The following is a 56,425-nucleotide window of genomic DNA, read 5'->3' as shown; positions in this document are numbered from 1 at the left end:
ACCAGGATGATCGCCAGCAGCAGGGCGGGGAAGGAGAAGACGAGCTCCATGGCACGCGACAGCACGGCGTCGACCACCCCGCCGTGCCAGGCGGCCGTCACCCCGATCAGCATGCCGAGCACCGTCGAGACGATCACGACCACCAGCGGGCCGAGCAGTCCCGTCCGGGCGCCGAAGATCAGCCGGGACAGGACGTCGCGGCCGGACTGGTCCGCGCCCAGCAGGTGCTCGGGGGTGGAGCCGCTCAACGTCGCGGACAGGTCCACGGCGTCGGGGTCGTGCGGTGCGATCCACGGGGCGAGGACCGCCGCCACGATCAGCAGGGCCAGCAGGGCGAGGGCGGCCGTGACGAGCTTGTCGCCTCCCGCGACGCGGGCCAGCGGCGCGAAGAACCTGCGCCGGTGGACGGGCACGGCGGTCATGCCCTGCCTCCCTTCGCATGGGACAGACGGGGGTCGATGAGCGGCTGGACCAGGTCGACGACGAGGTTGGCGGTGACGAAGGCCAGCACCACCAGCAGGCTGACGGCCTGCACGACCGGGAAGTCCTTGACGGTGACGGAGCTGACGAGCAACTGGCCGACCCCGGACAGGCCGAAGGCGGTCTCCACGATCGAGGTGGCGACCAGCAGGCCGGCCACGACCGTCCCGGTCACGGTGGTGATCGGGCCGAGGGCGTTGCGCAGCACGTGCCGCCGTACCACCTCCGAGCCGGGCACCCCGCGTGAGCGGGCCACCTCGACGTGCTCGCGTCCCAGCTCCTCCAGCATCGACGTCCGGGTGACCCGGGCCACCAGGCCGACGAAGGTCAGGGCGAGCGCCGCCGCCGGGAGCGTCAGATGGTAGACCCGGTCACCGAAACCGCCCCCGTCGCCGAAGGCGGGAAACCAGGCCAGTTGGACGGCGAACAGCGAGATCAGCCCGATCGCGGCGACGAACGAGGGGGTGGCCGTGGCGATGCCCGTGCCGATGAGGACCGCCCGGTCGACGACGCCCCGCCGAAGCGCGGCCAGCGCTCCGGACGCCAGCCCGCCGACCAGGATGAGCAGGCCCGCGTAGCCGATCAGCAGCAGCGTCGTCGGCAGCCGGGCGGCGATCAGGCCGCCCACGTCCTGCCGGAACGTCGCGGACTTGCCGAAGTCGCCGGTGACGACGCCGCCGACCCACTTCGTGTACTGGACCAGGAACGGGTCGTTCAGGTGGTACTGCTCCTTGATGGCCGCGACGGCGGCCGGTGACGCCGATCGCCCTCCCAGGAGGAAGGACGCCGGATCACCGGGGGCGAGATGGACCGAACCGAAGACCAGGAACGACGCGACGAGCAACGTCACGGCGATCCCCCCGATCCGGCGGAGGAGGAAGCCTGCCATGGTCGGACTCAACCGGCCGAACCCAGACGGGCGGCCCATGGGTAGACGAGCTGGGAGATGCCGGTCGGGGCGCCGGTGAGCCGCTTGTTCAGGAACATGTTGTGCGGCGGCTCGTACAGCGGGATCCAGACCATGTCACGGACGGCGATCTCCTGCAGCTTGGCGACCGTAGCGGCGCGTGCGGCCGGATCGGCCTGGGCGTTGGCCTCGTCGACCAGGGCGTCGTACTCGGGGTTGGAGTAGCCGCCGTAGTTGGCGAAGTCGCCGGTGCGCAGGATCCCGTAGAACTCCAGCGGGTCGGGGGTGGAGTCGTACCAGATCGTCATGACCAGGTCGACGCCCTCGCGGGCCTTCGGATCGGAGAACAGCGCCGTGTAGGCCTCGGGGGCGACCGCCTTCAGTTCGACGTTCAGGCCGATGGCCTGCCCGGCCGACTGCACCGCGTTGGCGATGACGCCGATGTCGGGGGAGAGCGTGCTGGTCGCCATCACGACCTTCTTGCCGGAGGCTCCGGCCTCCTGGATCAGCTTCTTCGCCCCCTCGACGTCTCGGGTGAGGGCCGGAAGCTTGTCGTGGTGCCCCTTGCCCGCCTCAGGGGCGATTCCCCAGGCGCCGAGAGCGCCCGGCGCCTTCGCCGGCGCGCCGGCTCCGCCCGCGGCGGCCTTGATGATGCCGTCGCGGTCGAGCGCCATGGACAGCGCCCTGCGGACCTTGACGTCACCGAGCGTGCCCTTGAGGTCGGTGGGGATCAGGTTCACGGCCGTCGTGTTGGGGCCGAAGTAGAGCGTGCCGCTGCCGGCGGTGCGGAGCTTGGCGAACCCGGGGGGCGGCAGGAGGTAGCCGCCGTCGACCTCCCCGGCGAGCATCGCGTTGACGCGGGCCGCGGGGTCCGGGATGAACACCATCTTGAGCGTGTTCACCTTGGGTTCGAGCGCCTTGTCCCAGTAGTCGGCGAACTTCTTGAAAGTGATCGACTGGCCCTTCTGCCACGACTCGAACGAGAAGGGGCCGGTGCAGTCGACTCCGACGTCCGGGGTGCCGTAGCCCTCCTCGGCCAGCGAATCGGCACTCTCGATGGTTCCGGCGGAGGTGCCCATCTCCTCGTTGAAGAGCTGGTCGGGCCGCTTCAGGTGAACCGTGACCTCCATCGGCCCGGTCTTCTCGATCTTGTCGACGTTCTGGTAGACGGAGACCCAGTACGAGCCGACCTTGGGGTCCATGTGGCGGCGCATGCTGGCGACGACGTCGTCGGCGGTGAGCGTGGAGCCGTCGTGGAACTTCACGCCGTCGCGGATCGTGTAGACCCAGCGCCTGGGGTCGGGGTTGGCCGCGGCGGCGGCCAGGCCGGGCTCCACCTTCAGCTCGGGGGTGATCCGCATGAGCTGTTCGCACACGTTGGCGAGCACGGTGTTGGGGTGGTAGTCGAAGGCGTACGCGTAGTCCAGGGACTGCGGCTCGGCGTAGAGCGACCAGGTCACCGTGTCCACGGCGCCCTTGGCCGGCGCTGTGTCCTTCGTGATCTCGAACGCGGAGGAGTCGCCGCCCTTGACGGCGGATGAGGCGCCGCCGCAGGCGGCGACCGCGAGCGCGAGCAGCGCCATCGCGGCGGCGAAACGGGTGGTGCGCATCAGACCACCTCTTTCTGAACGGGCCGCAACGATCAGATGTGCGGCAGAGGTGGCTGCGAGTATTCGTGAAGGAACGTTCCTGCACAAGAGTTCAGCGGAACGATTCTGCAATGCGTACGGGCGAGTGGCGGAGGGTCCGCCCGGATGACAGGATCGCGCTCATGAGCCAGTCAGACCGCACACCGCGGGTCCGTCTCGTGGACGTGGCCCGCGCCGCCGGGGTGTCCAAGACGACGGTGTCCGACGCGCTGAACGGAGCAGGCCGGCTCCCCGCCGCCACCCGTGAGCACGTGCAGAAGGTGGCGCGTTCTCTCGGCTACCGCCCGAACGCCGCGGCACGGCTGCTGCGCGCCGGGCACACCCGGCTGCTCGGCGTCGCGGCACGCGAGTACGTCGAGACGCCATGGGTCTACGCCGACCTGGCCTACTTCTCCCAGATCGTGACCGCGACGACCCAGGCGGCCCTCGCCCACGGATACGGCGTCGTCCTGCTGCCCACCTACGGGCCGGACGACTGCTGGCTGGACATCCCGCTGGACGGCGTGTTCGTCATCGACCCGGTCGAGGGCGACCCGATGGTCCGGGACTTCCTCGCCGCGGGCGTCCCCGTGGTCTCCGACCGCCGGGCCCTGGCCGAGGTCGCGGGCGAGGCGCGGGCGGCGGGCGGCTGGGTCGACTTCGACTACGACGCCGCCGTACGCCAGGTCCTCGATCACCTGGAGGAGGCGGGCGCCGAACGGATCGCCGTCGTCGCCGGCGCGACCACGGCCTGCTACCACCAGCAGTCCGTCCGCGCCTACCACGACTGGTGCGCCGAGCGAGGACACGACCCCCGGATCGTCTGCCTGCCCGCCCCCGGCGTCGAGCAGACGCTCCAGGCCGTCACCGAGCTGCTCGCCGCCCCGGTCCCGCCGGACGCGTTGTTCACCCTGGTCGAGCTCAGCACGCCGCTGTTGCTGGACACGATCCGCAGGCTCGGCCGCTCCGTCCCCGGCGATTTGCTGCTGGTCTGCGCCACGGAGGACCCGGCGGCCCCCTACACCGACCCGCCGATCAGCACGCTCGGCTTCCTGCCCGGCGAGACCGCCCAGGCGGCGGTGGACCTGCTCGTCGACCGCCTCGAAGGCCGCGACGGCGACCCCGGCCGCCTGTTCTCGGCCGGCTTCCAGGTCCGGGCGTCCTCGGCCCCGAAGAGCTCGCTGAAGCGGCCGGGGCACTGAGCGGCGGGTGACGGGAGGGTACGACCGCCGCAACCGGGGTACGTGCGCCTCATATCGGGACGGGCTCGCCGCGGCGTTCCGCCGGGCGGTCGTACCGGTTGCCCGATACGCGGTAGCGAGGCGGTCATGACCGGATCGCGCTGCCTTCCGTATGTGTCCATGACCGGGTGGCGCGGCCTTCCGCGCGGTCCGCCGCCGCTCGAAGCGCGCACCGCTCGCGTACAGGAGGCCCGATGCGAGTCGTCGTCGATCTCACCCGATGCCAGGGATACGGGCAATGCGTCTTCGCGGCGCCCGACGTCTTCACGATGCACGGGCAGGAGGCCCTGCTCTACGACCCCGATCCGAGCGACGAGCAGCGTGCGCGGGTGCTGCGGGCGAAGGCGGCCTGCCCGGTCCAGGCGATCCATATCGACCGGTTCGCCGCCCGTGCCGCCGGACGCGGCCCCCAGGTATATCCGGACGCCGGAGACGGCTTCAAACGCAACGGGCGCATCGTCATCGTGGGAGCCTCGCTGGCCGGCCTGCGGGCCGCGATGGTGCTGCGCAGGGAGGGCTTCGCCGGTTCGCTGACCCTGATCGGCGACGAGACGCACGAGCCGTACGACCGGCCGCCGCTGTCCAAGCAGGTGCTGGCCGGTCAGGTGCCCGTCGAGCACACCATGCTGCCCCGGCTCGCGGAACTGGACGCCGAATGGCTGCTGGGGCAGCGGGCGACCGGCCTGGACCTGACCGGCAAGCGGGTGCGCCTCGCCGACGGCCGGGAGATCGGGTTCGACCGCCTGCTGATCGCCACCGGCGTCCGCGCCCGGCCGTGGCCGAACGAGGCGGAGGCCGCCCTCGACGGCGTGTACGTGCTCCGTACGATCGAGGACGCCATCCGGCTGCGGGCGCGGCTCGCCGCCGGGACCGGGCGGGTGCTGGTCATCGGCGGCGGCTTCGCCGGATCGGAGGTCGCCTCCGTCTGCCGGGAGCTGGACCGGCCGGTCACGGTCGCCGAGCGGGGACCGGTCCCGCTGTTCGGGGCGCTGGGCAGGGTGATCGGCGCGATCGCGGGGGAGATGCAGCGCGAGCACGGCGTGGACCTGCGCTGCGACACCACCGTCACGGCGCTCGAAGGAGACGCCGAGGGGCGGCTGCGCGCCGCGCGCCTGTCCGACGGCGCCACCCTCGAGGTGGACATGGCGGTGGTCGCGCTCGGCGCGGTCCGCAACGTCGACTGGCTGGAGGGCGCGGGGCTGGCCGCCGGCGTCTGGGGTGTGGGCTGCGACGCGGGCTGCCGCGTCTTCGACATCAACGGCGTGGTCACCGACGACATCTTCGCCGCCGGGGACATCGCCCGATTTCCGCACCCGTCGTACGAATACCAGTTCCTGGCTCTGGAGCACTGGGGCAACGCGGTCGCCCAGGCCGAGATCGCGGCGCACAACATGGTCAGCGACCAGACCCGGCGGTGGGCGCATCTGGCCCTGCCGGTGTTCTGGTCCAGCCAGTTCGGCGTCAACATCAAATCCGTCGGCGTTCCGACGTTCGCGGACGGGGTCGTGATCACTCAGGGGTCGGTCGCCGAGCGCCGCTTCGTCGCCGCCTACGGGTACCGGGGGCGCATCACCGCCGCCGTCACCTTCGACCAGGCCATGTGGCTGGAGTTCTACCAGCGGCTGATCGAGCAGGCCGCGCCGTTCCCGCCGGACTTCGCCATGGTGGGCAGGCCGGCCGTCATGGAACCGGTCCCGGCGGAGGTGCCGCCGCGCGTCGCGGTCGCCCAGGGCGCCACAGTGGTGGTGACCGGCCATGACCCGGGCGAGCGGCGGGCCATCCTGGTGCGCCGTCCCGAGTGATCCCGCGCCCGCCCCCGACCCCAGCCGGAGAAGTCCCGAAGCCGAGGAGCGTCGTCATGGCCGAGACCTGCGTCTTCGACCGGATCCTGGATCACGCGAACCGCGCCGACCCCTACCCGCTGTACGCCGAGCTGCGCGAGACGCCGGTCATGCGGCGGAAGGACGGCGGCTACGTGGTGAGCACCTACCGGGAGATCGTCGCGCTGCTGCACGATCCCCGGATCAGCTCGATCCGGCCGGAGCCGCCGGAGGGCGGCTCGCCGCCGGGCGACGAGAGCCTGCCCGGCCTGCCGCCCGCCTTCATCCGGCGTGACCCGCCCGAGCACGACCGGCTCCGGCGGCTGGCGATGCGGCACTTCGGACCGCCCCACTCGCCGGGCCGGGTCGAGGGCATGCGGCGCCAGGTCGGTGAGACCGTCACCCGTCTGATCGACGCCTTCGCCGGCCGGGACCGCGTCGACGTCGTCGACGCCTTCGCCTACCCGCTGCCGGTCATCGTGATCTGCAGGCTGCTGGGCGTGCCCACCGAGGACGAACCGCGCTTCCGCGCGTGGTCCGAGGCATTGGTCGAGACGCTCGACCCGAGAGCCGGGGAAGCGGTGGAGCGGCGGCGTGTCGCCGCCGGCACGGAGCTGCGCGCGTATCTGGACGAGCTGGCCGACGCGCGCCTGCGGCAGCCGTCCGACGACCTGCTGTCCGCGCTGGTCACCGACGACGCCGAAGGGCGCATGTCGCGGGAGGAACTGCTGAGCACCGCCGCGTTGCTGCTCGTCGCCGGGCACGAGACCACCGTCAACCTGATCGCCAACGGGATGCTGACCCTGCTGCGCCACCCTGCCGAGCTCGACAGGCTGCGCCGCGAACCCGATCGTGTCGACGCCGTCATCGAGGAGCTGCTGCGTTACGAGCCGCCGGTGCACATGCCGCCCGTGCGCACCGCTCTGGACGACATCGAGATCGCCGGCACCACCATCCCCAAGGGCGCCCGCATCACGCTGGCGCTCGCCGCCGCGGACCGCGACCCCGGCCGCTTCCCCGACCCCGACCGGTTCGATCCGGACCGGGAGGACAAGGAGCACCTCGGCTTCGGCGGCGGCGTGCACTTCTGCTTCGGCGCCCCGCTGGCCCGGCTGGAGACCCAGCTCGCGCTGTCCGAGCTCGCGCGCCGCTTGGAGAACCCCCGGCTGGTCGCCGATCCGCCACCGTACCGGCAGAACGCGGCGCTGCGCGGACCTCGCCACCTCCACATCGAGTTCGACGGCGTCGCCCCCGCGACGACGGTGGGCGTCGCCATCGCCGATGGCAGCTGACGCCGGGTCCCGTGGACGGGCTGCGCGGGCGCTCCTCCTCGCCCCTGAGCGGCCGGTCCCGAGCGGCGTCATCCGCTACCCGGCGGCGTTCGGCGTCTGACCTCCGCTCCTTGGGTGTCAGGTGCAAGCGTCGCGGTGATGCGTTGCCAGGTGCCGTCGCGAGTCCATCGTCGATACCGGCCATAGATCGTGCGCCAGTGCCCATAGCGGGCAGGTATCTGCCGCCAGGAGATCCCGGTGCGTTCGTGGAACCGGATCCCGTCGATAACGGCGCGATGGTCCACCCAGTGCGGGCCCCGGCCGCTATTGGCCGGCAGCTGCGGGGCGACGCGCTCCCACTCCATGTCCGACAGGTCGTGCTCGCCCGGCGCCTCGGCCGTCGAGGACTGTTTCATGAAACAGTCCCTTTGTGGGTTTGCGCTCAGGCGAGCCCGCGTGTGGCGGACGAGATCGTCGAACAGGTCGTCGTCGTGGTAGGCGTCCATCCGGGCGGCGATGCGGGCCCAGCGGCCCGACGCGCCCGGCACGGCGTCCGCGAGCGCCTCCGCGACGTCGTGACCCGCGTTCGCGAGCGGGGACTTGGCCTCCAGCAGCACCACCCCCACGGTCGTACGGGCGATCCAGACGAACGTGTCCGCCCGTGCGGTGTCGTCCAAGGGGCCGCGTTCCAGCGCGGCCAGGAGTCGGTCGAGCGCTGCGGCCCATGCGGGTGAGAGGCGCGCGTGCGAGGCGAACAGCTGAGCGATCCAGGGGTGGTGGACCATGCAGCGTCGCACGTCCCGCATCCAGAGCACGACGCTCTCGTCCCACGGCATCTCGGCTGACCCGGTGTTTCCCACCTCCTCCAGGACCAGGCCGGACACTCCGGCGAGCAGCGCGTCCCTGTCCTTGACGTGGCGGTAAATCGCCATCGGCGTCACTCCGAGCCGCTTGGCCGTCGCGGCCATGGTCAAGGCCTCCAGGCCGCCCTCGTCGAGGATGCTCCGGGCGGCGAACAAGACGTCCCGTACGGTCCGGCGGGCGCGTCGAACGACCGGGGAGGAACTCGTTGCCTGTGTCATGTGACCGATGTTACGGTCTACGGCATACACAATGAAGGGAGATCGGGATGGTTGTCATCGACCCGAGGAAGTCGTGGGCGGCGCTGGAGGAGCGGCTTGCGCGGGAGACCGACCCGATACTGCACAGGAACCTGGAGATCGTCATCACCCATTCCAAGGCCGAAGCCCGGGGAGATCTCGACGCCCTGATGGCAACGCTCAGCGACAGCCCCGCCTATCGCCTCGGCGCGCCGGACATGCCGGGGATGCGCCCGCGTGGCCACGCCGAGATCCGCGCCTACTACAGCGACTTCATCGCCTCGGGCGCCACCCAGCTCCAGTACGACGTCGACCGGCTCGCGGTCGACCGTGACTGCGTGGTCACCGACGGGCTGATGCGGATGGCCTACCCCGGACGCACGCTGCTCGCCATGGGCATCGAGGTCGACGATCCGGACGCGTACTACCTGTACGAGAGCCGGATGGCGATCGTGTGGCCCATCGACGAGCACGGCCGCATCATCGGCGAGGAGAGCTACAGCGACCGCAACGGTTTCGCCGGCATCGCGGACCGCAAGCTCGGCTCCGGCGACATCGCCTCCCTCGACGGCTAGGTCCTGTTTCTCGGATCACGTGCGGAGCCGGGTCACCAGAGCTGCCACGGTCGCGGTGCCGAGACAGATGTAAGCGCGCTTGTCACAGCGGGCGGTCACGGCCGGAAGTTCTTCGGCCGGTCGATCGCCCGCTCGACGACGTTGCGCCTCGTGTAGTGCTCCTTGTCGAGCCCGATCGGGCGTCCACCGGCCGAGCCACGCCCGCGGCGGTTGTCTCGCTGGGCACGAGGCTTCCAGCTCGCCGGCTCCGTCCAACAGTCAGCGGACGTCGAGCAGGGGCGGCAGCAACAGCAGCCAGAAGAGGGCCACGGCGGACCACCTGAGCCCGGCGAGGAGAGCGGGCCGGGCGGCGCGCCGCCGATGCCCCGCAGGGTGGGGCGCCGCCGGCGAACGTCCGTCGCGGCGCCCCCGGATCGACCCGCCCACGGGCGTGGTCATCCCTGCTCGCGCGCGGAGCCGAGGCGTTGCTCCAGCCTCTCGATGCGTTCGATGAGCGGCCGCACCTGCTGGTGCACCGCGGCGGCCAGCGCCTGCGCCGGATCGGCGGCGGTCTGGGCGCGCAGGTGCACGTAGCCGGCCAGGGCCGCCGTCACGGCCCGGCGCACCAGCCGGGGCTCGGCGCCGAGTGCCCGCAGCACCTGACCGGCGGTGCCGTCGGGCTCGGTGATCAGGCCCAGGAGCAGATGCTCGCAGCCGACGTAGTTGTGGCCGAGACCTGTCGCCTCGACGACCGTCAGTTCGAGCGCGCCGGCGGCCGGGGCGCTGAAGTGAACGGACGAGTTCCCCTCGGCGCCGCCGTCTTCGCTGCCCGCGTGCCGTTCCAGGTCGCGCTGGACCTGGGCGGGATCGATCTCGACCGCTCGGAGCACGTGCAACGCCAGGTTCTTTCCCTCCGCCAGCATTCCGGCGAGCAGGTGCCCGGTCCCGACGTTCGGTGCGGCGTCGGCTCGTGCCCGGTCGATCGCGAGCTTCACGACCGTGCGGGCCGGTGCGGTGAATCGCGGCAGCCGTTCGTCCAGATCGTCGGCTTCGAGTTCGCCCAGGGCGGTCTGCCGGATGGCGGCGATCCGACGCACCGCCTGTTCCAGCGCGCGCTGGCAGATCGCCGACACCGGTACGCCGGTGTCCTTGACCGCCTCCGCGAGTTCGTCGGGCAGGTAGACGTTGATCTTCGGCACGGCCCCGTCCCTTCGCACGTGGGGTTATTGCGGGGTTACTCTATATGTATACCCCCAATGGGGTTAGGTTCGCCACGACGATCGCCGCTACGTGCTCGGCCGTTGGGCAGCAGGTGGATCAGCAGCGTCGCCACGATCGCGGTGACGAGCGCGCAGACCTGAGGGCCGGCCACGGACGCGCTCGCCTCCTGAGAGGGGACGGCGCGCCACGCGAGGCCGCGCGCTCCGGCCCCGCGCGAGGGGCCGGCCATGCCACAGCGCGGGCATCGAGACGGAACGGCGTAGGCCGTGGCGCCGGCCCCCAGAGTGGTCGGCGCCACGGTCAGGCGCGCAGCGCGGCGAGCACCTCCTGGGCGGCGCGCGCGCCCTCGGTCGCCCCGCCGTTCATGTAGCCCTGGAAGTCGTAGGACGTGTGCTCCCCGGCGAGGTGCACGTTGCCTTGGGCGGTGCCCTCGTAGCCCGCGTACCTGTGCAGGTAGCCGACCGGCCAGTACGAGTAGGCGCCCAGCGAGTAGGGGTTCTTGTGCCAGGCCGACAGCTGGGCGCGTCCGGTCCACACGGCTCCGGTGCCCGGGTAGACCTGGTTGATCTGCGTGAGTGTCGAGGTCACCAGCGAGCGCACGTAGCGGTCGTCGGCGGTCGGGAACGGCGTCGACGGGTTGAGCGCGCGGGCCAGGCCGCCCCCGCCGTACTGGATGAGGATGCCGGAGGATCCTGGCTGGCCCTTGGTGGTGTCCCAGCACTGCTGGAAGGACATGTCGGTGAAGCAGTCCCCGGACGACACGCCGGGCCAGGGGCCGGTGCCGACCCACGGCCGGCTGGAGAACTGCATGTTGAGCTTCGTGCAGTAGCCCATGCGCGCGTCGCGCAGCAGGGCCGTCATCCGGCTGTCGAAGCCGGCCCGGGACAGGTCCAGGCCCTGCAGGATCGGCAGTGGCACGGTGATGATCGTGTGGTCGGCCGTGACTGTCTTGGTGGTGCCGCCGTTGTCGAACGTCAGGGTCTGGGTGCCGTCGGAGTTGGCCCGCACCGCCAGGAGCTTCCATCCCATCTGGATGGACCCGGAGGGCAACGCGGCCGCGATGGCGTTGGGCAACTGGTCGTTGCCGCCGACGATGTGGTAGCGCTCGTCCGACAGGCCCCATACGTTGAAGTGGCCCGGATTGGGCTGGTAGCCCATCAGCAGGACGAGGGCGAGCGACGACTGGTCCACGGTGTCGGCGCCGTACTCCACGTTGTAGGCGACGTCGAGGAACCGGCCCAGGACGGAGGAGTGCCCGCCCGGCACTCGGGACTCGATCCATTCGTACAGGGACATGTTGTCGAGCGCGGTGCCCGCCGCCGTGCTGCTGTTCCACTTCACCTCGCCGGCCGCGATGAGGTCGCTGTGGAGGGCCTGGTAGATCACCTTGAAATCCGCGTCGGCCTGGGTACGCGGATAGTAGCCGCCGGCGAAGTGCAGGATCTCCTCGGCGCCGTTGGGCCCGGACCCGGCGAAGTCGACCGTGGTCAGGCCGAAGCGCCGGCACAGTTCGAGCATCTTCTTGTGCTCCTGGTCGATCAGCTCGCCGCCGATCTCTGAGGTCTGGCCCCCGGTCCACAGCGATCGCTGTGAGTACATGCGGCCGCCGACCCGGGTCGGGTTGGCCTCGTAGACGATGGGCGTCGCTCCGGCGTCGCGCAGGGTCAGCGCGGCGGTCAGGCCGGCGATACCCGCCCCGATCACGGCGACCCTGGCCGGCCGGGGCGGCTTGGCGGCCGTGGTGAGGACGTCGTCGGCACGGGCCGGTCGCGGCAGCGCGGCGAGCGCGGTAACGCCGAGACCCACGGCGGCGGCCCGCCGGAGCAGCTCGCGCCGGGCGATGCCGCGCGGCTCGGCCGCGGCCGCGGCGCGCAGGCCGCGCAGCTCGTCGACGGGGATGCCGAGACGGCGGGAGTCGGCGTGTTCGGAGGCCAGCCGCTTGAGCGCACGCAGAGAAGAGGTTCGGGCCATGGGGGGTGTCCCTCCTGATCGTGTTGCCGCCCAGCCTGAAGATCGAGAGCCGCCGGGAGAAGTTGGCAACCTGTAGCTGACCACTGCCATCAATTGACATGACGCCCGCGTCTCTTCCGGGCGGCGATGTGATAGATCGCGCGTGACGGGGCCGGAGGGCATCCGACCGGATACATGTCCGGCACCCCGGCGGCGCAGTGCTGCACTTCTTACGACATGTCAACATTGCGGCGGTGATCACGCTGGTATGTCGGCTCCGTCCGCTGTAATCATCGCGCCCACCCCAGCTCGCGCTGACTCCAGAAGGGCGCACCGTATTGAGCATCATCGAGAAGCCGGCCGTCGACGAAGGGGTTCATCGCCTTCGCAGGAACGCCGTCGGCCTGGTGGGCGTCGTCTTCATGGCGGTCGCCACCGCCGCTCCCATCACCGCCATGACCGGCAACGTCCCCATCGTCATCGGCTTCGGCAACGGCCTCGGCGTGCCGGCGGGCTACCTGGTCGCCACGGCGGTCCTCACGGTCTTCTCCGTCGGCTACGTCGCCATGGCCCGGCACATCACCTCCGCCGGCGCCTTCTACGGCTACATCTCCCACGGGCTCGGGCAGATCGCCGGCATGGTCGCGGGTCTGCTGGCGACCATGGCGTACGTCGTGTTCGAGGCGTCCATCATCGGGTTCTTCGCCTACTCCGCCCACGACACGTTCCTGAGCCTGGCCGGGGTGGACGTGCACTGGCTCTGGTTCGCCGCGCTCGGCCTGGCGCTCAACGCGATCCTGACCTACTTCGACATCAACCTCACCGCCAAGGTGCTCGGCGTCTTCCTGGTCACCGAGATCCTGATGCTCGGCCTGGGCGCCACCGCCACGCTCCTGCACGGCGGCGGCCCCGACGGGCTCATGGCCGGAACGCTCAACCCCGTCCGGGCCTTCCAGGTGACCGGCCTGGAGGGAGGCGCGGTCGGTCTCGGCCTGTTCATGTGCTTCTGGTCCTGGGTCGGCTTCGAGTCCACCGCGATGTACGGCGAGGAGTCGCGCGACCCGAAGAGGATCATCCCCAAGGCCACCATCATCTCGGTGGTCGGCGTTGGCCTCTTCTACACCTTCGTGTCGTGGATGACGGTCGCCGCCAACGGTGTCACGGCCCCCGAGAAGGCGGCCAAGGAGTTCGCCGGGATCTTCTTCACCCCCACGCAGGAGATGCTGGGCGCCTGGGCCGTGGACCTGTTCAAGATCCTCATCCTGACCGGATCCTTCGCCTGCTCGATGGCCTTCCACAACTGCGCGTCCCGCTACCTGTACGCCATCGGACGCGAGAACCTCATCCCCGGGACGCGCTCCACGCTGGGCCGCACCCACCCCAGACACGGGTCCCCGTACATCGCGGGATTCCTGCAGACCGCGATCTCGGTCGTCATCGTGCTGGCCTTCTTCCTGGCCGGCATGGACCCCTACATCCACATGTACACGCTGCTCGCCGTACTCGGCACGCTTGCCATCCTGATCGTGCAGACGCTCTGCTCGTTCTCGGTGATCGGCTACTTCCACGTCAAGAGGAAGCACCCCGAGACCGCCTCCTGGTGGCGCACCCTGCTCTTTCCGCTGGCCGGGGGGCTCTCCATGGCGTACGTGGTGTTGCTCCTCTTCCAGAACCAGGAGGCCGCGGCCGGCGACGCGTCCAAGACGCTGTTCTTCTCCCTCATCCCGTGGATCACGCTCGGCTTCGCCGCGCTGGGCGCCGGGCTGGCGATCTACCTCAAGATCCGCAAACCGGCGACGTTCGCCATCATCGGCCGCATCGTCCTGGAGGACACGGTCGAGCGCAACTGACATCCACAGGAGCACCGGACCCCCACGGCCCGCGCCGCGGGCCCCTGCCCGGGGACGGCGCCGAGCAGCTTCACCAGCGCCGCGCGGGGGTCGCCGCCCTGACCCTTCATGGCGTCGAATCTCCGCATGAAGCTGAGGAAGGCGAGCTTCTGGTTCGCCGCCGGGTCGAAGTCGAGCCGGGCGTAGCCGATCGCCTCGGCGGGAAGAACCTCCTGCGGTTGAACACCGCTCCCGCTCAACGCGGTCATCGCGTACACGCCGGTCGCGGCCACCAGAGACAGGATCACGCCGGCCGCTACGGGCAGCTGCCACCCGCGGCGCCGGGACTTCAACCTCCCGGAATCGGGCACCGGCAGGCCTGACTCTTCCGCAGCCGGGGATCTTTCCGCGTCAGTCACGGGCAGTCAACCTACGACGCATCGGTCACGATCGCGTAGCGGCATCAGCACGGTCATGGCCACGCCACGGGCCTGCTGAACCGCGAACCTCTGCCCGCGAAGGGGGTGCAGACCGGCCCGAGCCCTGTCGCCCGAGGCAGATCAGGCAGCAAGCACTACCTGATCACCCACGCCACCGGCATCCCTCTCGCCGTCATCGTGACCCGCGGCAACCGCAACGACGTCACCCCGCTGGTGCAGCCGCTGGAGGCCATCCCCCGTGCGGAGCAAGCGCGGCTCATTCGACGGGTTCGTCTCGGGTCGGAGATGTGCAGGATCTCAGGCTGTCTCGCGTTGCTTGAGGCGGAGTGCCTCTTTGCGGGTCTCGGCCTGGATGGACCGCTCGCGCTCCAGCCACGGCGGGTTCTCCGCTTTCAGCGCGTCGATCTCGGCGGTGGTGAGCGGGCCGGTGATCCCGCCTCTGGTCAGGCCGGAAATGGAGACCCTGAGCTTCGCGGCGATGACCTGCTTGGGGTGCGGGCCGTTGCGGCGCAGATCAGTGAGCCAGGCGGGTGGCCTCGACTGCAATTCGTTCAGCTCGTCCCTGGAGACGACACCTGCCTGGAACTCGGCGGGAGTGGCCGAGAGGAGGACACCCAGCTTCTTGGCCGCGGTCGCGGGCTTCATCGTCTGGATGGTCTTCGGTTTGGGCGAGGTCATGCGCCAAGAGTAGTCAGTCGGAACGGGTTTCCCTGACATCGGTACCCTGAGGAAGTGACTGATGGGGAGACCGGCAGGGTGTTCCGGCTGGCGTACGTGCCCGGGGTGACACCCGCGAAATGGGTCAACGTCTGGACCGAGAGGATGCCGGGCGTGCCGATCACCCTGGTCGCGGTTTCCGCCGCCGAGGTGGTGGGACTCCTGCGGGATGGCGGCGCCGACGCCGGATTCGTACGGCTGCCGGTCGACCGGGACGGGCTCAGCGTGATTCCCCTCTACGTGGAGACCACGGTGGTCGTGGTGCCCAAGGACCACGCGGTGGCCGCCGCCGACGAGGTGACCACCACCGACCTGACCGACGACGAGGTGTTCCATCCTCTGGACGACACCATCGAGTGGGCGGTCCGACCCGGGCTGCCCGCGTTCACCCGCCCGGCCACAACGGCGGGCGCGGTCGAGCTGGTAGCGGCCGGCGCCGGACTTCTCCTGGTTCCGCAGTCGCTGGCACGCCTCCACCATCGCAGGGATCTCACTTACCGGCCGATGCTGGACGCGCCGCAGTCTCAGGTCGCGCTGGCCTGGCCCACGGACGCGACCACCGATCTGGTGGAAGATTTCATCGGCATCGTCCGTGGCCGGACAGTGAACAGCTCGCGGGGCCGTACCCCCGCCTCCCCTGCCGAGAAACCGGTACGGCGGCAGGCGCAAAAACCCGCACAGAACGGCTCCGGCCGCCGGGCCGCGCCGGCCCGCCGTAGAGGGAAGGGTTTCCGGCCTCGGTGACCTGAGGCTCCGAACCTCCGGTTCGGCGGGGACATCCTCGAACTGTGGGGCCCCGCCGAGGAGTTGGCGGAGTTCAACGCCCATATCGCCGGGCTGATCGAAGTCGTGCACGAGTTCCGGCGCAACGACGAAGGTGCATCACCGGTAACCGGTTGCCGCCTGCGTCCGGGGGATGACCGGGTCGTCCTGATGGTCAGGAATGGTCAGGACGAAATACATGGTGGTACGGGGAATGCCTCGTCGACGTCGATGGAGAGCTGTCACCCGCTGCGGGCGGGGGCACGGAAGACCTGGCGCCGATGCCATTCGATGTGCGCGGCGTCGACAGGGGCGAGCCCCGGTTGTGGGGGGCGCGCGGGGCGTTCGGCCAGGGCGAGGACCACATCCTTGGCCGCCGACGTTCGGCCGACGAATTTCGCGGAGACACTGATCGTCCGGTCGGGGGTGAGACCGAGGACGCCTTTGTCGAAGAGTTTGTGGTGGATCGCGCACAGGCACAGGCCGTTGGCGACGTCGTCGGGCCCGTCGAATGCCCACCAGCGGACGTGGGCGGCGTCGAGGCCGACGACCGTACCGTCCAGCCATCCGTCGTACTCGCAGAACGCGCAGCAGTACTCGTAAGCCATGAGCACGTTCTCGCGGAAGGCGGGGTCCCGCCGGATCGTCGAACGCGCCCGGATGTTCTGCCCGACGTGGCGTTGGAAGCGGCCGAGGGCGTAGAGCAGCAGGAGGGGCTTGTGCGGAGCGCGTTCGCCGCCCCGCGTCCAGCGCCGGATGTCGGCGACCCGCTCGACTCAGTCCATGTCCGTCACCTTACGGTGATCTTCATCCTGCGTACCAGGGCTCGCCCGCCTTACCGCCGTTGCCGGAGCATGCCCCTACCCACAGACCTGGGTGCCTGGTCGCCAGCCAGAACCTCCCGCGTGAGCGGACCGACGAGGTGACCAGTTCGTCCACGGCCTCGAACAGGCGGGCGGGATGCAGCGGGCGGACACGATGCCACACCACGGTCGTGATCTCGTCGTCCTCGGCCTCGCATGGAAGCTGGGCGGTCGCGGGATCGACGCGTTCCGCCAGCTCCGCGGTGCACAGGGCGGTGCCGGTGAGGTCGGGGAGCCCGTCGATCGGGTGGACCGGCGTTACGGGGGCGAGGTGGGAGAGCACCGCCCGGGAGAGTTCGGCGTCCTCCTCGTCGCCGCCGTGCAGGACCAGCCCTGTGGCGTACTCCAGTAGTGCTCGTTCAACAGTCGGTCGACGGTCGCCGTGCGGGCCGAGGCGTGCAGGCCCGCGACGAGGACGACGGGGGTGGACACTGATCCTCCAGTTGCGGGAATGAAAACCGTTGTCGTTATCATTACACAACCTGGCGACCAGAAAGGATCCGACTGGGCCAGAAACGAACTCCGACCGGTGATCAAGCTCCGCTCGACCGCCGGGACCGGCTACACGTACGTGACCACCAAAAACCGGCCAAACGCCCCGGACCGGCTCACGCTCCGCAAGTACGACCCGATCGTCCGACAGCACGTCACCTTCCGGGAGGAACGATGAAGAAGGCCATCCACCCCCACTACCACCCAGTCGTCTTCCGTGACCCGAGCGCGGACGTCGCTTTCCTCACCCGCTCCACGATCACCAGCGACAAGACCATCGAGTGGACCGACGGCAGGACGTATCCGGTGGTGGACGTCGACGTCTCCTCCGCGAGCCACCCCTTCTACACCGGCCGCGGCCGCGTCCTGGACACCGCCGGCCGCGTCGAGCGGTTCAACCAGCGCTACGGGAGGAGCTGATGCCCGCTCACTGCCAGCTCACCGGCCTCAGGCCGGTCTTCGGCAACAACGTCTCCCACTCCCACCGCCGCACCCGGCGGCGGTGGAACCCCAACATCCAGAACCGCCGCTACTGGCTGCCGAGCGAGGGCCGCTTCGTGCGGCTCACGCTCAGCGCCCGGGCGATCAAGACCATCGACAGGATCGGCATCGAGAAGGCCGTCGCCCAGATCCGAGCCCGAGGGGAGAGGATCTGATGGCCAAGAAGAGCAAGATCGCGGCCAACGAGCGGCGCAAGGCCGTCGTGGCCCGCTACGCCGAGCGGCGTGCCCGGTTGAAGGAGGTCATCCGCACCGGCACGCCGGAACAGCGGGCGGACGCCGTGCGGGACCTGAGCCGGCAGCCGCGTGACGCCGGCGCGACCCGCGTGCGCAACCGCGACTCCGTCGACGGGCGGCCTCGAGGCCACCTGACCAAGTTCGGGCTCTCCCGGATCCGTTTCCGGCAGATGGCCCACCGGGGCGAGCTCCCCGGCGTCACGAAGGCGAGCTGGTAGCCGTGGCCGTGCCCAAGCGCAGGACTTCGCGCAGCAACACGCGGCATCGCCGTAGTCGGTGGAAGGCGGTCGTGCCCGACCTCGTCCCGATCACTGTGAACGGGCAGGACCTGCTGGGTCCCCGGCGTCTTGTCCGCGCGTACCGGCGGCCTCCCGGGTGGTGCGGAGGTGGTCCGGTTCGAGCCTGGTTCGCCGCGGTGGTCCCGACGGAAGCACCGGCGACGGACCGCTCGGCGGCTACGGCATGAACCCCGAGCGCCGGGCGACGATCACGGTCTCCATCCGGCTGTGGGTGCCGAGCTTGCGCATGATGGTGCGCAGATAGCTCTTGACCGTCTCGGGGAGGATGCCGAGGCGGCGCCCCGTCTCGGCGTTGCCGCACCCCACCGCGACCAGGGCCAGCACGTCCAGCTCTCGCGGCGACAGCGGGTTCTCACGAAGGGGCCCGCTGTTGGAGCGCGCCAGCCGGTCGCAGGCGTCCTGGAGGCGCAGACGGAGTGCGGGATCGGCGATCTCCTGCGCGATCGACCGCAGCTGGGCGTGCACCTGGCGGACTTCCTCCCACTCCGGGGCGGTCGGCGCCTCACGCGCGGCGCGGATGATCGCGGCCGTCTCCAGGTCGACCATCCGGCGCTCGACCTCGCGCCGTACGGTCAGCTCGATGCTCATGCGGAGGGCGACCTGCGTCATCGCGTCCAGCAGGCGGGTGCTGAGCGACAGCGACTCGCGGGTCCCGCCGTACAGGACCCCGAACACCGAGCCGTCGATCGTGACCGGCACAGCCGCGATCGCCCGCAGCCCCTCGGCGATCACGGGTTGGTCGTACTCATGGCTGATCCGCACGTCGGTGGCGTAGTCGTCGACGCTGCCGGGGCGCGCGGTGACGAGCACCCGGCCGCCGAGTCCGTTGCCGGCGCCGATGACCAGGCCCCGCAGGGCGCCGGTCAGCGTCCCGGTGAACTCCGTGAGCCGTACGTCCCGCCGCCCGGCTGACACCGCACCGCCGAACGCGACGGGAAGTCCCGTCACTCGGCGCATCCTCGCCAGGGCGACGTGCAGCGCCTCGCGTTCGTGTTCCGGGTTGCTGACCGGTGCGTGTGTTACGGCCATAGCACGGGAATGTAATGAGATTTGCTGGTTGGAGCCATCCCCCGAACGGGGGTAGTAGGCCATCGCGTCCGTGCCGATGCTGCCTCCATGGGCGACTTACTTCTCTCGTACTCCTCCGGCACTTCGGACGTCCCTCTGCTCGGGGAGACGATCGGGGAGAACCTCGAACGCACTGTGGCGCGCTTCGGTGATCGCGAGGCGCTGGTGGACGTGGCGACCGGGCGCCGCTGGACGTACGCCGAGTTCGACGCCGCGGTGAACGAGGTCGCGCTCGGACTGATGGCCCGCGGCGTCGCCAAGGGCGACCGGGTCGGCATCTGGGCGCCCAACTGCGCCGAATGGGTGCTCGTGCAGTACGCCACCGCGAAGATCGGCGCGATCCTCGTCAACGTCAACCCGGCGTACCGCAGCCATGAGCTCGCCTACGTGGTACGACAGTCCGGGATGCGGCTGCTGGTCAGCGCGGTCGCGCACCGGAGCAGCGACTACCGGGCGATGATCGCCGAGATCGGGTTCTCGGACGTCGTGTTCATCGGCGAGCGCGGATGGGACGACCTGGTCGAGAGCGGCAGGCGGAGCGACCCTGCCGTCCTGCGGCAACGGGCGGCGACGCTGGCCTTCGACGACCCGATCAACATCCAGTACACCTCGGGCACCACCGGCTTCCCCAAGGGAGCCACGCTGTCGCACCACAACATCCTTAACAACGGCTACTTCGTGGGCGAGCTGGTCGGCTACACCGAGGCCGACCGGGTCTGCCTGCCGGTCCCGCTGTATCACTGCTTCGGGATGGTCATGGGCAACCTGGGCGCGACCTCGCACGGCTCGTGCATCGTGCTTCCCGCACCCGGCTTCGACCCCGAGCTCACGCTGCGCGCCGTCGAGCAGGAGCGCTGCACCTCCCTGTACGGCGTGCCCACCATGTTCATCGCCGAGCTCGGTCACCCGGATTTCGCCGCCTTCGACCTGTCCACCCTGCGTACGGGGATCATGGCCGGTTCGCCCTGCCCGGTCGAGGTGATGAAGCGCGTCGTCGCCGAGATGAACATGAGCGAGGTGGCGATCTGCTACGGCATGACGGAGACCTCGCCGGTGTCGACGATGACGCGGCGCGACGACGGGCTGGCCCGCCGTACCGAGACGGTCGGCCGTGCCATGCCGCACATCGAGGTCAAGGTCGTCGACCCCGTGTCGGGCCTGACGCTGCCGTGCGGCGAGACCGGGGAGCTGTGCACCCGGGGGTACTCGGTCATGCTCGGATACTGGGAGCAGCCGGACGCCACGGCCGAGGCGATCGACACCGCCCGCTGGATGCACACCGGCGATCTGGCCGTCATGGACGCCGAGGGGTACGTCAACATCGTGGGCCGGATCAAGGACATGGTGATCCGCGGCGGCGAGAACATCTACCCGCGCGAGATCGAGGAGTTCCTCTACACCCATCCCGACATCGCCGACGTCCAGGTGATCGGTGTTCCGGACGAGAAGTACGGTGAGGAGCTCATGGCCTGGATCGTCATGCGGCCGGGAACCGAGCCGCTCACCGGCGCACACGTCAAGGAGTTCTGCGCGGGGCGGCTCACCCACTACAAGGTCCCGCGCTACGTCCATGTCGTGGACGCGTTCCCCATGACGGTCACGGGAAAGATCCGCAAGGTGGAGATGCGCGAGCGCGCCGTCGAGATCCTCGACCTGCACGACGCGGCCCGCATCCGCAACGCCTGACCGTTCCGGCGGCCCATCCGTCACCCGGCGGATCGTGGGCCGCCGCACCTTCAGCCGGCACGCGCCGTCGGAGTGGCAGAAGGCAGGCGTCCGGCAGCACCCGCACGAGGTCCTGCTCGACCGCCCGCGCGTTGCCGGGGCTCCTGTCAGAAAGGGGCGGAATCTAGCCTCGGGGGAATTCCGAGCAGTGGAACGATTCGGTCCGGCCGCCTTCCCCCTGCCGGAAGACGACGGTGACCGCGTCGGGGTCGATGTTCTCACGCGCGGCGACCGCGCCCGCGGCGGTGCAGGTGAGCTGGCCCTTCGACAGGTCAGGGCGGGTGTCGTCGGTGGGGAAGAGCTCCGGTGCCCGCGTCGGAGTCGGCTGGGGCGGCGGGAGCGTGATCAGGACCCTCGCGCGGCCCGCGCTGAGCTTCAGCGGCCCGTGTACGCCGGTGATCAGGTCGGTGCGCAGCCCCCGTTCGCGCTCGTCGGCGCTCGGCCCGTCCAGCAGCAGGTCGAGGGTCTCCTTCAGGGTGAGCGACGGGATGGGGCGGGTCACGGCCCGAAGCCGCGCTCCCGACACGAAGTACAGCCGGACGCTCGGGCGGAACCCGACCGCGGGCTCGCCTCCGTCCCTGACGCCGGTCGGGGCGATGCCGCAGCCGGCCGCCGTCGACGCCACGGCGACCACCGCGAGGGCCGCCGCCGCGCGGCGGGTACGGGAGATCACGGCTCGCGCCTCCCGACCGGAGAGGCGTCGTCGGGATCGGTCTGGGGCGGCCGCGGATGGCGGGGCAGCGTGAGGGTGAACGCGGCCCCGCCTTCCGGCGGGTTGGCGACCTCGATCGTGCCGCCGTGCAGGCGGGCGTTCTCGCGGGCGATGGCGAGCCCGAGGCCGCTTCCGTCCGACCTGGTCCGCGCCTCGTCGGCCTTGGAGAAACGGTCGAAGACGTGCGGAAGGATCCGCGGGTCCACCCCGTCGCCCGCGTCCCGCACCTCGATGACGACGGTCTCGGCCTCGGCGCGGAGCCGTACGGTGACCGGGGGCGCGCCGTGGCGGAGGGCGTTGCCCACGAGGTTCGCCACGATGACATCGAATCGGCGCGGATCCATCCGGATCCGCACGCCGGCGGGCAGGTCGAGGCCCACCCGGCCGGTCCAGCCCCGGGTCCGCAGGCAGGCGCGGATCGCGTCCGCCGTGTCGACGTCGTCCAGGACCAGCTTCGCCGCGCCGGCGTCGAACCGGGAGATCTCCATGAGGTCCTCGACGAGCCGGACCAGCCTGCCGACTTCGAGGTTCATCAGGCGGGCCGCCTTCTCCAGGTCGCCTTCCAGGTGGCCGGCCTCCTCCTCGAACATGTCGGCCATCGCGAGGATGGACGCCAGCGGGGTGCGCAGCTCGTGCGACACGTCGGCGACGAACCGGCGGGCCTGGACCTCCATGCTGCGCAGTTCGGAGACGTTCGCCTCCAGGGCGGCGGCCGTGGCGTTGAAGGTGTTGACCAGCCGCGCCAGCTCGTCGCCGCCGGTCGCCTTCAGGCGTGTGTCCAGCTCGCCCGCGCCGAGCCTGCGCGCCGCCCGGTCGAGGTCGCGGACCGGACGCAGGACGCCGCGCGCCGCCACGAGGGCGAGCGCCACGGCGAGCAGCACGACGGGGATCGCGCCGTTCCTCGCGGCCGTGACCAGGAGCTCCTCCTCTCGCTGCTCCTTGGCGAGGGAGACGACGAGGTACACCTCGACGCCCGAGGAGGTGGCCTGCTTGCCGAGCATCACCGGCGTGCCGACCACCAGGTACGGCGTGCCGGACCTGACGACGCGCTGGTGGAAGAGGCGGTCGCGGTCGAGGACGGTACGGCGCAGCTCGGGAGTGATCGCGCCCGTGTCGTCGCCCGAGGCGACCAGCCCCCCGCCCCGGTAGGCGGCGGCCCCGGTCGCCTCCAGGAACGAGGGCGCGACGCCGTTGGCCAGCCGTTGCAGCGCCGGCCGGTCCGGCGGGTGCTGCATGTTCTCGGTGAGCGTCGCGACGCGCAGCCGGAACTCGTTGACGAGCGACCATTCCGTACGGGCCAGCATGAGGTCGCGCGCCTGGCGGTACACCAGCCCGGCGGCGGTCACGGCGCTGAGCACCGCGAGGAGCACGCAGACGATCATCAGCCGGGGGCGCAGCCCGCGCACCCAGCCGGAGAGCCGGCCGGAGAGCCGGGCGTCCCCGCGATCTCGCCTCACAGGGGACCGAACCGGTACCCGAACCCGCGCACCGTCTGGATGTACCGGGGCTTGGAGGGAACGTCCTCGATCTTCGCGCGCAGCCGCTGCACGCACGCGTCCACCAGCCGGGAGTCGCCCAGGAAGTCGAGCTCCCAGACCGACTCCAGGAGCTGCTGGCGGCTGAACACCTGGCTGTGGGCCGCCGACAGCTCCAGCAGCAGCCGCAGCTCCATCGGCGGCAGGGCGATCGTGGCTCCGGCCTTGGACACGGTGAGGGAGCCCCGGTCGATGGCCAGGTCGCCGTGGGTCTCCGGGCCGGCCGAGGCGGAGGCCGCCGCCGCGGCGGGCCCTCCGCGCCGCAGCACCGCGCGGATCCGCGCCTCCAGCACGCGCGGACGTACCGGCTTCACCACGTAGTCGTCGGCGCCCGCCTCCAGGCCGCTGACCACGTCGAGGTCGTCGCCGCGGGCGGTGAGCATGACGATCGGCGTGGAACCCCCGGCGCGGATGCGGCGGCACACCTCGAATCCGTCGAGCCCGGGAAGCATCAGATCGAGCACCACGATGTCGGCGGGGGCGGCCGACAGGCGTCGGAGTCCTTCCTCGCCGGTCCGCGCGACCTCGACGTCGTGCCCGTTCCGGCCCAATGACAGACGCAGGCTCTCCCGTACGGAATGGTCGTCCTCGATCAGCATCACTCGGGCCACCCGTCAAGTATCCGGTACGCCGCCTCTTCTTCCTGCGAATGCCGACATCCATTACATGCTCATGACATTCCGGTCATGGCCGGCGGACATTCCCCTGCCAGCATCGACGCCGTTCCTGATCAACGGTCTGCGTGCGCGTCGTGGGGATCCTTCCGCCACGCCGCCGCGCAAGGAGGAAGCATGCGACTCATCCGTACCGCGCTGGCCGCCTCGGCGCTCGGCGTCGCCGTCCTGGCCGCGCCCGTGGCCCCCGCCATGGCGGACACCCGGCCGTCGGCCGCCGAACCCTCGCTCTTCCCCTCGCCCGTGCCGTCGGCCGAGCCGGCGTCCCCGGACGCGGAGAAGCCCGCCCCGACCTCGCAGCCTCGCCTCGTGCCGAGAGGCGCCCCGGAGACCGGCGGCGGCCCCTCGGACACGTCGACCGTGCTGGTTCCGGCGGGCGCCGTCCTTCTCGCCGCGGGGGCCGGGATGGGTGTGCTGGCGCTGCGCCGCAGGTCGCGCGCCGGTGCCTGACATGCCGGACGAGAGGACCGGCGGCGGCCGTCGCGCCCTGGGCGTGGCGGCCGCCGCCGTCGTCGTGGCCGGCGCCGTGTTCGTGGGCTGCGGGGTCCTGCCGGCGGGCGGTCCTCCGGCCCCGCCGCCCGTGACCGCCCAGACCGCGGCGACCGCCGAGGGAACGGCCGCCGCGGGGGAGCGGGTCTCCTCCACCGCGGCTCCCGTGCTCGGGCCGTCCGAGCCGCGCCGCCTGGACATCCCGAAGATCGGCGTCCACGTCGCGCTCGGACGGCTCGGGCTCAACCCCGACGGCACGGTGGAGATCCCGCCCGTGGAGCACCCGGAGGAGGCCGGCTGGTACGCGCACGGGGCGACCCCCGGCGAGCGCGGGGCGGCGGTCATCCTCGGCCATGTCGACGGCGGAGGCCGCAAGGGCGTCTTCTACGACCTCGGCCGCATGCGGACCGGGGACACCGTCGAGGTCGGCCGCGCCGACGGCTCGGTGGCCACGTTCGTGGTCGAGTCGGTGGAGATGACGCCGAAGAGCCGCTTCCCCACCCGCCGCGTGTACGGCCCGCTGGACCACGCGGGCCTGCGCCTGGTGACCTGCGGCGGCGTGTTCGACCGCCGGCGCGGCCACTACACCGACAACGTCATCCTCTACGCCCGTCTCGCGACCCGGTGACGGGCAGGTCGCCGCGGTTCGGCGGCCGCTCGCGCCGATGGGACCTTCCCCTCTGGGACGGCAGGGGTGTCAGTCGCCCGAGCGCCGGCCGACCTCCGGCCTGCGTGAGGGGATCACGGTGAGCATACGGACGCCGAAGGCCCGCCCGTGTGGCCGCGGTCGCCATCGGGCGAGACCCGCCGGCTCAGCCGGAGACGTCGTCCTCCGTCCATCCCAGTTCGTCGACGACGTCCATGACGCCGTTGACCCGCTCGGTCATCCGCACCAGGACGCGCGCGTCGCTGCGTCGTTCCATCCGGCCGCGAAGGGTCACCACGCCGTTGGACACCAGCACGTGGACGGCGGACGTGTCCGCCCACAGGGCGCCTTCGACGATCTCTTCGCGCACTTCGCGGGCGATGTCGTCGTCGCCGCGTACGAAGACTTTGAGGAGGTCGTGCCGGCTGACGATCCCCTCGAGCCGTCCGTCGTCGTCGACGACGGGCAGCCGCTTCACGCCCTTCTGGCCCATCAACCGGGCGGCGCCCACGATGCTCGTGTACGGCCTGACCGTGACGGCGGGAGCGGTCATCAGCTCCGCCGCGGTGTGCCCGCGGGCCTTGTCCGCCGTGTCCTGCCCGCCGAGGCGTTCGCGGAGTCGCACGCGGAGCGGCGGCTGGTAGGCCTCCTGGTAGTACTGCTCCCTGAACTCCTCCTTACGGAGAAGATCGGCCTCCGAGATCACGCCGATGACGTGGCCTTCGCCGTCGACGACCGGGACGGCGCTCACTCCGTGCGCCATCAGCACCTCGGCGACGTCGCGGAAAGGGGTGCTGCCGTTGACGGACGCGACCTCCCGGGTCATGACGTCCCGTACCTTCTTGTGCATCATCGACTCCTCCCGGTCGAGCCGAGCCGCTGTCCCCGAGGGCTCGACCGGCGCGGCCGGAGGGGAACGCCCCGTCGTCGGCAGCAGGGGAGACGGCGAGGTCGCCGAGCGGGAGCTTCCTGCGCGGCGCCGGTCACGGCTCGGCCGAACCGCGGCGCGGCTCTAGGACGCCCAGGTCTCCAGTGCGAGCAGATCGCGCATCGACACCATGCCGACCATGCGTCCGTCCTGCTCCACAGGCAGGTGGCGGATGCCCGCGTCCAGCATCCTGCGGGCGACCTCGCGCGAGTCCTCCTCCGCGCCCGCGGTCTTCACCTCGGTCGAGGCGCACGCGGCGGCGCTCGTCGAGGCCGGGTCGGCGGATCCGGCCATCGCCGCCACCAGATCCCGCTCCGTGATTATCCCGGTGACCTGGTCGCCTTCGAGCACGGCCAGAGCGCCGACCTTCTTCTCCACCATCCGCCGTGCCACCTCGGACAGCCGTTCGTCCGCCCGACAGCCGAAGACCACTGGACGATAGACATTGCCGATACGCATATCTCCCCCGTCTGAGCGTCCACTCGATCGCCTTGTGGCCGGCGGCCTGGCCAGGTCGTGTCCGAAGAACCATGCCCTGCCGGGCGCCGGACGGCGCCTCGCCGCCCCGTTCCGCGGCCAGCCTGGTCATCGACGAGAAGGTGCGTGCTGGATTCGACTTCGAGTCTACGACGTGGAGGGGGAGCGCATCCTCGTCGACCGCCCTGATGACCTCCATGCCGCCGGGATCACACGTGGACGTGCTTCCGGCATGGCTCCGGGCCCGGCCGCGCCTGATCGGCGGGCCGGGCCCCGAGCCCCCTGCCGCGCTCGCGCCGATCAGCCGCCGGTCACGATCCGCACGCCGGTCACGGTGAGCAGCCGCCCGTCGCCGGACCGCTCGGTCGCGGCGAGCTGCCCCGCGACGGCCGCGGCCACCCGGCCGGTGTCCCGCGGGTCCACGGTGAAGGCGGCGTACGAGGCGAGATCGGGGTGGCGCTCCCGCTGCTCGGCGGCCAGCCCGCCCGCCACGGGCACCAGCCGGAGCACGTGCACGTCACCGGCCAGCTCTCCGTCCTTGATCGCCAGGTCCCGCTTCGGCGAGTAGACCATGGCGTACCCGCCGGTGCCGAGCGGCTTGACGTCCCAGGCCAGGGTGGTGCCATCGATCCAGTGGGCCTTGCTGACGGAGAGGTCGGCGTCCAGGCCGCGCCCTCCGGTCTGCGGCAGCACGTACCCCGGCGTGGCGGCCTGGATCCAGACCTCGTTGCCGTACGCGGGGAACTCCAGCACCTGGTCGTCGGGCAGGTCCTTCTCGCCGCCCTTGTGCAGGATGTAACTGACGCTCGACGCGCCGGCCGTCAGCGGCACCGTGAAGTACACGCCGAAGCCGTCGCGGCCCGCCGGGGCCAGCGGTGCGTCCCACTCGGTCGGCCGGGCCGCGCCGCTCCCAAAGACGTGCGCGCCCCACCCCTCGTAGTCGCCGTCCGGCCGGTTGTAGTGCAGGATCGCCACGTTGTCGGCGGCCGCCCTGGTCGGATGCACCGCCGCGACGCCTGAGTCGACCCAGCCGTCCGGCTGCGCGGACGGCAGCAGCGACTGATCACCACCCGGATCCTTCTGGTCGCCCTTGTGGACGATGAAGCCGACCGGCGCGTCGACGTCCCTGACCGGGACCTTCCAGTAGACGCCGTATTCGTCCCGGCCATCGGCGGGACGCGGCGCGTTCCACTCTGTCGCGGTCCCGTCGGCGAGCCCGCCGCCCCACAGGTGCAGGCCCCAGCCGTCGTACGTCTTGTCCGGCCGCCGGTAGTGGACGGTCGCGTATCCGCGCGCCTCCGCCAGGGACGTGGCCGCGTCCTCCTCGCCCTGGGTCAGCCAGATCTCGGCACTCCGGGCCGGATCGACGGTGCGCGCCGCGCCGTCCCGCTGATCGCCGTTCCGCACGGACAAGGTGACGGCGCCGGCACCGGGCTTGAGCCTGATCCAGGCGAACCGTCCGTAGGCGTCCTCTCCGGAGAACGGCACCGGCGCGTCCGAGGTGGAGGGCCGGGCGACGTCGCCGTCGGCCTGCAGGCCCCAGCCGTCATAGTCGCCGCCGGGCCGCTGGTAGTGCACCACCAGCCAGTCGCGCCGCTGCTCACCCGGCTCCTCGGCCGGGGGCCGCGCGGCCACCGTCGCCGAGGCCCCCGCCGACGCGATCCGGCCCGCCGAGTCGCGGACCACGGCCTTGTACGTCACGGACGTCCCGGCGGCGAGGCCGCCGACGTCGTGGAACACCCGGAACGGCCGGGCGTCGTCGGTGCCCAGCACCGTCCACGGGCCGGCGCCGGCCTTCGCGGCGAACGTGACCTGGTCGAAGCCCCCGCCGGGCACGTCGGCGGTGATCTCGGCGCGGCCGGTGAGCCCGTCGTCCGGCAGGGTGACGGTGATCTCGGGCGCCGCCGCAGGCCGGGAGATCGGCTTCCCGGCCTGGTAGACCACCGCGGACAGGGCCGGGACGGTCACGTCCAGCGTCCGGTCGGCTCCGGTCGTCACCGGGGCGCCGGCGTTCGGATAGATCGGCGTGAACGCGGCCCGCTCCGAGTAGGTGGGGATCTTCACCCGCCGCGCGGCGGAGCCGTTGTTGAGAGCCACCACGTACTCGATCCGCCGGTCGGCGTCGATCCTGGAGAAGGCGTAGACGCCGCCGTCGCTGAGCCGTTCGATCTGGGCGCCGTCCCGCAGCGCCGGATGCCGGTCGGTCAGCGTGGCCAGCGCCGAGATGCCCCGGTACAGCGGGTGCCGGGCGACGAAGTTGTCCTGGGCGTGCGTGGCGGTGGTGCCGATCAGGTCGTCCGACAGGTAGGCGGCCGTCCGCGACGCGAACATCGGGGCGCGGGCCGCCTTGTCCCCGCCCTGACCGGTGAAGCCCTGCTCGTCGCCGTAGTAGACGACCGGTTGGCCCCGGGTGAGGTACATCAGCTCGTGCGCGAGCAGGTCGCGGCGCAGCAGCTCCGCGTCGCCCGCCCGCGGGTTGTCCCGCTTGAGGAAGTAGCCGAACCTGCCCATGTCGTGGTTTCCGAGGAAGGTGGGCAGCGAGTACGCGTTGGAGTCGGCGTCGGTGTAGTAGTCGTCGGCCCGGTAGAGCGCGCTGAGCACCGCCGCCCCGGCGCCCTGCGAGGCGTACGCCCGGGCGGCCGCCTGGAACGGGAAGTCGAGCGTCGCGCTCATCCCCCCGGTGGTCGAATAGAGCGAGGTGGTCGTCGGATCGTCGGTGAAGACCTCGCCGAACATGAAGAAGTCCTTGTTCCCCAGCCGCCTGGCGTAGCCCTTGACGTCCGGGGCGAAGCGCCGCCAGAACTCCATGTTCACGTGCTTGGCGGTGTCGATCCTGAACCCGTCGATGCCGGTCTCCCGGACCCAGGTGGTGTAGATGTCGGTCATGCCCCTGACGACCTCGGGCCGTTCGGTCCACAGGTCGTCCAGGCCGACGAAGTCGCCGTACTGCGAGCTCTCCCCGGCGAAGGTGGAGTCGCCGCGGTTGTGGTACATCGTCGGGTCGTTCAGCCAGGCCGGTGACTTGGTGACCCCGGGCACCGGGACCGGGGTGTAGGGGAACGAGGCCGAGCCGACCTTCGGGAAGGGCTTCGTGCCGTCGGCGTGGTCCCGGTCGTCGAACGGCCTGCCGTCGGCGTCCAGATACGGGTAGGCGTTCTTTCCGCGGTAGCCGTACTGCTTCTCGGCATAGTCGATGCCGTCGGCCGTGTGGTTGGTGATGATGTCGAAGAAGACCTTCATGCCACGCCGGTGGGCCTCCTGCACCAGCTTCTTCATGTCCGCGTTGTTTCCCAGGTGGGGGTCGACGCGGGTGAAGTCGGTGATCCAGTAGCCGTGGTACCCGGCGGAGGCGTTCGCCCCGGTTCCCTGCACCGGCCGGTTCCGGAACGCCGGGGTGAGCCAGATGGCCGTGGTGCCGAGACCCTTGATGTAGTCGAGCCGCCGGAGGATCCCGGCGAGGTCGCCGCCCTGGTAGAAACCGGAGTCGGTGGGGTCGAAGCCGGTGGTGAGGCGGTCGCCGGTCAATCCGCCGCGGTCGTTGGCCGTGGAACCGTTGGCGAACCTGTCCGTCATCAGGAAGTAGAAGCGCTCCCGGCTGAGCGCGGGACGTTCGCCGCTGCGGGCGAGCTGCCGGTCGCCCGGCTCGCCGGCACGGCTCGGCCCGCTCCTCACCGGATGCGCGGGCTCTCCATGTCGCAGGCCGTACGCGGAGGCCGGGGGGACGGGCAGGAGGGGGAGCGCGGCGAGGGTCGCGGCGAGCACCGGACCGAGCAGCCGGAACGCTCCCGGTCGTCGCCGCCGTTGTGGGGGGTGCAGGGGCACGGAGCCTCCCAGGACATATTCAGATTTCGTACGGATTTCCCGGAAACTACAGCGATTCTGCAAGAGCTGCAAGGATTTGCAAAGCATGAAATGCGCGGCTGGCTCCTTCCTGCCGGACGGGATGGGGCTCCGGGCCGGCGGGTCTCAGATCCCGCGTCCGACCGGGGGCATCGCCTATTCGTGCGGCCGAGGCATCGCTCCCTGTGCGGCTGGGGCATCGCTCCCCGGGCGGGCCGAGGCATCGCTCCGTGTGCGGCTGGGGCAGCGCGCCGAAACCGGATGCGTCCAGGTCTGCAAGCAGTGAAAGAATCGACAGCACATCGGTGTCCCGGCGGGCATTGACGCGGCCCGCGCTGCACGCACCGCAATAACGTCCACAAGGCGAGCTGCGACCTGGTGCAAGAAAGGTAAGTTACCGACCATGACAATGAGACTCGCCGACGTCGCCGCCCACGCGGGTGTGAGTGAAGCGACCGTCAGCCGGGTGCTCAACGGCAAGCCGGGCGTGGCCGCCGCGACACGGCAGGCGGTCCTCACCGCCCTCGACGTCCTCGGCTACGAACGCCCCGCCAAACTCCGCCAGCAACAGGCCGGCCTCATCGGCCTGATCGTCCCGGAGCTCACGAACCCGATCTTCCCCGCCTTCGCCCAGGTCATAGAGAGCGCGCTCGTCCAGTCCGGCTACACCGCCGTGTTGTGCACCCAGACTCCCGGCGGCATCACCGAGGACGACTACACCGACCTCCTGCTCGAACGCGGCGTCTCCGGCATCGTCTTCGTCAACGGCCTGCACGCCGACTCCCGCTCCGACCGCGCCCGCTACCGCCGCCTGATCGGGCTCGGCCTGCCCATGGTCCTCATCAACGGCTATCGGCCCGACATCGACGCGCCCTTCGTCTCCAACGACGACGCCGCCGCCCTGGACATGGCCGTCAGCCACCTGGTCTCGCTCGGCCACCGGAGAATCGGCCTGGCCGTCGGCCAGGAACGCTTCGTGCCCTCCATCCGGAAGATCGCCGGATTCCGCCGGGCCATGGCCGAACACGCCGGCGTCAGCGACACCGACGACCTCGTCGTGCCCTCGCTGTTCACCATCGAGGGAGGTCAGTCCGCCGCGCAGCAACTGCTCGACCGCGGCTGCACCGCCATCTGCTGCGGCAGCGACATAATGGCGATCGGCGCCATCCGCGGCGTCCGCCAGCGCGACCTGCGCGTCCCCGAGGACGTCTCGGTCGTCGGGTTCGACGACTCCCCGATGACCGCCTACCTCGACCCGCCGCTCACCACCCTGCGCCAGCCGGTCCGCGACATGGGCCTCGCCGCGGTGGAGAACCTGCTGGAGGAGATCGGAGGCGTCAGGGCGCCGCGGACCGAGCTGCTGTACCGGCCCGAGCTGGTGGTCCGCCGCTCCACCGGCCCGGTCCCCGCCAAGACGGGGGACCAGGACGGCTGAGGCGGCGTGGGGCGTCAGGGAGCCCGTGGCTGTATGGAACGTGGGCGCGGATCCGGTTCGGCGTGGGCAACGCCCACGTGACGATGGGCGACCATGGTGCGGCTGGCCAGATCGCTGCTCACGACCGGTTGAGCGGTTCGTCGGCTCCGATCAGCGGATGCGTCCGGATATTAGTGACCTACAAGTGGACGGGGCCACACTGCCCCCATGCACACTAGGACGATCGCCCGATCCGGGGCTCTGCTCGCCCTGACCACGTTTCTCGCTGTTTCCGCCGGCGACCTGATCGGCGGAGACGCCGCCCATGCTGCCACCGCGACGCTGACGGGCAACCCCACTCCGAGCGCCACGCCGTCGTCGGGTAATCCGAGTCCGACGCCGACGCGGGGTAACCCGAGCCCGACGCCGTCGGTGAACCCCACGCCGAGCGCCACGCCGACGTCAGGTAACCCGAGTCCGACTCCGAGTGCGACGCCGACGGTGAACCCGAGCCCGAGTCCGACGCCGAGTGCGACGCCGACGGTGAACCCGAGCCCGAGTCCGACGCCGAGTGCGACGCCGACGTCGGGTAACCCGAGTCCGACGCCGACGGTGAATCCGACGCCGAACGCCGCACCGTCGGCCGGTCCGGAGCCGGTCGTGACCTTCGATCCCAAGCCGACAGAAGAGCCCTAAATCAGGCCCCTACATCATCGACGTCGACGGCGAGCTGCCACACCGTGGCGTGGCTCGCCCTCATCGACGGCCGGATCTACTACGAGTGCGCACCGGGCCGCGACACGAGATCCACCAGCACAGCGACGGCTGCGGCGTCCCCGATATCGCCGCATGTCAGAGGTGTCAGACCTTCGGCGAATCCCGCGTAGCCCTCTGGGCTGTACCGCCCGGTCGGCGTGCCCCGGTTGCGGCAGGTGTTGCCCGTCGGCTCCTCGGTGGACCACAGGTCGCCGTTGTACGGGTGCCCCTTGGCCATCGTGTTCTGCGCGGGAGTCTCCCCGCGGACCACATGATCGACCGCTGGCTCTCCAGCTCGAAACAGCGCTGCGCTGGTGAGACCGCCGCCGAGTCGCTGCCGTTGAACGTCCGGTCGTGGACCTGCCCGTGCGGGGCGGTCCACGACCGGGACGTGAACGCGGCGAAGAACATCCTGGCCGCCAGGCGGGCGGACGGGCTGAACGCCTGTGGAGCGCGAGTAAGACCAGGCTCCGGCCTGGCACAGCGCGAGGAAGCAGGAAGCCTCAGAGGCGCCGCGTGAGCATCGCGGCACGGGCTGAGTCTCTGGCCTTGAGGCCGGGGAGCGCATCAGTTCCACAGATAGTCGTAGCGTGGTGGGGCTGGGCCGATGACCACCTCGCCGTCGCGCACTTGCCATTCGGCTTGGCCTTCTACCTCGTGAAAGGCGAAGAACAGTCCGCAGACGCGATCGTTGTCTTCGTCGGTACCGGGGAGCGCGGCGATCTGTCGGATCTGGTCGAGTACTTCGTCGACTTCGTGCTCGCGGACCGCGCGGGCGTAGCAGGCGGCGTCCAGCCAGCCGCCTTTGGGGAAGGTCCAGCCTTCGGCGCCCTCGCCGATGATGCGTTCGGCTTCTCGTCGCTGTCCGTAGAACTCCAGCCAGCCGCGTATGTAGATCCACGTGCCCATGACTCGATTGTGGTGGCAACGTGGCGGCTGCCCTTCGGGGCTTCGTCGTAGAGGCGACGGGCTCCCCGAGGTAATCGGCGTGGGAGTCGGTAGTGCGCGGTGCGGTGACCCGACTTCTGTAATGACAATTCGGCAATGAATGTACTGGAGCACGCTTGAGAAGATCGGCGTGCCGAGGTGCTCAATATGGAATCCTCAGCGTCCACCCCTCCGGGGACCCCTCCTTTCCCGAATGCGTCGCCCGCAACATCCTGGGCACCCGGCGCCCCGCCATCATCGAAACCGCATCGCGTTGACGGTCATGGAGTCTGATCGGCGGGGCGGGACCGCTCGTTCCGCTGTTTCCGCCTGTACGGCGGTGCCGCACTAAGATCGCGTCCCGTGCTTTCGGGTAGTTTCTGGCGGATTATCAGGGTTGGATTAGTCGGTCTGGTTCTTGTGGCCGCGGTCGCGGGCCTGATGCTCGGCGACGCCTGGCTCTGGGTGGCCGTCGAATGGTCGCCGCCGGCCTATGCGGAGTTCTACGCGCGCGGCGGGTTCGACACCCCGACGGCCGTGGCGCTGCTCGTGGCCGCCCTGGTGAAGGCCGCGCTCCTGTGGCTGATCCTGCGTGCCCCCGCACCCGGACCGCTGGACCGCCGTGCGAAGGCGTTGCGCCGACTGCTGTATCTGGCGGTGGCGTACACCCTCGTGCTCTGGTATCCGATCGCGCTGCTCCCCGACGCGGTCGATGCGGCATCCCAGCTCGCGTTGTGGACCGCGATCGACGTCCTCTACCTGCTCGTTATCCGCTGGCGGTCCCGCATGCTGCGCGCGGCGGCCGGAGCGATGTTCGCGGTCGAGCTGGTCGGGATGGCCAACGAACTGCTCGACGAACTCGACCTCCCAGAGCTTGGATCCGGCGGCATCGTCGATCTGGGCTTGATGGTGGGCGGAGTGGCGGCGACCATCATCACGGTCGTCGGGCAGCGGCGCGACGGCCGGTGGAGCCGCGGCACGCAGGCAGCCGGGTGGTTGTCGGTGGGCGTCTACGCGCTGGTGGTCCCGCTCAACGTTCTCTTCGTAAGGAGCCCCAGCGGCAATCTGGCGATGCTGGTCATGATGGACGCGGTGGGGCTCATCAGCACCGTGTGGATCGCGGCGACCGCCCGTGAAATGCCCGCTGAGGGCGAGGGCCAACCGGCGGACCTTCCGCCCGCGCGGCGGCGCGTGATCCGCGTCGCGGTGGCGGCCGTGGCCGTACTGCCGATCATCGCGCTGATCCACCCGGAGCAGGCCCCGCACCTCACCTACACCGGCTGGTCGATGGACTGCTATGACCAGCCCAGCTTCGGCGACCTGAAACCTGCGGAACGCGACGGCACATTCCTGTGCCGGGCGCGGAGCACAGAGGGCGGAGTCCCGCCCATGTTCCCGGACAGCCTGTCGGACCAGGAGATCCTCGCGTATGGGCGGGCGCTGTGCCGAACGAAGGACCGTGACGAGCAGGAGGCGATTCTGGCGCGGGCGGGGAGCGCGCGGCCCGCCTGGGGCGCGGACCCATGGGAACTCGTCTACGTCTGCCCGGAGATCGTCGGCGCAACTTATCCCGATCTGCTGCGGTCGACCGCGGAGAGGGAGGCGGCGTACGCGGCCTACATCGCCGAGGGGAACGCGAAGTGCCGCGACCCGTGGCCCCGGACGAAGGGTGTCGTCCAGGCCACGGCCAAGTACTTCCTGTTCGTCGACGGCGATCCCGGCTATCTGGTCCACGATCCCGAAGACGAAGCGGCCGCCGAGGTGGCGGAGCAGGCGATGGACAAGGTCTACGACGACAGCAGCCGCATCGGGGTGGCCGACAGCGCGGTGCTCATCGGGCATGTCGAAGACGTCACTGACCTGTGCCTTACCGTTAAGGCCTTCCGCACCCCGCCGCCACCGCGGACGGCCGGGTGGGATCAGGTCAACGAGGTGTCGATCGTCAGCCGCAGCGGCCGGCTCGCCGTGCCGGAGATGGGCGAGGGCGGAGAGGTGGGCGCGGGTGCCCCGATGCCGAACCTGGCGATCGCGGGGAAGGGCCGCTACCGGCTCCGTGTCTACGTGCGGGTCGACGATGGAGAGGAGCAGCACCTGGTCGTCGTGTTCCCGGGTGCGTCGAGGAAGAGGCTCGAGCTGAAGCCATGAGCGGTGGCGCGGCGCACACTCTCCTCTGTCTGCGGGCGACCGGAGATGCGCACCGAGTCCGGCGAAGCCTCCTCAGGCTCGACCGTCTCGAAGATCTGGAAGGAGGCGCGCGGCTACGCCTTCCTCCTCCGGATGTCGTCGCCTCGCCGTTGGCGGCCCGGCCGTACGACCTGGTCGGCCGGGCAGCCTGTCACCCGGACAACCGTCGGTGGAGGCGGCGAGCCTCCTCGACCAGCCGGCTACGCCCGTGCCGTGTCGCGACCTCGGTGAGTTCCGGGATGTCGGCGCGTGCTCCGGTCAGGGCGGCCGCTCGGGCGCCGACCGCGAGGAGGTCCCCGAGCCCGGCCCTGGGCCTTTCCCCCGCGGGGGGCAGCAGCGCGGGGAGCGCCTCCGCGAGGATCGACCACACTGAGGCGTGCGCGCCCGCGTGCACGGCGTCGTCCAGGACGGTCACCGCCCGGTTGAGCTTCAGCCTGCCCGCAACGGCCATTTCCACCAGCAAGCGCCCGATCTCCGCCGCGGGAACTTCGTCCCGCGCAGCCAGCGTGACGAGGGCGTCGGTCGCCGCCGCCCGCCGTGCCGGCCGCGCGTGGGCCATGACGCAGACGATCGCCCCGGCCACCGCCACGCCGACCGGGCCGTCCCCGTGGACGAGCCTCCGGAGTGCCTCCATCTGGCCGTCGTCGCCGTGGGGCAGCCACGGAGCGGATTCCAGGAGGTGCGCGGCTACGACGTCGCGATGGGACGGCATCATCGTCGGCCACCACACCGTCTCATACGAATGGGCCCCCGACACCTCGTCGGTCTCCACGGTCCACACCTTCCGGATCTCCTCGGGGACGCCTGGGGGCGGCGTCACCCGTGGACGCATCCTCTGGATGACCATCTCGCCGCCGTACATGGCGCTTCTGTACCGGCGGCTCTCGACACCGCTTGTCACCGTGGGGTCGGGGAGCCCGCCATCGCGTAGCAGTGCTGCCAGCCGCCGTCCCGCCTGCGAGGTCAGTCGTTCCGCCCGTACGGCCGTCGCCGGGTCGATCGTCCTGGGCAGCCGGAGCAGCGCCTGGTGGAAGTCGGCGGGCAGAGGTTCGGCGCCCTCGAGCCGTTCCATCCGGTCGATCAAGATGTCTGGGGCGACATGCCCGGTCGTGGTGGTCGGCGTCGCGAGCAGCAGCGGCATCGAGTGTCCGGCTTCCAGCATGAAGAGCACCTCGCGCAGCCGGCGCTGGACGAGCACCTGGAGGCTCCGGTCGTACGGCGGGTATTCACGCTGGTGGTCGGCCAGCAGGCTGGTGAGCTCCTTGCTCTCCTCCGGAGACACCACCGCCAACGCGGCGCGGGACAGCAGGGAGCGGATGTCCCGGTCGTAGCCGCTGATGCCGTACACGTAGATACGGGCGTCGAACGGGTCGGGCCAGGTACGCCGCCGCCAGGGGGTGAGCGCCGCGGCCACAGCCGTGCGGTCACGGTGGGTGAGTTCGACCAGCGCCGCCAGGATGCGCTCGAACACGGCGGGCTCCTCTGGCCAGAGGGGACGGGCCAATTCGACCGCCAGTTCCTTCGGCGAGGTGATGGGCGGCAGGGGTCCGGGCAGCGGCGCCACGATCAGGGCCGCGGCTGTGGGCGGATCTTGCGGCTCCTCGGCCGGCACCTCGCCGAAGGCGGCGGCGATCCGCTCCCGGAGTTCCGGTGCGAGCCCACCCGCCGCCGTTCGGACCTCCTCCGACGCCGACGGGTCCGCCTGCGCGGCGAGCGCGACCGCGAGCTTCACCGCCCGGCCCTGGAGGGTGGCAACCTCGTGACCGAAGATCATCGCCAGCGCAGCCAGCGCGCCGCCGGCCCGCCCGGCAGCGCTGTCGCCGGTCGCCGACCGCGCGATCCACCGCAGGGCGGCGGTGACGAACTTCTTCTCCGGCCGGAAGGCGAGGGCATGGACCGCCTCAGCGAACAGCTCGTCGTCGAGCAGGCCCTCGTCGTCGGCCCGGCCCAGCGCGTCGAGCGCCATCTGTACGAACGGCGACGCGGCCGACGGCAGCAGCCGGACGAAGTCGAGCAGCGGGATCTCCGCCGACGACGGCCGCAGCTCCGTCCACAACGTCACGAACGGCCGGAGCTCCGCCGCGTCGCCCCCCGCGAGGAAACGCGCGGCGCAACCGTCGATCAGCTCCTGGCGCTTCAGCCGACCGGAGCCGCCGAGGGCGGCGAGCGCCGAGACCAGCGACGTCTCCGGAGCCCATCGGAGGTCCGCGACCAGCGCGGCGGCGACCCCCTCCGCACGGAACAGCCGCGGGACCATCACGTCGAGCAGCGGATCGTCCCCGATAGCGGCGCGCCCGCCGTTCATACGGCGCGTCGCGCTCGCCTGGCGGACCCAGCCCTCGACGAACACGTCCGCCTCCGGTGGCTCGCTGCCGGTCTCCACCAGCAGCCCGGCGGCCAGCTCCCACCCCGGCGGACCGCCGGGACGACGCCACCTGTCCGCCGGGCGCCGCAACCGCCGTACCAGCCGCACCGCGAGATCCGCACGCCACTCCTGCGGCCGGTCCCTCACCAGCGTCCGGATGCGCTCGGCGTCCAGACGCGAGTCGCGCACCTCGCGCAGCTCGCGCCGACTGAGCCAGGTCGCCACCTGCGCGGAGCGCGTGAAGCAGGCCGCGCCCGCGAGGCGGAATCCCGAGGCCTGGTCCTCAACGTTCCATCGTGCCTCCCATCCCTCGGCGAGGCGCTCGGCCAGATAACGGGGAAGCCGCGCGGCCACCACCTGCCGCCCCAGCTCGCTCAGGGAAACGAGGACGTCCATCAGGTCGTCGTCGTGGCGCCCTTCGATGCACTCGACGACCTCCTGCCACGGGTTCACATCGGCACCGTGCCGTACGAGGTGGACGGACCCGGATGGCCCGACCGCGGGTCGGGCGGGGAAGAGCGAACGTATGAGCACGTCGGCACCGCATCAGCCATGGCCGGCACCATACTGATCACCACTGACACTTCCGCCGCACATCGCTCGTCTCCGCGGAACCTGGGCGCTACGAGGTCGCCACGACAAGCGGATCCAGCCGGCGCCCGGTCCCGCCGACCGTCGCCCCGCCCCGACGGTCCAGCGGTCTGGCGTACAACTCGGCGATACCTTCTCCCGGCGCTCGGGATCGGTCCAGAACACGCCGTGCCGACCCACGTCCGGGGGTGTACACCGCATTTGGGATGAATTTATACTCGCGGATGATTCTCTCGGATGAGTGGCCAGGTAACCGATTGTGCGGAACGACCGCGGGGCGGACCTGGGAGGTGGCGTGCTCGTCAGCGACGTCATGACGGCGTTCCCGGCCCACATACGGCTCGGCGCGACCATCCGGCGGGCGGCCGAGCTGGTCAGCGTGTCGGAGGTCGGCCAACTGATGGTCCTGGACCACGACGGCCGGTTCGTCGGGTCACTGTCCGAGGAGGACCTGGTGCGGGCCATGCTGCCCGGGTTCGACGACGTGACCGCCGCCGGCGGCACGCTCGCCGACGCGTTCCGGATCTTCCTGGAGCGGGGCCGCGCCTTCGCCGACCGCGTCATCGATCCCCTCGTCGTGCGCGACGCGGTGACGGTCCGATCGGCCGACGAGCTCGCCCGGGCGGCGATCGTGATGATCGACCGCGGGATCCGAAGGCTTCCCGTGGTCGACGACGGGACCCTCGTGGGCACGCTGTCCCGCGCTGATCTGTGCCGGGCGGTGATCTACCATTCCTGAGCTCCGGCTGATCCTCACCGATCGGCACACCCGCGAGACCAGCGAGCGGGTGTGCGCGCTGCCGGCCACTCTCGGCCGGGACAGCGGTGCGGCCGCGGTGGTGCTGGACGACGGCACCGTATCCCGGCGCCACGCGCGGCTGGAGATCGCCGGCGACCGCCTGGTGCTCACCGACCTCGGCAGCTCCAACGGAACCTACGTGAACGACACGCGGGTGACGCGCCAGGTGCTCGTCCCCGGGGACCGGATGCGCATCGGCCGATTCGAGCTGACGTGGACGTTCCTCGATCCGGAGGCGACGGCGCTCGTCGATCCGGACCAGATGACCGTGCTGCGGCCGGTCGGGCCGCCGCGTGTCGCCGCACGCCGCGTGGTGGAGGCCGCCGAGGCGCACAACCTGCGGGTCGGCCACGAGATCGACGGTTTCCTGTCGCTCGCGCACGGATTCCTGCCGGTCGAGCCGCCGCTGCAGGCCTTCCCGGAGTCGCACCGAGCCTGGGACGAGATGACCGACCGGCTCCCCGAGCTGTTCCGCCGGCTGTCGCTGCGCCGGGCGTTCGACGCGATGCCGGTGCTCGACGCCCGGCCCGCCGCGTTGCCCGACCGGTACCTGCTGCGCGCCTCGACCCTGCTCGGCGTTTTCGCCCACGCCTACCAGTACATGGCGATCGATCCGCCGGCCGCCCTGCCCGAGTCGCTGCTGCGGCCGTGGACCACGGTCTCGCGCCGGCTGGGCAAGGAGATTCCGGCCGTCTCCTACATCGACCTGTTCTTCTACAACTGGCGGCTGCGCGACCCCGCCGGGCCGCGGGCGCTGGACAACATGGACCTGCTCGTGCCGACCTGGAACAACTCGGCGGAGCGGGTGTTCTACCTGGTCACCACCGAATTCGCGATGGCGCTCACACCCGTGCTGGGCGCCATGCTGGATGCCCAGGAAGCCGTCGTCGCGGACGACCCGGCCGCCCTGGAGAGCGCGCTCCTGGTGATCCTCGACCGGCTGCGGCACGTCACCCAGGCCGTCTATCCGCAGATCGACCCCAACCCCCGCGCCCGGCATCCGCTCGACCAGGTGTTGTGGGCCAAGACGGTCGGCACCGCGGGCGTTCCGATCTTCGACGGCGCGCCCAGCCCGAGCGGCACCGCGCAACCGCAGATCCACGCGCTGGACGCGTTTCTCGAGCGCCGGGACTACGGCTCGGTGGTCGGCCGGCAGAGCACCTACCTCTCCGGATTCTTCCCGCGGCACTGGCAGGAGCTGGTGGCCGCGTTGCGCGAGGTGTCGGTGCGCCAGTACGTCGAGGACACCCGCAACAAGACCTTGCGCGGCATCTACAACGCCGTGCTCGACGCCTATGTGGGCGACCGCGGCTGGATGGGCCTGCACCGCGTCAAGACGTACGGCTTTCTGGAGGTGGCGTTCAAGGTCGGCCGTCAGGTGACGACCGGCGCCCGGTTCACCGGACTGTTCAAGGACCGGACCTGGGACAAGGTGGACGACCAGCTCGCCATCGCCCGCGACGAGCGCCGCCCGCCGGTGGGTCCGCCGGTGGTGTTCGGGACCGCCCGCCGGGGCCGTGTCGTCAGCGGAGAGTCCGGCGCCTGGACCTGTCATCTGGAGCTCGACGTCACCGGCCAGGGCGTGCACCACTTGCCCGGCGACCGGGTCGGCGTGCTGGCCGAGAACGACGACGAGCTGGTGCGCCGCACGGTCGCCGCCCTGCAGGCGACCGGCGACGAGCTGGTGCGGCTCACCCCGGAGTGGCGGGCGGCGGTGGCCTGCCGGGCGGGCTACGACGAGGTCGACGTGCTGCCGCTGCGGACGTTGCTGCGCTTCGCCCGGCTCCGGCCGATCGGGCGGGAGGTGGCGAAACGGCTGGTGAGACTGACAGCCGTGGGCTCCTGGCAGCGAGTGGTGGACGCCCGCATGGAGGACCAGTGGGAGCTGTGGGACGTCCTGAACCTGCTGTACGCGGGCGGATATGACGTCACCCGGCTGTGGAAGGCCGATCCCCGCGAGGACGACGCGTTCTGCGCGGTGATCCCGCCCGAGCCGTTCCGGCTGTACTCGATCGCCTCGGCGCCGCCGCCCGGCGAACCGGCCACCACGCTGAAGCTGGTGGTCGCCGGCCTCGGCTACACCTCCGCCGGGACGCCGTGGTCGTACCCGCGGGAACGGCACGGCACGGCGTCGCATTTCCTGCGCCGCGCGAGCGTCGAGGGGCGGCGACGGTTGTCGCTGCAGATCGTCCCCACGCCCCGGTTCCGGCTGCCGGCCGATCCCGCCCGGCCCGTCGTCATGTTCGCGGCCGGTTCCGGGATCGCCCCGTTCCTGGGGTTCGTCGCCGCGCGTACCGGGCCGGGCGAGAACCGCCTCTACCTGGGGATCCGGACGCCGGAGGAGTTCGCCGAGCACACGGACCTGGACGCGGCGGCGGCCGCGGGCCGGCTGAGACTCTCCGTCGCGTTCTCCCGCGCCGACGCCGCGATCGCGTTCGACGGCCGGCGCCACGTCGTGCAAGCCGGACAGCGGCGCCGGGTGGACGACGTGGTCCGCGCCGAGGCGGAAGCGCTCTGGGAGCTGTTGCGGTCCACCGACGACGGCGGCCGCGGCGCGTACGTCTACGTGTGCGGCAGCGCACGGTTCGCCGTCTCGGTGCTCCAGGCGTTGACCGACGTCGTTCCCGGCGACGGCCGTGAATTCCTCCGCCGACTGGTGGCCGAGGGACGTCTGGGCCAGGACGTCTTCACCACCTATCTGGGCCACGCGCAGCAGGGGCCCCGCTTCGAGGTGTCGGATCTGGCGCGGCGCAACACCGCCGACGCGGGCTACTGGATGGCGATCGGCGGCGCGGTGTTCGACGTCGGAGAGTTCCTGCACCTGCACATCGGCGGGCCGCACATCATCCGCAATCACGTCGGGCTCGACGCGACCGCGGCGTATCGGAAGGTGTTGCACCACGCGCACGCCGAGATCGACGCCGAGCTCGCGATGTACCAGATCGGCCATCTGCGCCGGCTGCGGTTCGGCGCCCGGTGGGGCGTGGTGCTCACCGAGGGCGGTCTGCGCGCGCTGCCGCTGGAAGAGCTGTTCCGGACCTGGGTACGGTTCGTGTACCTGCTGGTCGGCATGGAGAACGCGCTGGCCGCCGACTACGGATTCACCGCGTCGGTCACGACCTCGGGCGAAGATCCCGGGGAGCTGACGCCCTTCAAGGCGCAGTACGTCCTCGAGGCGCACCGGCGGTTCCTGGTCAGCTATCTGGACGGGCTGGTGCGCGAGGACCTGCGCACCCTGTGGCAGCTCACCGTCGGCTTCTGCGACCCGCACCTGGACATCCGGTCCTTCGACACCGATCTCGCCGCCATGTCCGCGCGGCCGGATGTCGGGCTGGTCCGGCATTCCGTGTCCGCCGTAAAGGAGCTGCTGCTCGCCGGGGACGACTTCCGGCGGGTCGCGGGGTTGTGCCGCGTCTACGCGCACGTCGACGTCCGACTGCTGCGCGACCTGAAAACCGCCGTGCTGGAAGGGATCCGGGCGTTCGAGATCCACGAGGCCGACGTCGTCGAGCAGGCGGGGGCCACGCTGCTGAACGCGGCACGCGAGGCGCTCGCCGCGGTCTCGGGCTACTACCAGCGCCTCGCCGAGCAGACCCGCGGCCAGGGCTTCACGGACGAGGGGGCGGTCGAGGAGACGATCTCGGACGACCGGGGCCTGCCCGGCCACGGCGGTCCACTGCCGCTTCCCGGCTGACGCCCGGTCGCGACGGGTCAGTCCCGGTCGCGTACGCGGGCCGGGAGGTAGTGGGAGATGCGGAAGGGGCGATCCACCAGGGAGCGCGCTTCCTGCTCCACGATCCGGTCCGCGCCCGTGAGCCGCCCGCCGTGCTGCCGCAGGTGTTCGTCCCACGAGGCCAGCATGAACATCTCCAGGTACACCTCGGGGCGTGCCCCATCCTGGAAGAGGTTCCAGCGCAGGGCGCCGGTGCGCAGCCGGGAGCGCCCGACCGCCGCCATGGCCTCCACGAAGGCGTCCGCACGCTCAGGCGGCACGTGGTACTCCACCGTGACCAGCACCGGTCCCTCCCTCGCCGCGGGCTCCAGCACCATGACGGGCGCGGACCAGTGCATCGAGGGTGATCGGTCCAGAAGGCTGTCCGGAACGGCGAAGCGCGACCCGATCAGGGATCCGGCGGCAAGCGCGCCCGCCGCCACCGCCAGGGCGCCCGCCACGCCGAGCCCCTCGGCGATCGCGCCCCATACGGCCGAACCGATCGCCATCCCGCCCTGGAAGATCGTCAGATAGACGGCCAGTGCTCGGCTCCGCACCCAGTCGGGCGCCGTGACCTGCATCTGGGAGTTGAACGTCGACAGCACGCCCACCCAGGCCACTCCGGACAGCACGAGGATCGCCATGGCGAGCCACGGGACGCGCACCACCGCCAGCACGGCCATGGTCAGCGCGAACAGGACACCACCGCCCGCGAGGGCGCCGTTGCTCGACCAGCGGCCGCGGACCCGTGGCAGCAGCGCCGCCCCGAGCACCGCGCCCACCCCGATCGCCCCGAGAAGGAGGCCGTACCCGTCCGCTCCCAGCCCCAGCCGCTGCCGGGCGGCGACCGGCAGCAGCGCCCACAGGGCGGAGGCGGCGGGCACGAACAACAACGACCGCCCCAGCACCCGGCGGATCCGCGGCCCGTGGCGCACGTATCGATAGCCGGCCCACAGGGCCGGCAACACCGACTCCGCTCCCATCGGGTCGCGGGTGGCCGTCCGGCGCCAGGCCGCCAGCGCGGCCATCGTGACCAGGAAGGACAGCGCGTTGAGGGCGAACGTCGCGGCGGCGCCCGCCAGGGCCACGACCAGCCCCCCGAGGGCCGGGCCGACGGCTCGCGCGAGGTTGACGTTCACGCCGCCGAGGGTCGCGGCGTTGCGGATCTGGTCACGCGGCACGAGCTCGGGCTGGACGGCCTGCCAGGCCGGGCCCATGAGAGCGGTGCCGCAGCCGAGCAGAAACGTCAGCATCAGGACGCCGTAAGAGGTGACGCGTCCCAGCGCGGTCAGGATCGCGAGCGCGCCCGTGACGACGAACATCAGGGCCTGGGCCGCCAGGAGCAGCCGCCGGCGGTCGACGATGTCGGCCAGCACACCCGAGGGGATGCCCAGCAGCAGCACCGGCAGGCTGATCGCCGTCTGCACCAGGGCGACCAGACCCGCGGACCCCGAATCGCGGCTGATCAGCCACTGGGCGCCGACCGTCTGCATCCAGCTCCCGATGTTGGACACGAGCTGGGCCAGCCACAAGATCCGGAACGCGCGCAGGGCCAGCGGTCGCCAGGCCGATCCGGCCTCGGCGCGCGGCGCGGCCGGCTCGCCGTCGTCCCCGGGTCGTCGCTTCATCGGCTATCGCCCCCGTACGGATGCGGGCCGGGGCCGGAGAGGCGACCGCACCCGCCCGAGGTCGCGTTCCCGTCCGGCGCCGTCCACGGAGGACTCAGTGCCCGGAGGGGTCGCGGATCATCGTGTGCGCGTAGCGGATGCCGAGACCGTACGCGCCGGCGTGCTCCTCGAAGACCTTCACAACGGCGTCATAGGTCTCGGTGCGCCCCCAGTCGCGTTGCCATTCGAGCACGGTGGTCAGCCAGGTCGTCGGCACGATGCCGTGCCCGGTCATCCGGCGGACCGCGTTCTCATGGGCCTCCACCGACACGCCTCCGCAGGCGTCCGTGGGCACGTACACCTCGTAGCCCTGATCGACCGCGGACAGGGCGGCCAGGGAGATGCACACCTCGGTCCACAGGCCCGCCATCACGATCCGGGGGCGGCCGGTCGCCGTGACCGCGTCGACCACCCGAGGATCCTCCCAGCAGTTCATCGTGGTCCGGTCGATCGGCTGGACGCCGGGGAAGAGGTCCGCGAGCGGGGCTATGAGCGGACCGGCGAAGGTCGCGGCCGCGGCCGTGGTCAGGATGACCGGCACGCCGAAGACCTTCGCGCCCTTCGCGAGCCCCACCGCGGCGTTGGCGATCTCCGCCCGGTCGGCGCTGGTGGTGGCGAAGAACATCTGCGGCTGGTGGTCCACCATCACGACCACGCTGTCCTGCGGGCTGAGCAGCGACCGCGCGGGCGCCGGCTCGGCGTTCGCGATATCACCCATGGCTCTCTCCTCTGGCTCATCTGTCCGACCGGCCGGTCACAGAACGAAACAGGAGTCGAAGATCTCCGACACGGGGGCGTGGTCTTCGGCGAATCCCCGGTTGAGACGCCACTGGCGGTGCTCCTCCGACTCCGCGACCGCGTCGACCAGCGCCCGGGCCTGGCGGACCCCGGTCGGAGGGGTGGGCCACATCGTCCGGTGGAATCCCCCGAAGTAGGCGACCGGACTCCATGACGGCCGCATGGCGGGCAGCGGCGCGGCCAGGCCCTCGAACTCGCCCGCGGCGTACACGATCCGCCCGCCGACGACGGTGAGCAGCGACTCGATGTGGGAGATGTCCTCCTCGGGCACCGCGAAGAAGTCCTCGGAGAGCACCGCGAAGTCGGCGTAGTAGCCCTCCTTCAGCAGGCCCTTGACGTGGTCCTCGCCTGTGAGCCGGGCGCCGGCCGCCGTGTAGAGGCGCAGCGCCGTCTCACGGTCGAGCCGGTTCTCCGCGGACGCCAGCGGGCGGCCGCCGATGCTGCGCCCGCGCACCAGCCATTCCAGGGACAGCCACGGGTTGTAGCTGGACACGCGGGTGGCGTCGGTGCCGGCGGCGACCAGCAGGCCCCGGTCCAGCATCCGGCGCAGTGGCGGTGCGTCGGCGGCGCGGGCCTCCCCGTACCGGTCGCGGAAGGCGCCGCCCTGGAACATCATCCGGTTCTGGACGGACAGGGCGCCGCCCATCGCGGCGATCCGGTCGAGGCTGGCCTCGGACACCGTCTCGGCGTGGTCGAAGAACCACGGCACTCCGCGCGGGAAGCCGCCGTCCGCTCCCACCCGCTCGAACACGTCGAGGTCGGCGCGGATCGTCTCCTCGTAGGTGGCGTGCAGGCGGAAGCCCCAGCCGTTGTCGAGCAGCAGGCGCACCGCGGCCTCGAGTTCGCGGTCGGCCCGCTCCGGCCGCAGCGGCCTGGGCTCGGTGAAGTTCTCGAAATCCGCGGGCGACCACGCGAGGTTCTCCCCGGCGCCGTTCAGCCGCAGCCATTCGTCGCCGTCACCCGGCCGTACCGACCCGATCCACCGTCGCAGGTCGTCCAGCTCCTGACCGGCGGTCTGCGGGAACAGGTGATAGGCGATGCGCATGGTCAGCAGGCCCTGCTCGGCGAGCCTCGTCACCGCCGCGTAGTTCTCGGGGAAGTTCTGGAAGCCGCCCCCGGCGTCGATCGCGCTGGTCAGACCAAGCCGGTTCAGCTCGTACAGGAAGTGCCGCGTGGAGCCGACCTGTTCCTCATCCGTCAGCGTGGGGCCCTTGGCGAGCGTGGAGTACAGGAGGCCGGCCGCGGGCGTGGCCAGCAGCATGCCGGTGGGCTCGCCCGCGTGGTTCCGGACGATCTGGCCGCCCGGCGGCGCCACGCTGTCCCCGGTGAGCCCGACGGCGAGTACGGCCGCGTGGTTGAGGATGGCCGACTGGTAGAGGTGCAGGACGAACACGGGAGTGTCCGGAGCGGCGGCGTTCAACTCCGAGACGGTGGGAAGGCGCCGTTCGGCGAACTGCTCGCCGGTCCATCCGCCCACCACGCGGACCCACTGGCCGGCGGGGGTGCGTGCGGCCTGCTCGCGCAGCATCCACAGGGCGGTGCGCAGCGAGGGGACCCCGTCCCAGCGGAGTTCCAGCAGGTAGTTCAGGCCGCCGCGGATGACGTGCAGGTGGGAGTCGTTGAGGCCGGGGATGATCCGCCGGTTGAGCGCGTCGACGACGCGGGTGCCGGGGCCGACGAAGGAGGCGATGTCCCGGTCGTCTCCGAGAGCGACGATGCGGCCTCCGCGGACGGCGAGGGCCGTGGCGGCGGGACGGGCGGCCACCCCTGTGTGCACACGGCCGTTGCGGACGACCAGGTCGGCGGGCTCGCGGACGGCGGGATCGGGGTTGACGCCGTCGACCGGCATTACGTTGATCATGTGGTTTCTCCCTCACCCAGGGATCGGAGCGGAGACCGCCGGGCCGGCGCGCCGGGCCGGGCCCGCTTTCCCGATCAGGTGCTGCAGGTGCCGGCCGACGGGCCGGTCTTGCCGAAAGGCGCGCCGCCGCGCCGGTCGATCGTGGCGGACGCGTCCTTCACCGCCGGGCCCACCTTGGCCACGACGCCGGAGTAGAAGGCGGCGCCGGCCTCGTAGTACCAGCGTTTGAGCGCGAAGCAGTCCTGCAGGCCCTGGCGCTGCAACCGGGCATCCGTGTCGTACGCGAGCAGGGCGCCCTGGACGACCTCGGCGGAGACCTGCCCGGTTTCCAGCCGGGAGAAGCCCTGGTCCCGCAGGGTGGGCGCGAAGGAGACCGTGGCGGACCGGGTCCGTACGGCCTCGCGGGCGGCCACCGCGCCCACCTTGTTCATCAGGTCCAGCGACGCCCGGCGGGCGTCGCCCAGGCCGATGATGAGCAGCCGCCGCGCGGCGATGGCCCCCGGCGGCGGCGTGATCAGCAGCGTCTCCAGCGCGTTCGCCTGGAACTGACCGCTGTTCCGCACGGCGCTGAGGGTGCCCCCGAGCCTCTTGTCCAGCTCGACCATCGAGCCGGCGAACGCCTGGCCGGAAGCCTTGTCGAACAGGGTGATGACCTGCAGGTCGGCCGGCTGCGCACTGGGACCGATCTCCTTGACGGTGATCGACAACCCGTGCGGCGCCGAGAAGGTCCGCTCGGGGATCACCGAAGGGCTGGGCTCGCCCGGCACTTCGTGGGAGGGCGCCGCGGTCGCGGGTGGGTGCGCCCCGGTGGCCGCTGCCAGAGTGAAGACGCTCCCGGCGAGCACAGTTGCACGGCGCCGTGGATGTGATCGAGCCATTGGTGCTCCGGTGGACGGAGGAATTCCGGCATTTCCTCCCATGTCCCCGCATCCCGTGCATCCCCACCTCGGGGGGTGATTGCGGTGGCTTCCGTGACGGAACCTTGCACCCTTCATGCCCGTGCACCGAGCGATCGCACTCCCTTTGGAGGTCCCCCGACCTCCGCCGGGCCTGTTCCGGCGACCGGCCGCCCAGAGTGGCCGTCTTCCCCGACCGGGCCGCGACCGTCCGTCTCGTCGGCACCGTGCTGGACGAGCGGACCGACGAGTAAGCCGCGGCGGCGCCGATTTTGCCGAAGCCGATGGAATCAGGGGCGGGGATCGCCCCTGCCTTTGCCGCGCGTCAATAAGCTTCACCTAATGCGCCGAATCGGTTGAATGCCGTCGCATGTCAATCAAGTAGCCGATTTCCCGGCACCGCCATCCATAGGGGGAGTGGTCGACGTGACGGCCATATGGAGTGACAACGATGCTCTCGCCGACGCTCGTGAACGCCTCCTCGCAGGTAGACCGGTCGGCGTGGGGGTGCGGGCGTCGGTGCTGACCTCGTGGCAGCGCTGTCAAACCCTGGGCATTCCGGCCGACCACATCGATATTCCGTACCACCGGGATCTGGATCTGGAAAGCGATCTCGTCCGCGCCGCCGACCCCGTGCTCGACCGGTTGAATTCCGCGCTCTGCGGGATGCGGATGAGCATTCTGGTCTGCGACGAGCAGGGGCGGATAGTCGGGCGGCGCGTGGACGATCCGTCGTTCCGTGGGGTTCTCGACGCGCGCGGGCTCGCCCCCGGATTCGGGTACGCCGAGGAGTTCGCCGGCACCAACGGCATCGGCACCGCGCTGGTCGAGCGGGGGCCCGCCTTCGTCCACGGGCGCGAGCACTTCGTCGAGGCCCTGCAGGTGTTCACCTGCTCGGCCGTCCCCATCCGCGACCCGCTGAGCGGCCGGAGCCGCGGCCTGCTCAACCTGACCTGCCTGTGCGAGAACGCCGACCCTTCGATGGCGACCCTCGTCCGCCAGGCGGCCCGCGACATCGAGCGGCGCCTGCTGGAGCAGACCGCGGAGCGCGAGCGGGCGCTGCTCCAGACGTTCGTCCAGGCCCGCCTCGCGGCGGGCGGCTCTCGGGGAGCCGCCCTCCTCCTGCCGGACGCGGCCGAGCCCGCCGGACCGGGAGCGCCGGGCGGCGACCCGCTGGGCCGCGGCGACCGGCTCATCCTGGAGGAGAAGGCCGCGGAGCTGATCTCCTCGGGGCACGCGGCCGTCGTCGAGGTGGCGCTCCCGCGCGGCCGGGCGGCCACGCTCCTGAGCCGGCCGGTGACGGGCTCCTCGGGGGAGACCGGCATCGCCGTCGAGGCGGTCCTGCCCGGCGGCGCGCTGCGCCGCCTCGCCACCGCTCGCTCCGGGGCGCCGTACGAACGGGCCTCGAACGCGGTCGCCCTGCCGCCGCGCGCGACCGCCCCCTCCGCCCGGACCGCCGTCGCCGAGCCGGCCGGCGTCACGGACGAGTGGCTGATCGCCGTGGGCGAGCCGGGAGTCGGCCGGCTCGCCCTGCTGGCGCGGCAACGCCTGGAGCTGCTCACCGAAGCCGGCGTCCGCATCGGCACCACCCTCGACGTGACCCGGACCGCCGAGGAACTGACCGAGGTCGCGATCCCGCGGCTCGCGGACTTCGTCACCGTCGATCTGCCGGACGTCGTGCTGACGGGGGAGGAGCCGGCCGGCGTGAACGGCGCCGCGATGCGCCGGGTGGCGCTCGGCGCCGTCAACGGGGAGTCGCACCTGTACCCGGTGGGCCGGCTGGTCACGTTCGTCCCGGCGACGCCGCAGGCACGGTGTCTGGCGATCGGGCAGTCCGTGCTCGCACCGCTGCCGACCCCCGCGTCCGCGTGGCTGCCCGAGGATCCCGCGCACGCCCAGAAGGTTCGCGCGTCGGGCATCCACTCCGCCATCGCGGTCCCCCTGCTCGCCCGGGGCGTCGTCCTGGGCGTGGCGACCTTCTACCGGCTGGAGCACCGGGGCCCCTTCGAAGACGACGACCTGTCCCTCGCCGAGGAGCTGGCCGGCCGCGCCGCCGTGTGCGTCGACAACGCCCGCCGGTTCACCCTCGAACGCACGACCGCCCTGGCCCTGCAACGGAGCCTGCTCCCGCACGGCCTGCCCGAGCAGAACGCCGTCGAGGCCGCGCACCGCTACCTGCCCGCGCAGGCCGGTGTGGGCGGGGACTGGTTCGACATCCTCCCGCTCTCGGGCGCCCGGGTGGCGCTGGTCGTCGGCGACGTCGTCGGCCACGGCCTGCACGCCTGCGCCACGATGGGCCGGCTGCGCACCGCCGTCCAGAACTTCTCCCACCTCGACCTGCCCGTGGACGAGGTGCTCGCCCACCTCGACGACCTCGTCGGGCGTCTCGACCTGGACGAGGACCCGGACGGCACGGCCGGAACCGGGATCATCGGCGCCACCTGCCTGTACGCGGTGTACGACCCGGTCTCGCAACGCTGCACCATGGGCCGCGCGGGCCACCCCGCGCCGGCGCTGGTCCTTCCCGACGGCACGGTCGAGTTTCCCGAGGTGCCCGCGGGCCCGCCCCTCGGCCTTGGCTGCGTGCCGTTCGAGACCGTCGACATCGCGATGCCCGAGGGAAGCCGGCTCATCCTCTACACGGACGGGCTCATCGAGCACCGCGACCGCGACATCGACGTCGCACTCGACCGGTTGCGGAACGTCCTCACCCACCCCCTCCGCTCACCGGAGGAGACCTGCGACGCGCTGCTCGAGGCGCTGCTCCCCGCCCAGCCGAGCGACGACGTCGCCCTGCTCGTCGCCCGTACCCACGCGTTGAACGCCCGCCAGGTCGCCCAGTGGGACGTGCCCGGCGATCCGGCGGCCGTCTCCGGCATACGTACGGAAGTCACCCGGCAACTGGCGGAGTGGGACCTGGAGGAGCTGGCGTTCTCCACCGAACTGGTGATCAGCGAGCTGGTCACCAACGCCATCCGGTACGCGGGCGGCCCCATCCAGGTGCGCCTCCTGCGCGATCGCACGCTGATCTGCGAGGTCTCCGACGGCAGCAGCACCTCACCACGACTGCGGCGCTCCGCCACGACGGACGAAGGGGGACGCGGACTGTTCCTCGTCGCCCAGCTCGCCCAACGCTGGGGCACCCGGCACACCGCCGACGGCAAGGTCATCTGGACCGAACAGCCCCTGCCCTCCGCCGCCCCGGCTCTTTGACCCGCGCTCGGGACGACCCCGCCGGATGCGCTCGGGGCGCCGCGCGGTCACGGTGCCCGCCGGCTCAGCGGAGGAGGTCGCGCCGGATCAGTGTGCTGCCGAGCGCGGCCGCCGCCGCGCGCACCGCCGTCACGTGTCCCTCGGGCCGGAACCTGTGGCCGGGGCCGGCCACGCTGATCGCGGCGAGCGGCTCGTCGCCGCGCCCCAGCACCGGCGCGGCGACGCACACGAGCCCGACGGCCGACTCCTCCCGCTCGAACGCGACGCCGGTCTCGGTGACGCGCTGCAACTGGCGCCGGAGGATGCCCGGCGCGACGACGGTGTGCGGCGTGCGCCGCTCGAGCGGCCCGGCCAGCACCTCACGCCGCAGGTCGGGGCCGGCGTGCGCGAGCAGCGCCTTGCCGATCGCGGTGCAGTGCAGCGGCATCCGCCCGCCCGGGCGCGAGGGCGCCCTGGCCTGGCGGTGGCCGCCGATCTTGGCGACGTAGACGACGTCGTGACCCTCCCGCACCCCGAGGTGGACGGTCTCGTGGGTGCGTTCGTAGAGGTCCTGGAGGAACGGCATCGCCACCTCGAGCAGGCTGCGCTCCAGCGAGGCGAGCATCCCGAGCTCGAAGAGGCCGCCACTGAGCCGGTAGCCGCCGTCGGTGCGGTCGAGCAGGCGGTTGGCGACCAGACCGCCGGCCAGCCGGTGCACGGTCGCCTTGTGGAGGCCGGTGCGCCGCACCAGCTCGGCGAGGCCGACGACCCGGTCATCGGGCCGGAAGGCGCGCAGGATGGCCACCGCCTTGCCCAGCACGGTGTCGAGGCCGGTCGTCTCCGTCACCCCCGCAGCGTATCGCTGAACGAGACGAACTGCTGGTCAGGGGCCCGAGCCCGTCCGCACAGTGGGGGGCGTGACCGAAACCACCGGGCTCGCCGCCACGAGCCAGTCCGACATCGCCGCCGCGGTCGAGCGGCTCGCCGGGGCGTCCGCGTCCGGCGTGCCCTGCGCCCCCGTGCGGGACCTGATCGGCCGGGACGACCTGGCCGCCGCGTACGCCGTCCAGGCGGCGCTCACCGGGCGCCGCCTCGCCGCCGGCGCCCGGATCGTCGGCCGCAAGATCGGCCTGACCTCGGACGCCGTGCAACGACAGCTCGGCGTCGACCAGCCCGACCTCGGCGTCCTCTTCGACGACATGGCGTACGCCGACGGGGACACGATCCCGGTCGGGCGGGTCCTCCAGCCTCGGGTCGAGGCGGAGATCGCGTTCGTGCTCCGCTCCGACCTGGCCGACGGCCCCCTTGACGCCCCGCAGGTCCGGGACGCGATCGAGTACGGCGTCGCCGCGCTCGAGATCTGCGGCAGCCGGATCGCCGGGTGGGACATCGCCTTCGGCGACACGGTCGCCGACAACGCGTCCTCCGGCGCCTACGTCCTCGGGACGGAGCGCCGCACCCTCGACGAGTTCGAGCCGGTGGACGTCGTGATGTCGATGAGCGTCGACGGTGAGGAGGTCTCCACCGGGACCGGCGCGGCCTGCCTGGGCGACCCGGTCGAGGCGGTCGTGTGGCTGGCCCGCATGGCCCGCGACCTCGGCGAGCCGCTGCGGGCCGGGCAGGTCGTCCTCTCCGGCGCGCTCGGCCCGATGCGGCCGGTCGCCGCCGGCGACACCGTCACCGCCACCCTGTCCGGCCTCGGCACGGTGACGGTCCGCTTCACCGAAGGAGCAGCATCATGAGCAGGACGAAGGTCGCGATCATCGGATCGGGCAACATCGGCACCGATTTGATGATCAAGGTGTTGCGCGGGGCGCACCACCTCGAGATGGGCGCCATGGTCGGCATCGACCCCGACTCGGACGGCCTGGCCCGCGCCGCCCGGCTCGGCGTCCGGACGACGCACGAGGGCGTCGACGGGCTGATCGCACTGCCGGACTTCGACGAGATCGGGATCGTCTTCGACGCGACCTCGGCCAAGGCGCACGAGGTGAACGCCGCGAAGCTGATCCCGCTCGGGAAGCGGCTGATCGACCTGACCCCGGCGGCGATCGGGCCCTACGTCATCCCCGCCGTCAACCTCGACGAGCACCTCGACGCGCCCGACGTCAACATGGTCACCTGCGGCGGCCAGGCCACGATCCCGATCGTCGCCGCCGTCAGCCGGGTGGTGCCGGTCGAGTTCGCCGAGATCGTCGCGTCGATCGCGTCGAAGTCGGCCGGTCCGGGCACCCGCGCCAACATCGACGAGTTCACCGAGACCACCTCGGCCGCCATCGAGCGGGTCGGCGGGGCGCGCCGCGGCAAGGCGATCATCATCCTCAACCCCGCAGAGCCGCCGATGATCATGCGGGACACGGTCTTCTGCCTCGTCGCGGCCCCGGACCCGACCGTACGCGAGGAGATCCGGCGGTCGGTCGAGAAGATGGTCGCCGACGTCGCCGCCTACGTCCCCGGCTACCGGCTCAAGCAGCAGGTGCAGATCACCGAGATCCCCGCCGACCAGCCGGTCGGGACGCTCCTCGCCGACGGCGCCTCCCGGCCCACGCACCAGGTGTCGGTCTTCCTCGAAGTCGAGGGCGCCGCGCACTACCTCCCGGCCTACGCCGGCAACCTCGACATCATGACCTCCGCCGGCCTGCGGGTCGCGGAGCGCATCGCGGCAGGGAAGGCGGGCCTCTGATGGGCACTCCGATCTTCGTCCAGGACGTCACGCTGCGCGACGGCATGCACGCCATTCGTCACCGGATCACCCCGGACGACGTCAAGCGCATCGTCACCGCGCTCGACCGGGCCGGCGTCGACGCGATCGAGGTCGCGCACGGCGACGGCCTCGCCGGAGGGTCGCTCAACTACGGTCCCGGGTCGCACACCGACTGGGAGTGGATCGAAGCCGCGGCGTCGGTGCTGGTGAACGCCCGTCTCACCACGCTGCTGCTGCCGGGCGTCGGCACCGTCCACGAGCTGAAGCGCGCCCATGACCTCGGTGTGCGCTCCGTCCGCGTCGCCACCCACTGCACCGAGGCCGACATCTCCGCGCAGCACATCGCCGCGGCGCGTGAACTCGGCATGGACGTGTCCGGCTTCCTGATGCTCTCCCACATGGCTCCGCCGGAGGAACTGGCCCGGCAGGCGAAGCTGATGGAGTCCTACGGCGCGCACTGCGTCTACGTCACCGACTCCGGCGGCCGGCTCACGATGAACGACGTGGCCGCGCGGGTCCGCGCGTACCGCGACGTCCTCGACGCCGGGACCGAGATCGGCATCCACGCCCACGAGAACCTCTCGTTGTCGGTCGCCAACTCCGTCGTCGCGGTCGAGAACGGCGTCTACCGGGTCGACGCGTCGCTGGCCGGTCACGGCGCGGGCGCGGGCAACTGCCCGCTGGAGGCGTTCATCGCGGTCGCGGACCTCTCGGACTTCGAGCACCGATGCGACCTGTTCCAGCTCCAGGACGCCGCGGACGACATCGTCCGCCCGCTGCAGGACCGTCCGGTGCGTGTCGACCGGGAGACCCTCACCCTCGGGTACGCCGGCGTCTACTCGTCGTTCCTCCGCCACGCGGAGACCGCCGCCGCGCGGTACGGCGTCGACGTCCGCGACATCCTCATGGAGTGCGGCCGCCGCCGCCTCGTGGGCGGCCAGGAGGACATGATCGTCGACATCGCGCTCACGATCGCCGCCGAGCGCGAGAAGCGGCCCGCCTGACCGTCGCGCCGGCCCGGGGCCCCGCCTCAGCGGCCGGCGATCACCGCCTCGCCGACCGCCACCATGGCGTCGGCGAGCTGGTCCATGAACTCCGAGATCGGCTTGCCGTCCTCCGACTGGAGCGAGACGAACGCGCCGTCGAACCCGGCCATGCCGAAGTGGGCGAGGGCGTCCGCGACCGCGTTCGCGGCGTCCTCGCCCTCGCTCACGAACGACGAGCGGATCATGTGCCGCATGTGATCGCGGCCCTCGTCGCGGACCGCGATCACGGTCCGCATCGCCTCCGGCGCCTCCGCCGCCTCGTTGCTCATCACCAGCACCAGCAGCAGGCGGAGGAACTCCTCCCGGTCCACGAAGACCTCGCCCGTCTTCTGCAGGTACCACCCCAGACGTTCGCGCGGCGTGCCGCCCGCCGGCGGGTTCCGCTGGGCCGCGCGCATGGCGTCGAAGAAGCCCTGCGCCCCCTGGGCCATGACGGCCGAGAGCAGCCCCGCCTTCGACTCGAAGTGGTGGTAGAAGGCGCTCTTCGGCAGGCCCGTCTCCTTCACGAGCGTCGAGATCGACGTACCGGCGTAGCCGCGCACGGACATCACCCGGGCGGCCGCGTCGAGGATCTCCTGCCGCGACCGGCGGCCGCGGCGGTTTCCGGTTTGCGCCTCAGGCGCGGGCTTCTCCACCCGCGGAAGTCTAGGGACCCGGCGATGGCGGCTCGTCGCGCGGCCCGGCCGCTGAGTATCTCCGTTCGCGATGGCCCTTGACATGGGGCCGCGGCTCATTGTTAGTCTCCTCACGCTTGGACCGAACGTTCGGTCCAAAAGTGCCGCATGGAGCACGTGCGGCCGAGAACGGAGTCAGCGCATGACCGAGAGCTACGACGCGGACGTCGCGATCGTCGGGTACGGCCCGACCGGCGTGATCGCCGCACTGACCCTCGCCAGGTACGGCGTCTCCGCCGTCGCCCTCGAGCGGGACAAGGACATCTATCCCCGGGCCCGGGCCGTGACCGTCAACGACTGGACGATGCGGATCTTCCAGGACCTCGGCGTCGACGAGCGGATCGAGAAGAAGATCGACCCCCAGCGGGCCCTGCGCTGGGTGACCTACGACGGCACGGAGATCATGCGGGTCGAGCACCCGCCCTCGACGCTGG

51 protein-coding genes and 1 pseudogene (2 of these 52 only partly in view) are annotated in these 56,425 nt (G+C 71.4%); 24 read left to right on the top strand and 28 right to left on the bottom strand.

Going from position 1 to position 56,425, the window contains the following annotated elements:
• The 3 genes in view from AWQ70_RS01425 to AWQ70_RS01415 are tightly spaced (at most 8 nt apart) and all read right to left on the bottom strand, a layout consistent with a single transcriptional unit that may run on beyond the window.
• Nucleotides 1–422: the beginning of an ABC transporter permease gene (locus AWQ70_RS01425; RefSeq protein WP_067168939.1), read on the bottom strand. It extends 442 nt beyond the left edge of the window; only the first 422 of its 864 coding nucleotides appear in the window; it begins with the start codon at nt 420–422; its stop codon lies beyond the left edge, outside the window.
• A complete protein-coding gene (locus tag AWQ70_RS01420; RefSeq protein WP_067168937.1) occupies nt 419–1,369 on the bottom strand; it encodes an ABC transporter permease in 951 nt (316 codons plus the stop codon). Before AWQ70_RS01420 ends, AWQ70_RS01425 begins: the two co-directional genes overlap by 4 nt.
• 8 nt (nt 1,370–1,377) lie before the next feature.
• Nucleotides 1,378–2,997 carry an ABC transporter substrate-binding protein gene (locus tag AWQ70_RS01415; RefSeq protein ID WP_067168935.1) on the bottom strand — a complete coding sequence of 540 codons (1,620 nt, stop codon included), beginning with the start codon at nt 2,995–2,997 and terminating at the stop codon, nt 1,378–1,380.
• 161 nt (nt 2,998–3,158) lie between these two features.
• Here AWQ70_RS01415 and AWQ70_RS01410 point away from each other — a divergent pair, with 161 nt between their 5' ends.
• The 3 genes from AWQ70_RS01410 to AWQ70_RS01400 all read left to right on the top strand — a co-directional run bounded on the left by AWQ70_RS01410 (nt 3,159) and on the right by AWQ70_RS01400 (nt 7,368).
• Nucleotides 3,159–4,217 (top strand): LacI family DNA-binding transcriptional regulator, encoded by a 1,059-nt coding sequence (locus tag AWQ70_RS01410; RefSeq protein WP_067168933.1) that lies wholly within the window; start codon nt 3,159–3,161, stop codon nt 4,215–4,217.
• A 233-nt stretch (nt 4,218–4,450) separates the two neighbouring features.
• Nucleotides 4,451–6,058: an FAD-dependent oxidoreductase gene (locus AWQ70_RS01405; protein ID WP_067168930.1), complete on the top strand. Its 1,608-nt coding sequence runs from the start codon at nt 4,451–4,453 to the stop codon at nt 6,056–6,058.
• A 56-nt stretch (nt 6,059–6,114) separates the two neighbouring features.
• Complete coding sequence (locus AWQ70_RS01400; protein ID WP_067168928.1) at nt 6,115–7,368, top strand: cytochrome P450; 1,254 nt, start codon at nt 6,115–6,117, stop codon at nt 7,366–7,368.
• 68 nt (nt 7,369–7,436) lie between these two features.
• On the opposite strand, the gene AWQ70_RS01395 is transcribed toward AWQ70_RS01400, so the two are convergent.
• A complete protein-coding gene (locus AWQ70_RS01395; RefSeq protein ID WP_067168927.1) occupies nt 7,437–8,366 on the bottom strand; it encodes a transposase in 930 nt (309 codons plus the stop codon).
• Nucleotides 8,367–8,476: 110 nt separating this feature from the next.
• Here AWQ70_RS01395 and AWQ70_RS01390 point away from each other — a divergent pair, with 110 nt between their 5' ends.
• Nucleotides 8,477–9,022 carry a nuclear transport factor 2 family protein gene (locus AWQ70_RS01390; protein ID WP_067168925.1) on the top strand — a complete coding sequence of 182 codons (546 nt, stop codon included), beginning with the start codon at nt 8,477–8,479 and terminating at the stop codon, nt 9,020–9,022.
• A 258-nt stretch (nt 9,023–9,280) separates the two neighbouring features.
• On the opposite strand, the gene AWQ70_RS01385 is transcribed toward AWQ70_RS01390, so the two are convergent.
• The 3 genes from AWQ70_RS01385 to AWQ70_RS01375 all read right to left on the bottom strand — a co-directional run bounded on the left by AWQ70_RS01385 (nt 9,281) and on the right by AWQ70_RS01375 (nt 12,193).
• Nucleotides 9,281–9,460, bottom strand: a complete 180-nt coding sequence (locus AWQ70_RS01385; protein ID WP_067168923.1) for a hypothetical protein — start codon at nt 9,458–9,460, stop codon at nt 9,281–9,283.
• Entirely contained in the window at nt 9,457–10,200 is a 744-nt protein-coding gene (locus AWQ70_RS01380; RefSeq protein WP_067168921.1) for a Clp protease N-terminal domain-containing protein, read from the bottom strand. Before AWQ70_RS01380 ends, AWQ70_RS01385 begins: the two co-directional genes overlap by 4 nt.
• A gap of 322 nt (nt 10,201–10,522) precedes the next feature.
• Nucleotides 10,523–12,193 (bottom strand): flavin monoamine oxidase family protein, encoded by a 1,671-nt coding sequence (locus tag AWQ70_RS01375; RefSeq protein ID WP_067168919.1) that lies wholly within the window; start codon nt 12,191–12,193, stop codon nt 10,523–10,525.
• Between the two features lie 317 nt (nt 12,194–12,510).
• Between AWQ70_RS01375 and AWQ70_RS01370 the strand changes: the two genes are divergently transcribed.
• Nucleotides 12,511–14,022, top strand: a complete 1,512-nt coding sequence (locus AWQ70_RS01370) for an APC family permease (protein ID WP_067168917.1) — start codon at nt 12,511–12,513, stop codon at nt 14,020–14,022.
• Here the strand turns inward: AWQ70_RS01370 and AWQ70_RS01365 are convergent.
• On the bottom strand, nt 13,944–14,309 hold the full coding sequence (locus tag AWQ70_RS01365; RefSeq protein WP_157529831.1) for a hypothetical protein: 366 nt from the start codon (nt 14,307–14,309) through the stop codon (nt 13,944–13,946). The genes AWQ70_RS01370 and AWQ70_RS01365 overlap by 79 nt on opposite strands.
• A 429-nt stretch (nt 14,310–14,738) precedes the next feature.
• Nucleotides 14,739–15,119: a DUF5997 family protein gene (locus AWQ70_RS01360; RefSeq protein ID WP_067168912.1), complete on the bottom strand. Its 381-nt coding sequence runs from the start codon at nt 15,117–15,119 to the stop codon at nt 14,739–14,741.
• A gap of 54 nt (nt 15,120–15,173) precedes the next feature.
• Here AWQ70_RS01360 and AWQ70_RS01355 point away from each other — a divergent pair, with 54 nt between their 5' ends.
• Entirely contained in the window at nt 15,174–15,902 is a 729-nt protein-coding gene (locus AWQ70_RS01355) for a LysR family substrate-binding domain-containing protein (protein ID WP_169808606.1), read from the top strand.
• 260 nt (nt 15,903–16,162) lie between these two features.
• Here the strand turns inward: AWQ70_RS01355 and AWQ70_RS01350 are convergent.
• Together AWQ70_RS01350 and AWQ70_RS40945 are read right to left on the bottom strand one after the other, a co-directional pair.
• Nucleotides 16,163–16,696, bottom strand: a pseudogene (locus tag AWQ70_RS01350) (HNH endonuclease); the annotation flags it as partial.
• A 31-nt stretch (nt 16,697–16,727) separates the two neighbouring features.
• Complete coding sequence (locus AWQ70_RS40945; RefSeq protein ID WP_067168906.1) at nt 16,728–17,066, bottom strand: GTP-binding protein; 339 nt, start codon at nt 17,064–17,066, stop codon at nt 16,728–16,730.
• 189 nt (nt 17,067–17,255) lie between these two features.
• Between AWQ70_RS40945 and rpmG the strand changes: the two genes are divergently transcribed.
• The 5 genes from rpmG to rpmF are packed head-to-tail and all read left to right on the top strand — an operon-like array spanning nt 17,256 to nt 18,478.
• A complete protein-coding gene (rpmG, locus tag AWQ70_RS01340; RefSeq protein WP_245646629.1) occupies nt 17,256–17,453 on the top strand; it encodes a 50S ribosomal protein L33 in 198 nt (65 codons plus the stop codon).
• Nucleotides 17,450–17,695 carry a type B 50S ribosomal protein L31 gene (locus AWQ70_RS01335; protein WP_067168902.1) on the top strand — a complete coding sequence of 82 codons (246 nt, stop codon included), beginning with the start codon at nt 17,450–17,452 and terminating at the stop codon, nt 17,693–17,695. Before rpmG ends, AWQ70_RS01335 begins: the two co-directional genes overlap by 4 nt.
• The gene (gene rpmB, locus AWQ70_RS01330; protein ID WP_067168900.1) at nt 17,695–17,931 is read left to right on the top strand and encodes a 50S ribosomal protein L28; all 237 of its coding nucleotides are present in this window, start codon (nt 17,695–17,697) and stop codon (nt 17,929–17,931) included. The genes AWQ70_RS01335 and rpmB overlap by 1 nt, the downstream gene beginning before the upstream one ends.
• Complete coding sequence (gene rpsN / locus AWQ70_RS01325) at nt 17,931–18,230, top strand: 30S ribosomal protein S14 (RefSeq protein ID WP_067168898.1); 300 nt, start codon at nt 17,931–17,933, stop codon at nt 18,228–18,230. The genes rpmB and rpsN overlap by 1 nt, the downstream gene beginning before the upstream one ends.
• A gap of 2 nt (nt 18,231–18,232) precedes the next feature.
• Nucleotides 18,233–18,478 (top strand): 50S ribosomal protein L32, encoded by a 246-nt coding sequence (gene rpmF, locus AWQ70_RS42335; RefSeq protein WP_084516410.1) that lies wholly within the window; start codon nt 18,233–18,235, stop codon nt 18,476–18,478.
• On the opposite strand, the gene AWQ70_RS01320 is transcribed toward rpmF, so the two are convergent.
• Nucleotides 18,468–19,340: a LuxR C-terminal-related transcriptional regulator gene (locus tag AWQ70_RS01320; RefSeq protein ID WP_067168896.1), complete on the bottom strand. Its 873-nt coding sequence runs from the start codon at nt 19,338–19,340 to the stop codon at nt 18,468–18,470. The two genes, rpmF and AWQ70_RS01320, sit on opposite strands and share 11 nt — an antisense overlap.
• A gap of 87 nt (nt 19,341–19,427) precedes the next feature.
• On the opposite strand from AWQ70_RS01320, the gene AWQ70_RS01315 reads away from it, so the two are divergent.
• Nucleotides 19,428–21,065 carry an AMP-binding protein gene (locus AWQ70_RS01315; RefSeq protein ID WP_067168894.1) on the top strand — a complete coding sequence of 546 codons (1,638 nt, stop codon included), beginning with the start codon at nt 19,428–19,430 and terminating at the stop codon, nt 21,063–21,065.
• A 163-nt stretch (nt 21,066–21,228) separates the two neighbouring features.
• Here the strand turns inward: AWQ70_RS01315 and AWQ70_RS01310 are convergent, their stop codons facing one another.
• From AWQ70_RS01310 to AWQ70_RS01300, 3 genes are read right to left on the bottom strand one after another with little or no spacing between them, the layout of a single operon-like run.
• Nucleotides 21,229–21,777 carry a hypothetical protein gene (locus AWQ70_RS01310; protein ID WP_067168891.1) on the bottom strand — a complete coding sequence of 183 codons (549 nt, stop codon included), beginning with the start codon at nt 21,775–21,777 and terminating at the stop codon, nt 21,229–21,231.
• Nucleotides 21,774–23,273, bottom strand: coding sequence for an ATP-binding protein (locus AWQ70_RS01305; protein WP_245646619.1), 1,500 nt, complete (start codon nt 23,271–23,273; stop codon nt 21,774–21,776). Before AWQ70_RS01305 ends, AWQ70_RS01310 begins: the two co-directional genes overlap by 4 nt.
• Nucleotides 23,270–23,962, bottom strand: a complete 693-nt coding sequence (locus AWQ70_RS01300; protein WP_169808605.1) for a response regulator — start codon at nt 23,960–23,962, stop codon at nt 23,270–23,272. The genes AWQ70_RS01305 and AWQ70_RS01300 overlap by 4 nt, the downstream gene beginning before the upstream one ends.
• 180 nt (nt 23,963–24,142) lie before the next feature.
• Between AWQ70_RS01300 and AWQ70_RS01295 the strand changes: the two genes are divergently transcribed.
• Together AWQ70_RS01295 and AWQ70_RS01290 are read left to right on the top strand one after the other, a co-directional pair.
• Nucleotides 24,143–24,475 carry a hypothetical protein gene (locus tag AWQ70_RS01295; protein WP_067168887.1) on the top strand — a complete coding sequence of 111 codons (333 nt, stop codon included), beginning with the start codon at nt 24,143–24,145 and terminating at the stop codon, nt 24,473–24,475.
• Between the two features lies 1 nt (nt 24,476).
• Nucleotides 24,477–25,142 (top strand): class F sortase, encoded by a 666-nt coding sequence (locus AWQ70_RS01290; RefSeq protein ID WP_067169044.1) that lies wholly within the window; start codon nt 24,477–24,479, stop codon nt 25,140–25,142.
• A 184-nt stretch (nt 25,143–25,326) separates the two neighbouring features.
• Here AWQ70_RS01290 and AWQ70_RS01285 read toward each other — a convergent pair whose 3' ends face one another.
• From AWQ70_RS01285 to AWQ70_RS01275, 3 genes are all read right to left on the bottom strand, one after another.
• Nucleotides 25,327–26,010: a CBS domain-containing protein gene (locus tag AWQ70_RS01285; RefSeq protein ID WP_067169041.1), complete on the bottom strand. Its 684-nt coding sequence runs from the start codon at nt 26,008–26,010 to the stop codon at nt 25,327–25,329.
• A gap of 162 nt (nt 26,011–26,172) precedes the next feature.
• Complete coding sequence (locus AWQ70_RS01280; RefSeq protein WP_067168885.1) at nt 26,173–26,547, bottom strand: CBS domain-containing protein; 375 nt, start codon at nt 26,545–26,547, stop codon at nt 26,173–26,175.
• Between the two features lie 318 nt (nt 26,548–26,865).
• Nucleotides 26,866–30,387, bottom strand: a complete 3,522-nt coding sequence (locus AWQ70_RS01275; protein ID WP_245646618.1) for a pullulanase-associated domain-containing protein — start codon at nt 30,385–30,387, stop codon at nt 26,866–26,868.
• Between the two features lie 421 nt (nt 30,388–30,808).
• Here AWQ70_RS01275 and AWQ70_RS01270 point away from each other — a divergent pair, with 421 nt between their 5' ends.
• Entirely contained in the window at nt 30,809–31,840 is a 1,032-nt protein-coding gene (locus tag AWQ70_RS01270; RefSeq protein ID WP_067168881.1) for a LacI family DNA-binding transcriptional regulator, read from the top strand.
• Between the two features lie 170 nt (nt 31,841–32,010).
• Here AWQ70_RS01270 and AWQ70_RS01265 read toward each other — a convergent pair whose 3' ends face one another.
• Both AWQ70_RS01265 and AWQ70_RS01260 read right to left on the bottom strand, forming a co-directional pair.
• Complete coding sequence (locus tag AWQ70_RS01265; RefSeq protein WP_067168879.1) at nt 32,011–32,496, bottom strand: hypothetical protein; 486 nt, start codon at nt 32,494–32,496, stop codon at nt 32,011–32,013.
• Nucleotides 32,497–32,594: 98 nt separating this feature from the next.
• Nucleotides 32,595–32,846 carry a hypothetical protein gene (locus AWQ70_RS01260; protein WP_067168877.1) on the bottom strand — a complete coding sequence of 84 codons (252 nt, stop codon included), beginning with the start codon at nt 32,844–32,846 and terminating at the stop codon, nt 32,595–32,597.
• Between AWQ70_RS01260 and AWQ70_RS37185 the strand changes: the two genes are divergently transcribed.
• Entirely contained in the window at nt 32,847–33,095 is a 249-nt protein-coding gene (locus tag AWQ70_RS37185) for a zinc ribbon domain-containing protein (protein ID WP_169808604.1), read from the top strand.
• Nucleotides 33,096–33,142: 47 nt separating this feature from the next.
• On the opposite strand, the gene AWQ70_RS01255 is transcribed toward AWQ70_RS37185, so the two are convergent.
• Complete coding sequence (locus AWQ70_RS01255; protein ID WP_067168874.1) at nt 33,143–33,484, bottom strand: hypothetical protein; 342 nt, start codon at nt 33,482–33,484, stop codon at nt 33,143–33,145.
• A 381-nt stretch (nt 33,485–33,865) separates the two neighbouring features.
• On the opposite strand from AWQ70_RS01255, the gene AWQ70_RS01250 reads away from it, so the two are divergent.
• Nucleotides 33,866–35,647: a hypothetical protein gene (locus AWQ70_RS01250; RefSeq protein WP_157529830.1), complete on the top strand. Its 1,782-nt coding sequence runs from the start codon at nt 33,866–33,868 to the stop codon at nt 35,645–35,647.
• Nucleotides 35,648–35,837: 190 nt separating this feature from the next.
• Here the strand turns inward: AWQ70_RS01250 and AWQ70_RS01245 are convergent, their stop codons facing one another.
• Nucleotides 35,838–38,504, bottom strand: coding sequence for a DUF7824 domain-containing protein (locus AWQ70_RS01245; RefSeq protein WP_157529829.1), 2,667 nt, complete (start codon nt 38,502–38,504; stop codon nt 35,838–35,840).
• Nucleotides 38,505–38,937: 433 nt separating this feature from the next.
• On the opposite strand from AWQ70_RS01245, the gene AWQ70_RS01240 reads away from it, so the two are divergent.
• Both AWQ70_RS01240 and AWQ70_RS01235 read left to right on the top strand, forming a co-directional pair.
• Complete coding sequence (locus AWQ70_RS01240) at nt 38,938–39,381, top strand: CBS domain-containing protein (protein ID WP_157529828.1); 444 nt, start codon at nt 38,938–38,940, stop codon at nt 39,379–39,381.
• Between the two features lie 49 nt (nt 39,382–39,430).
• Entirely contained in the window at nt 39,431–43,135 is a 3,705-nt protein-coding gene (locus AWQ70_RS01235) for an FHA domain-containing protein (protein WP_067168866.1), read from the top strand.
• Between the two features lie 17 nt (nt 43,136–43,152).
• Here AWQ70_RS01235 and AWQ70_RS01230 read toward each other — a convergent pair whose 3' ends face one another.
• The 4 genes from AWQ70_RS01230 to AWQ70_RS01215 form a co-directional block, all read right to left on the bottom strand.
• The gene (locus AWQ70_RS01230; RefSeq protein WP_067168864.1) at nt 43,153–44,781 is read right to left on the bottom strand and encodes an MFS transporter; all 1,629 of its coding nucleotides are present in this window, start codon (nt 44,779–44,781) and stop codon (nt 43,153–43,155) included.
• Between the two features lie 94 nt (nt 44,782–44,875).
• On the bottom strand, nt 44,876–45,538 hold the full coding sequence (locus AWQ70_RS01225; RefSeq protein WP_067168862.1) for a hydrolase: 663 nt from the start codon (nt 45,536–45,538) through the stop codon (nt 44,876–44,878).
• Nucleotides 45,539–45,574: 36 nt separating this feature from the next.
• A complete protein-coding gene (locus AWQ70_RS01220) occupies nt 45,575–47,479 on the bottom strand; it encodes an amidohydrolase (protein ID WP_218004367.1) in 1,905 nt (634 codons plus the stop codon).
• A gap of 74 nt (nt 47,480–47,553) precedes the next feature.
• Nucleotides 47,554–48,324, bottom strand: a complete 771-nt coding sequence (locus tag AWQ70_RS01215) for a M17 family peptidase N-terminal domain-containing protein (RefSeq protein WP_169808603.1) — start codon at nt 48,322–48,324, stop codon at nt 47,554–47,556.
• 477 nt (nt 48,325–48,801) lie between these two features.
• On the opposite strand from AWQ70_RS01215, the gene AWQ70_RS01205 reads away from it, so the two are divergent.
• Nucleotides 48,802–51,588 carry a SpoIIE family protein phosphatase gene (locus AWQ70_RS01205; protein ID WP_218004366.1) on the top strand — a complete coding sequence of 929 codons (2,787 nt, stop codon included), beginning with the start codon at nt 48,802–48,804 and terminating at the stop codon, nt 51,586–51,588.
• A gap of 64 nt (nt 51,589–51,652) precedes the next feature.
• On the opposite strand, the gene AWQ70_RS01200 is transcribed toward AWQ70_RS01205, so the two are convergent.
• On the bottom strand, nt 51,653–52,414 hold the full coding sequence (locus AWQ70_RS01200; protein WP_067168856.1) for an IclR family transcriptional regulator: 762 nt from the start codon (nt 52,412–52,414) through the stop codon (nt 51,653–51,655).
• A gap of 70 nt (nt 52,415–52,484) precedes the next feature.
• Here AWQ70_RS01200 and AWQ70_RS01195 point away from each other — a divergent pair, with 70 nt between their 5' ends.
• Genes AWQ70_RS01195 through dmpG form a run of 3 tightly spaced genes read left to right on the top strand, consistent with a single transcriptional unit; the run spans nt 52,485 to nt 55,275 of the window.
• Nucleotides 52,485–53,309, top strand: a complete 825-nt coding sequence (locus tag AWQ70_RS01195) for a 2-keto-4-pentenoate hydratase (RefSeq protein WP_067169036.1) — start codon at nt 52,485–52,487, stop codon at nt 53,307–53,309.
• Complete coding sequence (locus AWQ70_RS01190; protein ID WP_067168854.1) at nt 53,306–54,250, top strand: acetaldehyde dehydrogenase (acetylating); 945 nt, start codon at nt 53,306–53,308, stop codon at nt 54,248–54,250. The genes AWQ70_RS01195 and AWQ70_RS01190 overlap by 4 nt, the downstream gene beginning before the upstream one ends.
• A complete protein-coding gene (dmpG, locus tag AWQ70_RS01185) occupies nt 54,250–55,275 on the top strand; it encodes a 4-hydroxy-2-oxovalerate aldolase (RefSeq protein WP_067168852.1) in 1,026 nt (341 codons plus the stop codon). Before AWQ70_RS01190 ends, dmpG begins: the two co-directional genes overlap by 1 nt.
• 26 nt (nt 55,276–55,301) lie before the next feature.
• Here the strand turns inward: dmpG and AWQ70_RS01180 are convergent, their stop codons facing one another.
• Nucleotides 55,302–55,952, bottom strand: coding sequence for a TetR/AcrR family transcriptional regulator (locus AWQ70_RS01180; RefSeq protein WP_067168850.1), 651 nt, complete (start codon nt 55,950–55,952; stop codon nt 55,302–55,304).
• A 181-nt stretch (nt 55,953–56,133) separates the two neighbouring features.
• On the opposite strand from AWQ70_RS01180, the gene AWQ70_RS01175 reads away from it, so the two are divergent.
• A protein-coding gene (locus tag AWQ70_RS01175) for a bifunctional 3-(3-hydroxy-phenyl)propionate/3-hydroxycinnamic acid hydroxylase (RefSeq protein WP_067168848.1) crosses the window boundary here: on the top strand, nt 56,134–56,425 show its 5' end (the start). 1,253 nt of this gene lie beyond the right edge of the window; the window shows 292 of its 1,545 coding nt (coding positions 1–292); it begins with the start codon at nt 56,134–56,136; its stop codon lies beyond the right edge, outside the window.

The sequence above is a fragment of the Microtetraspora niveoalba genome (assembly GCF_001570405.1).
Taxonomy (GTDB): Bacteria; Actinomycetota; Actinomycetes; order Streptosporangiales; family Streptosporangiaceae; genus Microtetraspora; species Microtetraspora niveoalba.
The sequence above is the reverse complement of the archived record's forward strand: the minus strand, read 5'-3'. Positions and strand labels throughout refer to the sequence as shown.

Bases quoted from the DNA above. Each gene is read 5' to 3' on its own strand.
- AWQ70_RS01420 (WP_067168937.1), bottom strand. From the start codon at position 1,369: ATGGCAGGCTTCCTCCTCCGCCGGATCGGGGGGATCGCCGTGACGTTG.
- AWQ70_RS01415 (WP_067168935.1), bottom strand. From the start codon at position 2,997: ATGCGCACCACCCGTTTCGCCGCCGCGATGGCGCTGCTCGCGCTCGCG.
- AWQ70_RS01410 (WP_067168933.1), top strand. From the start codon at position 3,159: ATGAGCCAGTCAGACCGCACACCGCGGGTCCGTCTCGTGGACGTGGCC.
- AWQ70_RS01405 (WP_067168930.1), top strand. From the start codon at position 4,451: ATGCGAGTCGTCGTCGATCTCACCCGATGCCAGGGATACGGGCAATGC.
- AWQ70_RS01400 (WP_067168928.1), top strand. From the start codon at position 6,115: ATGGCCGAGACCTGCGTCTTCGACCGGATCCTGGATCACGCGAACCGC.
- AWQ70_RS01390 (WP_067168925.1), top strand. From the start codon at position 8,477: ATGGTTGTCATCGACCCGAGGAAGTCGTGGGCGGCGCTGGAGGAGCGG.
- AWQ70_RS01385 (WP_067168923.1), bottom strand. From the start codon at position 9,460: ATGACCACGCCCGTGGGCGGGTCGATCCGGGGGCGCCGCGACGGACGT.
- AWQ70_RS01375 (WP_067168919.1), bottom strand. From the start codon at position 12,193: ATGGCCCGAACCTCTTCTCTGCGTGCGCTCAAGCGGCTGGCCTCCGAA.
- AWQ70_RS01360 (WP_067168912.1), bottom strand. From the start codon at position 15,119: ATGACCTCGCCCAAACCGAAGACCATCCAGACGATGAAGCCCGCGACC.
- AWQ70_RS01335 (WP_067168902.1), top strand. From the start codon at position 17,450: ATGAAGAAGGCCATCCACCCCCACTACCACCCAGTCGTCTTCCGTGAC.
- rpmB (WP_067168900.1), top strand. From the start codon at position 17,695: ATGCCCGCTCACTGCCAGCTCACCGGCCTCAGGCCGGTCTTCGGCAAC.
- rpsN (WP_067168898.1), top strand. From the start codon at position 17,931: ATGGCCAAGAAGAGCAAGATCGCGGCCAACGAGCGGCGCAAGGCCGTC.
- AWQ70_RS01320 (WP_067168896.1), bottom strand. From the start codon at position 19,340: ATGGCCGTAACACACGCACCGGTCAGCAACCCGGAACACGAACGCGAG.
- AWQ70_RS01315 (WP_067168894.1), top strand. From the start codon at position 19,428: ATGGGCGACTTACTTCTCTCGTACTCCTCCGGCACTTCGGACGTCCCT.
- AWQ70_RS01295 (WP_067168887.1), top strand. From the start codon at position 24,143: ATGCGACTCATCCGTACCGCGCTGGCCGCCTCGGCGCTCGGCGTCGCC.
- AWQ70_RS01290 (WP_067169044.1), top strand. From the start codon at position 24,477: ATGCCGGACGAGAGGACCGGCGGCGGCCGTCGCGCCCTGGGCGTGGCG.
- AWQ70_RS01285 (WP_067169041.1), bottom strand. From the start codon at position 26,010: ATGCACAAGAAGGTACGGGACGTCATGACCCGGGAGGTCGCGTCCGTC.
- AWQ70_RS01280 (WP_067168885.1), bottom strand. From the start codon at position 26,547: ATGCGTATCGGCAATGTCTATCGTCCAGTGGTCTTCGGCTGTCGGGCG.
- AWQ70_RS01270 (WP_067168881.1), top strand. From the start codon at position 30,809: ATGACAATGAGACTCGCCGACGTCGCCGCCCACGCGGGTGTGAGTGAA.
- AWQ70_RS37185 (WP_169808604.1), top strand. From the start codon at position 32,847: ATGATCGACCGCTGGCTCTCCAGCTCGAAACAGCGCTGCGCTGGTGAG.
- AWQ70_RS01255 (WP_067168874.1), bottom strand. From the start codon at position 33,484: ATGGGCACGTGGATCTACATACGCGGCTGGCTGGAGTTCTACGGACAG.
- AWQ70_RS01230 (WP_067168864.1), bottom strand. From the start codon at position 44,781: ATGAAGCGACGACCCGGGGACGACGGCGAGCCGGCCGCGCCGCGCGCC.
- AWQ70_RS01225 (WP_067168862.1), bottom strand. From the start codon at position 45,538: ATGGGTGATATCGCGAACGCCGAGCCGGCGCCCGCGCGGTCGCTGCTC.
- AWQ70_RS01220 (WP_218004367.1), bottom strand. From the start codon at position 47,479: ATGATCAACGTAATGCCGGTCGACGGCGTCAACCCCGATCCCGCCGTC.
- AWQ70_RS01190 (WP_067168854.1), top strand. From the start codon at position 53,306: ATGAGCAGGACGAAGGTCGCGATCATCGGATCGGGCAACATCGGCACC.
- dmpG (WP_067168852.1), top strand. From the start codon at position 54,250: ATGGGCACTCCGATCTTCGTCCAGGACGTCACGCTGCGCGACGGCATG.